Source organism: Aromatoleum evansii (assembly GCF_012910805.1).
Lineage (GTDB): Bacteria > Pseudomonadota > Gammaproteobacteria > Burkholderiales > Rhodocyclaceae > Aromatoleum > Aromatoleum evansii.
In genome coordinates, this window is sequence record NZ_WTVK01000003.1 from 113,209 (window position 1) to 166,738 (window position 53,530).

At 67.2% G+C, this 53,530-nt stretch carries 47 protein-coding genes and 1 pseudogene (1 of these 48 cut by a window edge); 16 read left to right on the top strand and 32 right to left on the bottom strand.

Features of this window, described 5'->3' with window-relative positions; translation table 11 throughout:
* Nucleotides 1-1,059, top strand: partial view of an ABC transporter substrate-binding protein gene (locus GO615_RS02415; RefSeq protein ID WP_211166918.1) — the 3' portion only. 90 nt of this gene lie to the left of the window's left edge; only the last 1,059 of its 1,149 coding nucleotides appear in the window; the start codon falls outside the window, past its left edge; it ends in the stop codon at nucleotides 1,057-1,059.
* Nucleotides 1,060-1,247: 188 nt separating this feature from the next.
* Here the strand turns inward: GO615_RS02415 and GO615_RS02420 are convergent, their stop codons facing one another.
* The 8 genes from GO615_RS02420 to GO615_RS02455 form a co-directional block, all read right to left on the bottom strand.
* Nucleotides 1,248-2,423, bottom strand: coding sequence for an ABC transporter substrate-binding protein (locus GO615_RS02420; RefSeq protein WP_169125449.1), 1,176 nt, complete (start codon nucleotides 2,421-2,423; stop codon nucleotides 1,248-1,250).
* 85 nt (nucleotides 2,424-2,508) lie between these two features.
* Nucleotides 2,509-4,137, bottom strand: coding sequence for an AMP-binding protein (locus GO615_RS02425; RefSeq protein ID WP_339380081.1), 1,629 nt, complete (start codon nucleotides 4,135-4,137; stop codon nucleotides 2,509-2,511).
* Nucleotides 4,138-4,321: 184 nt separating this feature from the next.
* On the bottom strand, nucleotides 4,322-4,807 hold the full coding sequence (locus GO615_RS02430) for a MarR family winged helix-turn-helix transcriptional regulator (RefSeq protein ID WP_169125450.1): 486 nt from the start codon (nucleotides 4,805-4,807) through the stop codon (nucleotides 4,322-4,324).
* Between the two features lie 101 nt (nucleotides 4,808-4,908).
* Nucleotides 4,909-5,307, bottom strand: coding sequence for a RidA family protein (locus GO615_RS02435; protein ID WP_169125451.1), 399 nt, complete (start codon nucleotides 5,305-5,307; stop codon nucleotides 4,909-4,911).
* Nucleotides 5,297-6,502: an acyl-CoA dehydrogenase family protein gene (locus GO615_RS02440; RefSeq protein ID WP_169125452.1), complete on the bottom strand. Its 1,206-nt coding sequence runs from the start codon at nucleotides 6,500-6,502 to the stop codon at nucleotides 5,297-5,299. The genes GO615_RS02435 and GO615_RS02440 overlap by 11 nt, the downstream gene beginning before the upstream one ends.
* Nucleotides 6,503-6,506: 4 nt before the next feature.
* On the bottom strand, nucleotides 6,507-7,352 hold the full coding sequence (locus GO615_RS02445; RefSeq protein WP_169125453.1) for an enoyl-CoA hydratase family protein: 846 nt from the start codon (nucleotides 7,350-7,352) through the stop codon (nucleotides 6,507-6,509).
* Between the two features lie 70 nt (nucleotides 7,353-7,422).
* Nucleotides 7,423-8,235 carry an SDR family NAD(P)-dependent oxidoreductase gene (locus GO615_RS02450; protein WP_169125454.1) on the bottom strand — a complete coding sequence of 271 codons (813 nt, stop codon included), beginning with the start codon at nucleotides 8,233-8,235 and terminating at the stop codon, nucleotides 7,423-7,425.
* Between the two features lie 16 nt (nucleotides 8,236-8,251).
* Nucleotides 8,252-10,573, bottom strand: a complete 2,322-nt coding sequence (locus GO615_RS02455; protein ID WP_169125455.1) for a bifunctional salicylyl-CoA 5-hydroxylase/oxidoreductase — start codon at nucleotides 10,571-10,573, stop codon at nucleotides 8,252-8,254.
* A 343-nt stretch (nucleotides 10,574-10,916) separates the two neighbouring features.
* Between GO615_RS02455 and GO615_RS02460 the strand changes: the two genes are divergently transcribed.
* The 3 genes from GO615_RS02460 to dctP are packed head-to-tail and all read left to right on the top strand — an operon-like array spanning nucleotide 10,917 to nucleotide 13,789.
* Nucleotides 10,917-11,447, top strand: coding sequence for a TRAP transporter small permease (locus GO615_RS02460; protein ID WP_169125456.1), 531 nt, complete (start codon nucleotides 10,917-10,919; stop codon nucleotides 11,445-11,447).
* Nucleotide 11,448: 1 nt separating this feature from the next.
* Entirely contained in the window at nucleotides 11,449-12,765 is a 1,317-nt protein-coding gene (locus tag GO615_RS02465) for a TRAP transporter large permease (RefSeq protein ID WP_169125457.1), read from the top strand.
* A 52-nt stretch (nucleotides 12,766-12,817) separates the two neighbouring features.
* The gene (gene dctP, locus GO615_RS02470; RefSeq protein WP_169125458.1) at nucleotides 12,818-13,789 is read left to right on the top strand and encodes a TRAP transporter substrate-binding protein DctP; all 972 of its coding nucleotides are present in this window, start codon (nucleotides 12,818-12,820) and stop codon (nucleotides 13,787-13,789) included.
* A 173-nt stretch (nucleotides 13,790-13,962) separates the two neighbouring features.
* On the opposite strand, the gene GO615_RS02475 is transcribed toward dctP, so the two are convergent.
* Nucleotides 13,963-14,460: a MarR family winged helix-turn-helix transcriptional regulator gene (locus GO615_RS02475; RefSeq protein ID WP_169125459.1), complete on the bottom strand. Its 498-nt coding sequence runs from the start codon at nucleotides 14,458-14,460 to the stop codon at nucleotides 13,963-13,965.
* Nucleotides 14,461-14,878: 418 nt separating this feature from the next.
* Between GO615_RS02475 and GO615_RS02480 the strand changes: the two genes are divergently transcribed.
* The 12 genes from GO615_RS02480 to GO615_RS02535 all read left to right on the top strand — a co-directional run bounded on the left by GO615_RS02480 (nucleotide 14,879) and on the right by GO615_RS02535 (nucleotide 30,189).
* Nucleotides 14,879-17,050: a ferredoxin family protein gene (locus tag GO615_RS02480; RefSeq protein WP_169125460.1), complete on the top strand. Its 2,172-nt coding sequence runs from the start codon at nucleotides 14,879-14,881 to the stop codon at nucleotides 17,048-17,050.
* 8 nt (nucleotides 17,051-17,058) lie between these two features.
* Nucleotides 17,059-18,657: an indolepyruvate oxidoreductase subunit beta family protein gene (locus tag GO615_RS02485; RefSeq protein WP_169125461.1), complete on the top strand. Its 1,599-nt coding sequence runs from the start codon at nucleotides 17,059-17,061 to the stop codon at nucleotides 18,655-18,657.
* Nucleotides 18,658-18,684: 27 nt separating this feature from the next.
* Complete coding sequence (locus GO615_RS02490; RefSeq protein WP_169125462.1) at nucleotides 18,685-19,674, top strand: PDR/VanB family oxidoreductase; 990 nt, start codon at nucleotides 18,685-18,687, stop codon at nucleotides 19,672-19,674.
* Nucleotides 19,675-19,709: 35 nt separating this feature from the next.
* Entirely contained in the window at nucleotides 19,710-21,023 is a 1,314-nt protein-coding gene (locus GO615_RS02495) for an aromatic ring-hydroxylating dioxygenase subunit alpha (RefSeq protein WP_169125463.1), read from the top strand.
* 199 nt (nucleotides 21,024-21,222) lie between these two features.
* Entirely contained in the window at nucleotides 21,223-21,708 is a 486-nt protein-coding gene (locus GO615_RS02500) for an aromatic-ring-hydroxylating dioxygenase subunit beta (protein ID WP_169125464.1), read from the top strand.
* Between the two features lie 19 nt (nucleotides 21,709-21,727).
* A complete protein-coding gene (locus tag GO615_RS02505) occupies nucleotides 21,728-23,362 on the top strand; it encodes an AMP-binding protein (RefSeq protein ID WP_169125465.1) in 1,635 nt (544 codons plus the stop codon).
* Complete coding sequence (locus GO615_RS02510; protein WP_169125466.1) at nucleotides 23,359-24,531, top strand: thiolase family protein; 1,173 nt, start codon at nucleotides 23,359-23,361, stop codon at nucleotides 24,529-24,531. The genes GO615_RS02505 and GO615_RS02510 overlap by 4 nt, the downstream gene beginning before the upstream one ends.
* A 199-nt stretch (nucleotides 24,532-24,730) precedes the next feature.
* The gene (locus GO615_RS02515; protein WP_169125467.1) at nucleotides 24,731-25,975 is read left to right on the top strand and encodes an SDR family NAD(P)-dependent oxidoreductase; all 1,245 of its coding nucleotides are present in this window, start codon (nucleotides 24,731-24,733) and stop codon (nucleotides 25,973-25,975) included.
* A 63-nt stretch (nucleotides 25,976-26,038) separates the two neighbouring features.
* Nucleotides 26,039-26,824: a cyclase family protein gene (locus GO615_RS02520; RefSeq protein ID WP_169125468.1), complete on the top strand. Its 786-nt coding sequence runs from the start codon at nucleotides 26,039-26,041 to the stop codon at nucleotides 26,822-26,824.
* 10 nt (nucleotides 26,825-26,834) lie between these two features.
* A complete protein-coding gene (locus tag GO615_RS02525; RefSeq protein WP_169125469.1) occupies nucleotides 26,835-27,563 on the top strand; it encodes an SDR family NAD(P)-dependent oxidoreductase in 729 nt (242 codons plus the stop codon).
* A 66-nt stretch (nucleotides 27,564-27,629) separates the two neighbouring features.
* Nucleotides 27,630-28,781 carry an ABC transporter substrate-binding protein gene (locus GO615_RS02530; RefSeq protein WP_169125470.1) on the top strand — a complete coding sequence of 384 codons (1,152 nt, stop codon included), beginning with the start codon at nucleotides 27,630-27,632 and terminating at the stop codon, nucleotides 28,779-28,781.
* Nucleotides 28,782-28,983: 202 nt separating this feature from the next.
* On the top strand, nucleotides 28,984-30,189 hold the full coding sequence (locus GO615_RS02535; protein ID WP_169125471.1) for an NnrS family protein: 1,206 nt from the start codon (nucleotides 28,984-28,986) through the stop codon (nucleotides 30,187-30,189).
* Nucleotides 30,190-30,370: 181 nt separating this feature from the next.
* On the opposite strand, the gene GO615_RS02540 is transcribed toward GO615_RS02535, so the two are convergent.
* The 23 genes and pseudogenes from GO615_RS02540 to GO615_RS28800 all read right to left on the bottom strand — a co-directional run.
* A complete protein-coding gene (locus GO615_RS02540; protein ID WP_211166920.1) occupies nucleotides 30,371-32,863 on the bottom strand; it encodes a type I restriction endonuclease in 2,493 nt (830 codons plus the stop codon).
* A gap of 94 nt (nucleotides 32,864-32,957) precedes the next feature.
* On the bottom strand, nucleotides 32,958-33,272 hold the full coding sequence (locus tag GO615_RS02545; protein ID WP_169125472.1) for a hypothetical protein: 315 nt from the start codon (nucleotides 33,270-33,272) through the stop codon (nucleotides 32,958-32,960).
* Between the two features lie 482 nt (nucleotides 33,273-33,754).
* Nucleotides 33,755-34,087: a type II toxin-antitoxin system RelE/ParE family toxin gene (locus GO615_RS02550; RefSeq protein WP_169125473.1), complete on the bottom strand. Its 333-nt coding sequence runs from the start codon at nucleotides 34,085-34,087 to the stop codon at nucleotides 33,755-33,757.
* Nucleotides 34,084-34,332: a ribbon-helix-helix domain-containing protein gene (locus tag GO615_RS02555; protein ID WP_169125474.1), complete on the bottom strand. Its 249-nt coding sequence runs from the start codon at nucleotides 34,330-34,332 to the stop codon at nucleotides 34,084-34,086. Before GO615_RS02555 ends, GO615_RS02550 begins: the two co-directional genes overlap by 4 nt.
* Before the next feature lie 121 nt (nucleotides 34,333-34,453).
* Nucleotides 34,454-34,876: an iron-sulfur cluster assembly scaffold protein gene (locus GO615_RS02560; protein WP_169125475.1), complete on the bottom strand. Its 423-nt coding sequence runs from the start codon at nucleotides 34,874-34,876 to the stop codon at nucleotides 34,454-34,456.
* On the bottom strand, nucleotides 34,873-35,949 hold the full coding sequence (locus GO615_RS02565) for a molybdopterin-binding protein (RefSeq protein ID WP_169125476.1): 1,077 nt from the start codon (nucleotides 35,947-35,949) through the stop codon (nucleotides 34,873-34,875). The genes GO615_RS02560 and GO615_RS02565 overlap by 4 nt, the downstream gene beginning before the upstream one ends.
* Complete coding sequence (gene meaB, locus GO615_RS28575) at nucleotides 35,946-37,763, bottom strand: methylmalonyl Co-A mutase-associated GTPase MeaB (RefSeq protein ID WP_211166921.1); 1,818 nt, start codon at nucleotides 37,761-37,763, stop codon at nucleotides 35,946-35,948. The genes GO615_RS02565 and meaB overlap by 4 nt, the downstream gene beginning before the upstream one ends.
* A 111-nt stretch (nucleotides 37,764-37,874) precedes the next feature.
* A complete protein-coding gene (locus GO615_RS02580) occupies nucleotides 37,875-38,267 on the bottom strand; it encodes a hypothetical protein (RefSeq protein WP_169125477.1) in 393 nt (130 codons plus the stop codon).
* Between the two features lie 9 nt (nucleotides 38,268-38,276).
* The gene (locus GO615_RS02585) at nucleotides 38,277-38,669 is read right to left on the bottom strand and encodes a RidA family protein (RefSeq protein WP_018992080.1); all 393 of its coding nucleotides are present in this window, start codon (nucleotides 38,667-38,669) and stop codon (nucleotides 38,277-38,279) included.
* A gap of 67 nt (nucleotides 38,670-38,736) precedes the next feature.
* On the bottom strand, nucleotides 38,737-40,707 hold the full coding sequence (locus tag GO615_RS02590) for an oxidoreductase (protein WP_169125478.1): 1,971 nt from the start codon (nucleotides 40,705-40,707) through the stop codon (nucleotides 38,737-38,739).
* Between the two features lie 71 nt (nucleotides 40,708-40,778).
* Nucleotides 40,779-41,018 carry a hypothetical protein gene (locus GO615_RS02595; protein WP_169125479.1) on the bottom strand — a complete coding sequence of 80 codons (240 nt, stop codon included), beginning with the start codon at nucleotides 41,016-41,018 and terminating at the stop codon, nucleotides 40,779-40,781.
* A 213-nt stretch (nucleotides 41,019-41,231) separates the two neighbouring features.
* On the bottom strand, nucleotides 41,232-42,242 hold the full coding sequence (locus tag GO615_RS02600) for an AraC family transcriptional regulator (RefSeq protein WP_169125480.1): 1,011 nt from the start codon (nucleotides 42,240-42,242) through the stop codon (nucleotides 41,232-41,234).
* Between the two features lie 243 nt (nucleotides 42,243-42,485).
* Entirely contained in the window at nucleotides 42,486-43,880 is a 1,395-nt protein-coding gene (gene padI / locus GO615_RS02605; RefSeq protein ID WP_246262114.1) for an NADH-dependent phenylglyoxylate dehydrogenase subunit beta, read from the bottom strand.
* 4 nt (nucleotides 43,881-43,884) lie between these two features.
* Entirely contained in the window at nucleotides 43,885-45,171 is a 1,287-nt protein-coding gene (padH, locus tag GO615_RS02610) for an NADH-dependent phenylglyoxylate dehydrogenase subunit epsilon (RefSeq protein ID WP_169125481.1), read from the bottom strand.
* Entirely contained in the window at nucleotides 45,172-46,467 is a 1,296-nt protein-coding gene (gene padG, locus GO615_RS02615; protein WP_169125482.1) for an NADH-dependent phenylglyoxylate dehydrogenase subunit alpha, read from the bottom strand.
* Between the two features lie 13 nt (nucleotides 46,468-46,480).
* Nucleotides 46,481-46,771 carry an NADH-dependent phenylglyoxylate dehydrogenase subunit delta gene (padF, locus tag GO615_RS02620; RefSeq protein ID WP_169125483.1) on the bottom strand — a complete coding sequence of 97 codons (291 nt, stop codon included), beginning with the start codon at nucleotides 46,769-46,771 and terminating at the stop codon, nucleotides 46,481-46,483.
* Nucleotides 46,768-47,340 (bottom strand): NADH-dependent phenylglyoxylate dehydrogenase subunit gamma, encoded by a 573-nt coding sequence (padE, locus tag GO615_RS02625; protein WP_169125484.1) that lies wholly within the window; start codon nucleotides 47,338-47,340, stop codon nucleotides 46,768-46,770. Before padE ends, padF begins: the two co-directional genes overlap by 4 nt.
* Nucleotides 47,341-47,350: 10 nt before the next feature.
* Nucleotides 47,351-48,139: a cyclase family protein gene (locus GO615_RS02630; protein ID WP_169125485.1), complete on the bottom strand. Its 789-nt coding sequence runs from the start codon at nucleotides 48,137-48,139 to the stop codon at nucleotides 47,351-47,353.
* Nucleotides 48,140-48,149: 10 nt separating this feature from the next.
* Nucleotides 48,150-49,106 (bottom strand): formate dehydrogenase accessory sulfurtransferase FdhD, encoded by a 957-nt coding sequence (gene fdhD / locus GO615_RS02635; RefSeq protein WP_169125486.1) that lies wholly within the window; start codon nucleotides 49,104-49,106, stop codon nucleotides 48,150-48,152.
* Between the two features lie 22 nt (nucleotides 49,107-49,128).
* On the bottom strand, nucleotides 49,129-50,028 hold the full coding sequence (locus GO615_RS02640) for a DmsC/YnfH family molybdoenzyme membrane anchor subunit (protein WP_169125487.1): 900 nt from the start codon (nucleotides 50,026-50,028) through the stop codon (nucleotides 49,129-49,131).
* A gap of 11 nt (nucleotides 50,029-50,039) precedes the next feature.
* The gene (locus GO615_RS02645; protein ID WP_169125488.1) at nucleotides 50,040-50,654 is read right to left on the bottom strand and encodes a 4Fe-4S dicluster domain-containing protein; all 615 of its coding nucleotides are present in this window, start codon (nucleotides 50,652-50,654) and stop codon (nucleotides 50,040-50,042) included.
* Entirely contained in the window at nucleotides 50,654-53,269 is a 2,616-nt protein-coding gene (locus GO615_RS02650; protein WP_169125489.1) for a molybdopterin-dependent oxidoreductase, read from the bottom strand. Before GO615_RS02650 ends, GO615_RS02645 begins: the two co-directional genes overlap by 1 nt.
* A gap of 153 nt (nucleotides 53,270-53,422) precedes the next feature.
* A pseudogene (locus GO615_RS28800) lies at nucleotides 53,423-53,530 on the bottom strand (IS110 family transposase); the annotation flags it as partial.

The following is a 53,530-nucleotide window of genomic DNA, read 5'->3' on the forward strand; positions in this document are numbered from 1 at the left end:
TCGTCGGCGACCGGCCCGACCGCGCTGGTCGGCATTCCGCAGAAGAACACGGTGGCGCTGCTGCCGGCGAAGATCGGCGATCTCAGCGTCGAGTACATCCCGCTCGATGACGCGAGCGATCCCACCGCCTCCGTCACCGCCGTGAAGAAGCTGATCTCTGAGCAGAACGTCGATGCGATCATCGGCCCCTCCGGCTCGCCCAACGCGATGGGCGTGATCCAGTTCGTCGCCGATGCGGGCGTGCCGCTGCTCGCGCCGGTGGGCACCGCCGCCGTCGTGACGCCCATGGACGACAAGAAGAAGTGGGTCTTCAAGACCACCCAGAACGACGACATCATCGCGACGGCGCTGGTCGAGCACATGGTGAAGTCCGGGGTGAAGACGCTCGGCTTCATCGGCGTCGGCGACCCCTACGGCGAGAACTGGTACAAGGTGTTCTCGGCGCTCGCCGAGAAGAATGGCATGAAGATCGTCGCCAATGAGCGCTTCCAGCGCCAGGACGCATCGGTCACCGGCCAGAGCCTGAAGATCATCGGCGCCAAGCCCGACGCGGTGCTCGTCGCCGCCGCCGGCGGCCCGGCGGTGCTGCCGCAGACCACGCTCGTCGAGCAGGGCTACAAGGGCCAGATCTACCAGACCCACGGCGCCGCCCTGCCCGACTTCCTCAAGCTCGGCGGCAAGAAGGTCGAGGGCACGATCCTCGCCGCGAGCCTGATGCTGGTGCTGCCCGAGATCGCCGACAGCCATCCGTCGAAGAAGATCGCCGCCGACTACATCGCCGCGTATGAGAAGGCCCATGGCACCAAGCCCGCGACCTTCGGCGCCAACGTCTTCGACGCCGGCCTGCTGCTGCAGCAGGCGATCCCCGCTGCGGCGAAGGTCGCCAAACCCGGCACCAGGGAGTTCCGCGCGGCGCTGCGCGACAGCCTCGAGCAGACCCGTGAGCTCGTCGGCACCCAGGGCGTCTACAACATGAGCACGACCGACCACAGCGGCTTCGACGAGCGCGGACGCGTGCTGATCGCCGTCAGGGACGGCAACTGGACGCTGGCGAAGTAAGCCGCGAATCGGTCGTCGCATAACCCGTAGGGCGGAAAAGCGCAGCGTCTTCCGCCGAATGCCGCCCGTCGTGCACCGCCATGCGGCGGATAACGCCTTCGGCTCATCCGCCCTACGGGTCGTTTGCACGCTTGGAAAACAAGAAGGGGGCTCGCGCCCCCCTTGCTCGTCCCGAAAGGTCGGGTGCCTTACATGCGGCAGCCGCGCGCCGGATCGGCGAGGGCTTTCTCTGCGACGCCGACGAGCTTGTTGTCACGGCCTTCGGCCTTGCGCAGGTAGATGTCCTGCACCGGGTTGTGCGCCTTCGACAGCGTGAACGCGCCGCGCGGGCTGTCGATCTTCGCCGCTTCCATCGCCTTGATCATCGCCGGCTGCTCTAGCTTGCCGCCCTTCACCGCATCCAGGCCCACGCGCAGCAGCTGGGCGGCGTCGTAGCCCTGCACCGCATACACGTCGGGCTGCATCTTGTAGCTCGTCGCGTACTTGGTGCGGAAGGCCGTGTCCTTCGCGTTGGTCAGGCCGTCGGCGTAATGCAGCGTCGTCAGCAGTCCTTCGCCCGCGCCGCCCATCGCATCGAGCGTGCCGTCGGTGAGGAAGCCCGATGCGTACAAGGGGATCGTTTTCTTCAGGCCCGCCGCATCGTAGTCCCTCACGAACTTGGCGGCTCCGCCGCCGGCGAAGAACACGAACACGGCGTCGGGCTTGAGGTTGGCGATCTCGGTGAGGTAGGCCTGGAATTCGACGTTCGGGAAAGGCAGGTAGAGTTCCTTTGCGATCTTGCCGCCCGCCTTCTCGAAGGCCTCCTTGAAGCCGCCGACGGCCTGTTCGCCGGCCGCGTACTTCCACGTCAGCGTGACGACGTTCTTGTGTCCGCGCTCGGCCGCGACCTTGCCCATGCCGTACGCGGGCTGCCAATTCGTGAACGAGGTGCGGAACACGTTCGGCGCACACAGCGGCCCGGTGAGCTCGTCGGCACCGGCGTTGGGGACGATCAGGAGCGTCTTGGTGTCGCGCGCGACCTTGGCCATCGCCAGCGCCACGCCCGAGTGCACGGTGCCGACCAGCACGTCGACGTTGTCGCGCTTGACGAGCTTGGAGGCGTTCTCGGTCGCCTTGGCCGGATCGGATTCGTCATCGACGACGAAATACTCGACCTCGCGCCCCCCGAGCGTTCCGCCCTGCTCCGCGACGTACTGCTTGAAGCCGTTGGTGATCGCGGTGCCGAGCGCGGCATAGGTTCCCGTGTAGGGCAGCATCAGCCCGACCTTGACCTTCTCGGCCGCCTGCGCCGCACCGAGCGTCAGCGTGCCGAGCGCTACGGCGGCAATGCTGCGGACCACTTTGGCTCCCTTCTTCCTGGTCATTCTCGTCTCCTCCAGTCTTTTAATGTGTTCGCGTCAAACTGCTATTGCGGACAGCTATGATTTTCTCATCCGGCGATTGCCGGTATCAGGGTTTCCCCTCGCGCAGCCGGAAACGCTGCAGTTTTCCGGTCTCGGTGCGCGGCAGCGAATCGCGGAATTCGATCGCACGCGGATATTTGTACGGCGCGATCGTGCGCTTGACGAAGTCCTGCAACTCGCGCACGAGCAACTCCCCCGCCCCGTGGCCGGGACGCGGCACGACGAAGGCCTTGACGATCTGCCCGCGCTCCTCGTCCGGCACGCCGATGACCGCGCACTCCGCGACCGCCGGATGCTGCATCAACGCATCCTCCACTTCCGGCGCGCCGATGTTGTAGCCGGCCGACACGATCATGTCGTCGAGCCGCGACTGGTAGTGGAAATAGCCGTCGGCATCCATGTAGTACGCGTCGCCGGTGTAGTTCCAGCCGTCGCCGACGTAGTTGCGCTGGCGCGAGTCGTCGAGGTAGCGGCAGCCGGTCGGCCCTTTCACGGCGAGCCGGCCGACAGTGCCGGCGGGCACTTCACGCCCTTCGTCGTCGACGATGCGGGCGCGGTAACCCGGCACGACGGTGCCGGTCGCGCCGGGGCGGGCGTGCTCCTCGTCGGCGGAGATGAAGATGTGGAACATCTCGGTCGCGCCGATGCCGTCGATGATCTCGATGCCCGTCGCATCCTTCCACAGCGCCCGTGTCGCCGCCGGCAGCACTTCGCCCGCCGACACGCACTTCACCAGCGGTCCGCCCAGGGGTGCACCGAGCCGGCGTTCGCGGGCGCCCTCGGCCATCGCGCGATACGAGGTCGGCGCGGTGAAGAGGATCGTCGCGCCGAACTCGCCGATCGCGTCGAGGAGTTTCGGGGGGGAAGCCTGTTCGAGCAGCACCGTCGATGCGCCCACGCTCATCGGGAACAGCAGCATGCCGCCCAGTCCGAACGTGAACGCGAGCGGCGGGCTGCCGATGAAGACGTCGTCCGGCTGCGGCCGCAAAACGTGCGGCGGCCAGCAGCGGCAAGCCGCGATGACGTCGCGGTGGAAATGCATCGTCGCCTTCGGCTGTCCCGTGGTGCCCGACGTGAACGCGAGGATGCAGGTGTCGTCGGAGGCGGTCGCGACGTTGTCGAACTCGCCGGACTGGCGCGCCATCGCCGCTTCGAGGCCCGCGCCGGCCGGGTCGCCGAAGGAGACCACGTGCGCGACGGACGGACGCGTCGCCACCGCCTCGTCGAGCTCGCCGCGCAGGGCGTGCGCGCACAGCGCATGCGTGATGCGGCCCTTGTCGAGGATCTGGCCGAGCTCCTTCGCGCGCAGCAGCGGCATCGTAGCGACCGCGATCGCGCCGGCCTTCATGATCGCGAACCAGCAGGCGGCCAACATGGGGCTGTTCGGCCCGCGCAACAGGACGCGATTGCCCGGTACGACGCCGAGCTCATGCACGAGCACGTTGGCGATGCGGTTCGCGTGCCCGAGCAGGTCGCGGTAAGTCCAGCGCAGGCCGCCGGGGGCACGCAGGCAGACGCGCTCGCCCTCGCCGCCGAGCACGCGGCGGTCGAGCAGCTCGACGGCACAGTTCATCAGGGGGGGAAACTGCAGCGACGGCAGCTCGAAGAGGAATTCCGGCTGCTGCTCGGGCGGCGGCAGGCGGTCGCGGGCGAAGGTATCGACGTGACTCGTCACGATGGCATCTCCCCTGATGAGGTGAATTCAGGATGGTGGCGGATTCCGGCCACGCTGCGCCCCCCCATGAGGGGGAGAAACGCGGGCGCCGGATCGGTGTCGGCGCAGCCGGGCCGTCGCAAGCGGTGCGCTGCGCCGCTTCGCTTGCGCTGTCGCGGCAGGGCAGTCGCGGCCGCGCGAGGCCTCAGTCGGAGATCGTCGAGAGATGCGCCTTCAGCCGATCGAGCAGCTTCAGCATCTGCCGCTTCTCGGCATGGTCGAGCCCCGCCAGCAGGCCGACGACCCATTGCTCGTGCTCGCGCGCCATCCGGTCGAACTGGCGCTGGCCCTCGGCTGTCAGCATCACCGTGAAGGAGCGCCGATCGCGCGGATCGTCGTGCCGCTCCACGAGGCCTTCCTCGGCCAGCTTGTCGGTCAGCCCGGTCACGTTGCCGCCGGTCACCATCAGCAGGCGCGACAGCTCGCTCATCTTCAGCCCTTCCGGATGACGGTCGAGCTGCGCCATCAGGTCGAAGCGCGGCAGCGTCGAGTCGAAGTTCGTCCGCAGCCGCGTGCGCAGCTGCGCCTCGACGAGGTTCGTGCAGGTCAGCAGCCGCAGCCAGACGCGCAGCGCCTCGTGCTCGGCGTCGCGTGCATCGGTCGAGGGGCGGGCGGTGGCGGACGTGGACATGCGGGCTCGGAGTCGGGGAAACAACGGGAAGGGGCCAGATCGGCAAAAATACTTTACTCATGAATTAATTCGGACTCAAGCAAAATCGCCCCGTGCAGGGGTCAGTCCGGGATCACCGCAGTGACCTCGATCTCGACCTTCGCGGCATCCTCGACGAGGTCGGCGACCTGCACCGCGGTCATCGCCGGGAAGTTGCGCCCCATCACCTCGCGGTAAACCTGGCCGATCTCCTTCAGCCGGGCGACATATTCCTTCTTGTCGACGAGGTACCACGTCATGCGCGTGACGTGCTCGGGTCCACCGCCTGCGCTGCGCACGACGTCGATGGCATTCTTCAGCGCGAGGAAGACCTGCTGCACGAGGTCGTCGCTCGGGAAGCGGCATTGCGCGTCCCAGCCGATCTGGCCGCCGACGAAGATCTGGCGTCCGCGCGCCTCGATGCCGTTCGAATAGCCCTTGGGCGCGGCCCAGCCCTCGGGCTGAATCACCTTATGAACCATGCTTGTCTCCTTCGGGGGATGCCTTTCTTGCCGCGGACGGCGCCGGCTGTTTCATGAGTTCGCGCGCGACGATGAGCTTCTGCACCTCGGTCGCGCCCTCGTAGATGCGCAGCGCGCGGATCTCGCGGTACAGCGACTCGACCTTGACGCCGACCCTCACGCCCTGCCCGCCGTGCATCTGCACCGCGGCGTCGATGACACGCTGGGCGTTCTCGGTCGCGGTCATCTTCGCCATCGCCGCCTCGCGCGTCGTCGGGCGCTTGGCGACGTCGCGCTGCCACGCCGCGCGCGCCGTCAGCAAGGCGGCGGCATCGATGTCGGTCGCCATCTCGCCGAGCTTCGCCTGCGTGAGCTGGAAATCCGCGAGCGTGTGGCCGAACATCGCGCGGCCCTGCGCGTGCGTCAGCGCCTCGTCGAGCGCCCGGCGCGCGAAGCCGAGGGCGGCCGCGGCGACCGACGCGCGAAAGATGTCGAGCGTGCGCATCGCGATCTTGAAGCCTTCGCCCGAGGCGCCGAGGCGGTTTTCGGCCGGCACGCGCAGGCCGTTGAAGCGCAGCCTCGCGAGCGGGTGCGGCGCGATGACGTCGAGCCGCTCGGCCACCTCGAAGCCCGGCATGTCCGACGTCACGACGAAGGCCGACAGCCCGCGCGTGCCCGGGGCATCGCCGGTGCGCGCGAACACGCAATAGACGTCGGCGATGCCGCCGTTCGAGATCCACGTCTTCTCGCCGTCGAGCACGTAGTGGTCGCCGTCGGCCCGCGCGGTCGTCGCGATCGCGGCGACGTCGGAGCCGGCCTCCGGCTCGGTCAGCGCGAAGGCTGCGATCCACTCGCCGGATGCGACCTTGGGCAGGACGCGACGCTGGAGTTCGGGCGAGCCCGCGAGCGTGATCGCGCCGGAGCCCAGCCCCTGCATCGCGAACGCGAAGTCGGCGAGCCCGTCGTGGTACGCGAGCGTCTCCCGCGCGACGCACAACGCCCGCGAATCGAGTTCCGGCAGCGCACCGCCGAACGCCGCCGGCACGCAGTAGCGCAGGAAACCAGCGCGGCCGAGCGCAGCCACGAGGCGTCGGCACGCGGCGTCAGTGTCGTGATGGTCGATGGGGGGCATCGCGGCCGCCCAATCGAACATCGCGTCCGACAGCGCGCGGTGCTCGGGGCCGAAGAACGGCAGGTCGAGGAAGCTGCGGTCCATGGTTTCAGCAGCCTTGGAACTTCGGCTTTTCCTTTGCCGCGAACGCCTGGAACGCGCGCCCGAAGTCGCCGGTCACCATGCAGATCGCCTGGGCCTGGGCCTCGGACTCGATCATCTCCTCGATGCCCATCGCCCATTCCTGGTTCAGCATGGTCTTGGTCATCGTGTGCGCGAACCACGGGCCGTCGGCGAGGGTTTTCGCGAGGGTCTGGGCCTTGCCGAGCAATTCGGCGGGCGCATGCACGGCGCTGAAGAAGCCGCAGGCAAGCGCCTCGTCGGCGCCCATCGCGCGCCCGGTCATCAGCAGATCGGTCGCCTTGCCTTGCCCCACGACGCGCGGAAGCAGCCCGCAGGCGCCCATGTCGGCGCCGGCGAGCCCGACGCGCGTGAAGAGATACGCGGTCTTCGCTTCCGCCGTGCCGAGGCGGAAATCGGCCGCGAGGGCGACCATTGCCCCGGCACCGGCGCAGATGCCGTCGATCGCCGCGATGATCGGCTGCGGCGCGCGACGCATCGCCTTGACGAGATCACCGGTCATGCGCGTGAAGGCGAGCAGTTCGGGCATCGACATCTTGGTCAGCGGCTCGATGATCTCGAACACGTCGCCGCCGGAGCAGAAGTTGCCGCCGGCGCCCTGGATCACGACCGTGCGCACGTCGCTCGCATACGCGAGGCCGCGGAACAGGTCGCGCAGTTCGGCATACGAGTCGAAGGTGAGGGGATTCTTCTTTTCGGGGCGGTTCAGCGTGATCGTCGCGACGCGCCCGTCGTCGGAACATTCCCAGCGGAAATGACGCGCCACATAGTCCTTGAAGGGGTGCTTGTGGTCCTGCATCGACAATTCGGCCATCTCACTCTCCTTTGGTGAACCCGCGCGGGGTCTGGGCGCGCGGAAAATTCGTGTACGGGTGGGCGGCTTGTCAGCCGCACATCACTTCGCCGCCGGCGACCGCGATCGATTGCCCGTGGATCGCGTCGCTCGACGGCAAGCACAGCCAGCCGACGGTCGCCGCGACGTCCTCGGGCTGCACCAGCCGGCCCTGCGGGTTGCGTGCCGCGAGCGCTGCCTTCGCGTCGTCGGTGCTGCGGCCGGTCTTCGCGACGATGTTGTCGACGGCGCCTTCGATCAGCGGGGTGTCGGTATAGCCGGGGCATACCGCGTTGACGGTGATCCCCTGCTTCGCGACTTCCAGCGCGAGCGCGCGCGTGAGGCCGACGACGCCGTGCTTGGCGGCGCAATACGCCGCGACGTAGGCGTAGCCGACGAGGCCGGCGGTGCTCGCGACATTCACGATGCGCCCCCAACCCGCGGCCTGCATGCCGGCCAGCACCGCGTGCGTGCAGTGGTAGGTGCCGGTGAGATTCACGGCGAGCATCTCGCTCCACAGCTCGGGATCGGTGCGGCCGAACGGCGCGCTTTTCGCCGCGCCGGCATTATTCACGAGGATCGCGATCGGCCCGCGCGCGGCCACGGCGGCGTCGAAGGCGGCACGCACGGCGGCGAAGTCGGTGATGTCGGCGACCGCAAGGCCATGGCCGTCGCCTTCGAGTTCCGCGCAGGTCGCCTCGAGCGCTGCACCGCGCCGGCCGACGAGCGTCAGCGTCGCACCGAGCCGCGCGAGCTCGAGCGCGCAGGCGCGGCCGATGCCACTGCCGGCACCGGTGACGAGCGCATGCCGGCCCGCGAGCGGCGCGGCGGTCCTTTCTCTCTTCGGATCGAGGGTGGTTGTCATCGTGGTAGTTCCCGGATCACTTGCCCGCTACCGCCGCGGCGGCGCGCTGCAGGTTGGTCTCGTACTGGCCGCGGGCGGAGCGGTACTGCTTCGGCCACGCAACCTCGCCGAACCCGATCTTCGCCGCTTCGTGCAGCGTCCACGCCGGGTCCGCCAAGTGCGGCCGCGCGATGGCGCACAGGTCCGCGCGGCCCGCGGCGATGATGCTGTTGGCGTGGTCGGCCTCGGAGATCGCACCCACCGCGAGCGTCGGGATGCCGACCTCGTTGCGGATGCGGTCGGCGAACGGCGTCTGGTACATGCGGCCGTACACCGGCTGGTCGCCCTTCCACACCTGGCCCGACGAGCAGTCGATGATGTCGGCGCCGGCCTCCTTGAAGAGGCGCGCGATCGCGACGGCGTCGTCGGCAGTATTACCCCCCGGGAACCAGTCGTGGCACGACAGGCGCACCGACATCGGGCGGTTCGTCGGCCACATCGCACGCATCGCCTTGAACACTTCAAGCGGGAAGCGCGCGCGGTTCTCCAGATCGCCGCCGAACTCGTCGGTGCGGCGGTTGGTCAGCGGCGACAGGAAGCTCGACAGCAGGTAGCCGTGCGCGCAGTGCAGCTCCAGGATGTCGAAGCCGGCCTCGGCCGCCATCCGCGTGGCGCGCACGAAGTCGTTGCGCACGCGCTCCATGTCGTCGCGCGTCATCGCACGCGGCACCTGCGAGTGTGGCAGGTAGGGCAGCGGCGAGGCAGAGATCAGCTCCCACGCGCCCGCTTCGAGCGGCTCGTCGATGCCTTCCCACGCGAGCTTCGTCGCGCCCTTGCGGCCCGCATGGCCGAGCTGCATGCCGATCTTCGCATCCGAATTGCCATGCACGAAATCGACGATGCGCTTCCACGCATTCACGTGCTCAGGCTTGTACATGCCGGCACATCCCGGCGTGATGCGCGCATCGGGCGACACGCAGGTCATCTCGGTATACAGGAGCCCCGCGCCGCCCAACGCGCGCGAGCCGAAATGCACGAGGTGGAAGTCGGTCGGCGCGCCGTCCTCGGCCGAGTACATCGCCATCGGCGACATCACGATGCGGTTCGCGAGCGTCAGGCCCCGCAACTTGAACGGCGTGAACATCGGCGGAGGGGGCGTTTCGTCGTCGCGCACCGTCATGCCGGCCTTGCGCGCGAGCCAGCGCTCGTAGCCTTCGAGCCAACCCGCGTCGCGCAGCCGCAGGTTCTCGTGCGAGATGCGCTGCGAGCGCGTCAGCATCGAGTACATGAACTGCTCCGGTTCGAGCGTGTCGCAGTAGCGCGCGCCGCACACCTCGAACCATTCCATCGCGTTCCACGCGGCGTTCTGCAGCCGCAGCACGTCTATGTTGCGGGCCGCCTGATAGCGCTCCAGCACCGCGGGGATGTGCTCGCGCGTGTCGCCCTCGTCGCGGAAAAGCCGCGTCAGCTCGATCGCGTCCTCGAGCGCGAGCTTGGTGCCCGAGCCGATCGCGAAATGCGCGGTATGCACGGCGTCGCCCATCAGCACGACGTGGCTCTTGCCGTTGTAGTGGTGCCACTGCTCGCACTTCACGCGCTGGAAGTTGAGCCATGCCGAGCCGCGCAGATGGCGCGAGTTGGTCATCAGGCGGTGGCCGTCGAGGTGCTTGCCGAAGAGCTGTTCGCAGAACGCGATCGACTGCTCCTGGTCGGCGGTGTCGAGGCCGTGCGCCTTCCACACGTGCTCGGGGCATTCGACGATGAAGGTCGTCGTCTTGTCGTCGAACTTGTAGATGTGGGCCTGGAACCAGCCATGCTCGGTCTTCTCGAAGAAGAACGTGAAGGCGTCGAAGAGTTTGGTCGTGCCGAGCCAGATGTAGCGGTTGGGCCGCGTGACGATGTCGGGCTTGAACACCTCCGCGTACTTGTTGCGGATGCGCGAGTTGATGCCGTCGGAGGCGATGACCAGATCGGCGTCAGGAAACTCCGCGTCCGACTCGACCTCACGATCGAACACCAGCTCGACGCCCAGTTCCTCGCAGCGCGCCTGCAGGATGTTGAGCATCATCTTGCGGCCAATGCCGACGAAGCCGTGGCCGCCGCTGCGGATCGTGCGCCCCTTGAAATGGAGCTCGATGTCGTCCCAGTGGTTGAACGCCACCTGGATCGCATCGGCCGTCTCGGAGTCCCACTCGCGCATGTTGTCCATCGTCGCGTCCGAGAACACCACGCCCCAGCCGAAGGTGTCGTAGGGGCGGTTCCTCTCGATCACGCGGATCTCGTGCGCCGGGTTCAGCTTCTTCATCAGGATCGCGAAATACAGCCCCGCGGGCCCGCCACCGATACAGACGATACGCATCTCAGGTCTCCTCCATCTGGACGCCCGGCTTCACCCCCGGGCGTCGTGTCGCTCTATTTTAGTCGCGAACATTTCATACTTAAAGTACTTAGTCAAACGCCGGCGCAGTGCGCACCCGAAGGCTTCGGATCGTCGGGGCTGCGAACTGCTCCGCGTTGGGTGTATTACCCCACATCTGCCGACGCTTTGACCCCCCCATGTGGGGGAGGTGCGGTGCGTCGCGAACACGCACTATTCCCCGACGCCCTGCGGTGACGGCTGCTGCACCGCAGAAATAAAACTTCGTGACTGAATATTTTAAGCCTGATATATCTTCGCTCCACTCTACTCGCGGGAGTTCGGCATGGCCATACAGCAAGCGGCAATCGGAACCGGGGTCACGATCCGATCCCGTCCCGGACGGTTCTACCACCAGTTGATGAACGCCTGCGGCGCGCTCGCGGCGCTGCTCTTCGGCGGCATGGCGCTGCTCGTGTGCGCCGACGTCGTGATGCGCAACGTCGGCCTCGGGTCGATCGCATGGGCCGTCGAGGCGACCGAATACATCCTGATGGTCGCGACCTTTGTCGCGGCGCCATGGCTGCTGTACCTGAACGACCACATCCGCGTCGACGTCGTGCTGCGCGCGCTGTCGGCACCGATGCGACGCCGTCTCGAGCTCGCGACCGACCTCGCCTGCTGCGTGATCTGCGCGGTCCTCGCGTGGCAGACCATTGCGGTGGCACATGACACGGCCGCCCAGGGCAGTCTCGTGTTCAAGGTGCTGGTGTTCCCGGAATGGTGGCTGAACCTGCCGATGGTGTTCTCGTGCGCGCTGCTCGCAGTCGAGTTCGCGCGACGCTTCGTCAATCTGCTGGCGCGGGAGGCGCACTGAGATGGAATGGTACTGGGCGCTTGCACTGATGCTCGGCCTGATGTTCGGGCTGATGGGGGTCGGATTGCCGGTCGCGTTCACCTTCCTTGGCGTGAACCTCGTCGGGGCCTGGGTGTTCCTCGGCGGCGAAGCCGGACTCGCGCAACTCGTGAGGAATTCGGTCGGCGCGGTGACGAGCTTTTCGCTCACGCCGATCCCGCTGTTCGTGCTGATGGGCGAGGTGCTGTTCCACACCGGGCTCGCATTCCGCGCGATCGAGGCGATCGAGCGGCTGATCGCGCGGCTGCCGGGGAGGCTGTCGGTGGTGTCGGTGCTCGGCGGCACAACCTTTGCCGCGCTGTCGGGCTCGACGATCGCGAACACCGCGATGATGGGCGGCGTGATGCTGCCCGAGATGTTGAAGCGCGGCTACCACCCGACGCTCGCGATGGGGCCGATCATGGCGGTCGGCGGCATTGCGATGCTGATCCCGCCGTCGGCGCTCGCGGTCATGCTCGGCAGTCTCGCGGGCATCTCGATTGCGCAGTTGCTGGTCGGCGGCATCCTGCCCGGCCTCGTGATGGCATGCTGCTTCCTCGCCTACGTGATGATCCGCTGCCGCATCGACCCGGGCCTCGCGCCGCTCGACGAGGCGCCACGCGCGCCCGACGCCTGGACGCGCTGGAAGCCGTTCGTACGCGACGTCGTGCCGCTGTTCTCAATCTTCGCCGCGGTGGTCGGCAGCATGCTTGCCGGCTGGGCGTCACCGACCGAGTCGGCCGCGATCGGCGCCGTCGCCTCGGTACTCGCGACCGTCTGCTACCGCGCACTCACCTTCGCCGCCCTCAGGAAGTCGCTCATCGAGACCGCGCGTGTGTCGGTCGTGATCCTGTTCGTGCTCGTCGCCTCGACGACCTTCGCGCAGATCCTGAGCTTCTCGGGTGCGACGAGCGGCGCGCTGGGCCTCATCCGCTCTCTCGAACTCTCGCCCTTGATGCTCGTCCTCGGCATGCTGGCGATCCTGCTGGTGCTCGGCTGCGTCATCGACCAGATCAGCATGATGATGATCACGCTGCCGTTCTTCATGCCGCTCGCCAACGCCGCCGGCATCGACCCGGTATGGCTGGGCGTGCTGATGCTGGTCGCGATGGAGCTCGGCCTGCTGACGCCCCCCTTCGGCCTGCTGCTGATGGTGATGCAGTCGGTCGCGCCGCCGCCGATCCAGTTGCGCCAGATCTACGCCGCCGCGGCGCCTTTCGTGCTGATCGAGATCGGTGTGCTCGCCCTCATCGTCGCGCTGCCCTGGCTGGCCGTCGGGCTGCCACGGCTGATGCAGTAGTCCGCCTTCCCTCATGCACTACCCGCATTACCCACACAAGGAGAACGAGGAGATGAAGACCCCTGTCCGCAAGCTCGCCTTTGCCGCATTGATCGCGTGTCTCTCCAGCGGCGCGAGCGCTGCCGAAATCACGCTCAAGGCCGTCAGCGCGTTCGGCCACGACACCTTCTTCAACCAGCGCTTCCGGGCTTTCGTCGACAAGGTCAATGCCGAAGGCAAGGGGATCATGAAGATCCAGGTCGTAGGCGGACCCGAGGCGATCCCGCCGCTCGAAGTCGGCAACGCGGTACGCACCGGTGTCGTCGATCTGGCGAACACCACCGGCGTCTTCCATGCCAACCTCGTTCCCGAGGCGCTCGCCGGCTCGCTCGCCGAGAAGTCGATGGCGGAACTGCGCGCGAACGGCGGCTACGCCCTGCTTGACCGCATCCACCGCGACAAGGCCAACATGGTGTGGCTCGCGCGCGTCTCCGACGGACTGCAGTACCACATCTACACGACGAAGAAGGTGGATGCCGGCAATTTCTCCGGCATGAAACTCAGGAGCGTGCCGGTCTATCGCGCGTTCTTTCAGGCGCTCGGCGCGACCCCCTTGCAGGTGCCGCCGGGCGAGGTGTTCACCGCACTCGAGCGCGGCGTCGTCGAGGGCTACGGCTGGCCGTCGGTCGGCATTTTCGACCTCGGCTGGCAGGAGAAGACGAAGTACCGCGTCGAGCCCGGCTTCTACAACGTCGAGGTGGGCCTCTACATGAACCAGAACACGTGGAAGAAGCTCGACGAGGCGCAGCGCGCCTTCCTCGAGAAGCAGATCGCGTGGGTCGAGACCGAGAACGTCAAGGACCTGCAGGCGGCCGAGGCCGAGAAGGCACGCCAGGCCGGCGCGAAGATCGAGACCATCGCGATCCCCGAGGCCGAGGTCCGGCAGTTCCGCGCTCGCGCCTACGACGCGGGCTGGAAGGGCATCGAGCAGGCGAGCCCGCAGAACGTCGCGAAGCTGCGCGAACTGTTCGGCAACGTGCACTAATGAATCGGCGAGCTGATACAGCCGTTCGCCCTGAGCCCTTCGGCTTCGCTCAGGACAGGCCTGTCGAAGGGCGCTGGCAGGGCTTCGACAGGCTCAGCCCGAACGGTATTTGGTGGTCAAGCCTATGACAAAAGGCGGCGGGCTCAACCCGCCGCCGTTACCTGCCGCCCGTGCTACACGCCGTCGTCGGCCGGCGCTGCGGGCGGGTGCAGCGCGATCAGGTCTTTCAGCATGCCGATCAGCAGCGCCGCGTTGTCGTGACCGAACGGTTCGAGCACCGCCTGCTGGTGGCGCAAGGCGCGCGCGCATAGCGAATCGGCGAGTTCCCGCCCCTTGCGCGTAAGGCGCACGAGCGTCTGACGGCGATCGCGGCGCGCGCCGTTGCGCTCCACGAGTCCCTCGGCCTCCATCCGCTGCACCACCTTGCTCAGCGTCGGCTGTTTGGTCAGCGCGAGCTGCGCGAGCGTGCCGATGCTCTCACCGTCGCTGCCCGCCAGGCTCGCGATCACGCGCCACTCCGTCACCGAGAGGCCCGACGCCTCGACCTCGCGATGGAACTCGCGCGAGATGCGGCTGCTGGCCTGCGCGAGCAGGTAGGCGAGATAGCCGTCGACGAAGGGTGACGAGGCGTGCGTCGAAATTTGGTTTTCCGTTGTTGTCCCGTCAGTCATCGCTGCTCCCTTCACCGCCGGATCCTTCCCGGCTCGGCCCGGCGCGGCAGACACGAATGCGCCGCCGATGTTCGGGTCGATTATGCGTCAGCTCGCCGTGGATCCTGCACATGTGCGGTGCATTCCTGCACCCTTTCCGCGCCAACGCCGCGTTTTCTGCATCGCGCAAATCCCCGCCCTGTCACGGAATTTTCCGTTTTCCATGAATTTTCATATTTTCATTGACAACGGAAAGCTTCATACCTAAAGTAAATTCCACAACAAAGCTTCGGACGGCATCAAGGCAACGCGACGCCGGACCGGGTGAAAACCGGAGGAGACAAGATGGCCCCGACCCCAACAGTCAGGCCGTCGCTCGTGCGCCGTTCAGTACGGCCGTGCGGCGACGCCCGCATCCCCAGCGCTGGACAGCCGTGTCATGGCTGAGCGCTCGTTCGCGAAGGAAGTCGAGCAGCTTCGGCTGCCGGCCGGCAGCGAGTTCCGCGGCGAAGGCATCCTGGCCGTCACCAAGGCGCTACTGCAGTCCGGCGTCGGCTACGTCGCCGGCTACCAGGGCTCGCCGATCTCGCACCTGATGGACGTGCTCGCCGACGCGAAGGAGATCCTCGACGAGCTCGGCGTGCATTTCGAGGCGAGCGCGTCCGAGGCCACCGCCGCAGCGACGCTTGCCGCGTCGGTGATGTACCCGATCCGCGGCGCGGTCACGTGGAAGTCCACGGTCGGCACCAACGTCGCGTCCGATGCGCTCGCCAACCTCGCGTCGGGCGGCGTCACCGGCGGCGCGCTGGTGATCATCGGCGAGGACTACGGCGAAGGCTCGTCGATCATGCAGGAGCGGTCGCACGCGTTCGCGATGAAGTCGCAGATGTGGTTGCTCGACCCGCGCCCCAATCTCGAATCCATCGTCAAGGCGGTCGAGGACGGCTTCGAACTGTCGGAGGCGAGCAACACGCCCGTGATGCTGGAGATGCGCATCCGCTCGTGCCATGTGCATGGCCGCTTCATCACGCGCGAGAACTGCCGGCCCGCGTTCAGCCTCGCCGAAGCGCTCGAAAACCCGCGCCGCGACACCAACCGCATCGTGCTGCCGCCCGCCTCGTTCGCGCACGAGCACGAGAAGGTCCGCGACCGCTGGCCCGCCGCCGTGCAGTTCATCCGCGAGCGGAAGCTCAACGAATTCTTCGACGGCGACGACACCCACGCCGACCTCGGCCTGATCCTGCAGGGCGGCCTCTACAACGGCGTGGTCCGCGCGCTGCAGCTGCTCGGCCTCGCCGATGCGTTCGGCAACAGCCGCATCCCGCTGTACGTGATGAACGTGACCTACCCCGTCATCGACGACGAGGTGCTCGCCTTCTGCAAGGACAAGCGCGCGGTGCTGCTGCTCGAGGAAGGCCAGCCCGACTACATCGAACAGAACCTCAACACCATCCTTCGCCGGGCGGGCGTGACGACGGCGCTGTGCGGCAAGGACGTGCTGCCGATGGCCGGCGAATACACGACGCAGGTCATGCGCGACGGCATCGAAGCCTTCCTGACGACCCACGCGCCGCGCGCACTCGAATCGTCCGCCGCGGTGCCGGCGCAGGCCCCCGCAGCGGTGCCGATCACCTTCCATCCGAAAGTCCGCGATCTTGCCGCGGTCGTGCCGCCGCGGCCCGCGGGCTTCTGCACCGGCTGCCCCGAGCGGCCGATCTTCGCGGCGATGAAGCTCGCACAGGCCGATCTCGGCGAGCATCACATCTCGTGCGACATCGGCTGCCACCTGTTTTCCATCCTGCCGCCGTTCAACCTCGGCGCGACGACGATGGGCTACGGGCTCGGCGCGGCGTCGAGCTCGGCGTTCAACGTGAAGTCGGGCAAGCGTTCGATCTCGGTGATGGGCGACGGCGGCTTCTGGCACAACGGCCTCACGAGTGGCATCGCCAACGCGGTGTTCAACAAAAACGACGGCGTCATCGTCATCGTCGACAACTTCTACTCGTCGGCGACCGGCGGGCAGGACATCCCGTCCTCGCGCGCCGACAACCCGAACCGCGCGACCAAGCATCCGATCGAGGCGGCAATCCGCGGCGCCGGCGTCAAGTGGGTGCGCACCATCGACCGCACCTACGATGTCGCCCGCCTGCGCGACACGCTCGAGGAGGCGCTGACGACGAGCACCGACGGCCCAAAGGTCATCATCGCTCAGTCCGAATGCATGCTGAACAAGCAGCGGCGCGTGAGGCCGCTATTCAACAAGGCGGTGAAGGCCGGCGAGCGGGTCGTCAAGGAGCGCTTCGGCGTCGATCCGGACGTGTGCAGCGGCGATCATGCCTGCATTCGCTTGTCGGGTTGCCCGTCACTGTCGGTAAAGGACAGCGGCGACCCCTTGAAGGAGGACCCGGTGGCGAACGTCGACAACAGTTGCGTCGGCTGCGGCAACTGCGGCGAAGTCGCCGAGGCCGCGGTGCTGTGCCCGTCCTTCTATCGCGCCGACATCATCCACAACCCGACCGCGGCCGACCGCATCAAGGCGCGCGTGCGCGGCGCGGTCATCGGCTGGCTGCAGCGGCGCCGCGCGGCGCGGCTCGCACGCCACGCGCTGTGAGGACTCCGATGAGCCAAGTGACCCTTCATTCCGGCACGCCGATCAAGATCGCGATTCTCGCGATGGGCGGCCAGGGCGGCGGCGTGCTCGCCGACTGGATCGTCGAGATGGCCGAAGCGGGCGGCTGGTGGGCGCAGACGACCTCGGTGCCGGGCGTGGCGCAGCGCACCGGGGCGACGATCTACTACGTCGAGCTGCTGCCCGAGGCGGCCGCGCACGCCGCCGGGCGTCCGCCGGTGCTCGCGATGATGCCCACGCCGGGCGACGTCGACCTCGTCGTCGCCGCAGAGCTGATGGAAGCCGGCCGCGCGATGCAGCGCGGCTTGGTGACTCCGGAGCGCACGACCCTGATCGCCTCCACCCACCGCAGCTACGCGGTCGCGGAGAAGGCGGCGCCGGGCAACGGCATCGCCGATCCCAACAAGGTCCTCGATGCAGGGCGCGAAGCGGCCCGGCGCTTGCTGTGCTTCGACCTGCAGCAGATGGCCGAGCGCGCCGGCAGCGTGATCTCGGCGAGCCTGTTCGGTGCGATCGCCGGGGCCGGCGTGCTGCCGTTCGCCCGCGACGCGTTCGAAGCGACGATCCGCCACGGCGGCGTCGGCGTCGAGGCGAGCCTGAAGGCGTTCGCGCTCGGTTTCGACGCCGCGGCCCAGGCCCCTGCCGCGCCCGCGCGCATCGACACCTCGCGCCCGCTGCCCGACGTGCCTGCGAGCGCGGCGCATCCGCGCGTGCAGGTGCTGCTCGACACGGTGAAGCAGTTCCCGCAGGCCACACAGCCGCTGCTCGTCGCGGGCGTGCGCCGGCTGATCGACTACCAGGACGTCGCGTACGCCGAGGACTACCTGCGCACGCTGCAGGGCTTCCGTACGCTCGACGCGCAGGCCGGCGGCGACGCGCGCGACTGGGCGCTGACGCAGGCGGCGGCCCGTTACGTCGCGGTCGCGATGAGCTACGACGACATGATCCGCGTCGCCGACCTGAAAACGCGTGGCAGCCGCTTCGAGCGCGTGCGCAGCGAAGTCGGCGCGAAAAGCGACCAGCTCGTCTACACGACCGAGTTCATGCACCCGCGGCTGGAAGAGATCTGCGGCACGCTGCCGCTGCGGCTCGGTCGCTGGCTGGAGAACTCCAAGACGTTCGGCGGCTTCATCCGCCGCCGGGTCGAGCATGGCCGGCGGGTGAAAACCGGCACACTGACGTGGTTCGTCGGGCTGTACTGCATTGCCGGCCTGCGCCGCATCCGCCGCGGCACGCTGCGCCACGCGATCGAGACGGCGCACATCGACGACTGGCTCGCCCGCACGACCCGCATCGTCGCGACCGACTATGCCCTCGCCGTCGAGGTGCTCGCCTGCCGGCGTCTCATCAAGGGCTACAGCGGCACGCACGACCGCGGCGATCGCCGCTTCGCGCGGCTGATGCAGGCCGCCGACGAACTGCTCGGCCAACCCGAGGCCGCGGCAACGCTGAAATCCTTGCGCGACGCCGCGCTCGCCGACGAGGAAGGCAAGGCGCTCGACGCACAGCTCGCTCAGCTGCTGCGCGCTCCCGCCACGCCTCCCGCAGGCGGCCGCGCACGAATCGACACCCCCCGCGTCGCGGCCTGAGCCGTGATCCTATCGAGGAGCGTTCCCATGCGCACATTCGAACTTGAAGTCCGCGCCGTCACCACGGAAACCCCGCTGATCCGCGCGTTCGAACTCGCCGCGCCCGATGGCGCCGCCCTGCCCGGCTTCAGCGCCGGCGCACACCTGCAGATCGCGGTGCCGGGGCTCGCCGAGCCGCGCTGCTATTCGCTGATCGAGCTGGCGCCCGACGCGGCGGCCTTCGACCGCCCGACGCGCTATCGCCTCGGCGTGCGCATCGAGGACGCCAGCCGGGGCGGTTCGCACTTCATGCACGCGCTGAAGGCGGGCGACCGCATCACGGTGACCGGTCCGAAGAACGACTTCGCGCTGCACGCTCCGGCCCCCGGCGAGGCCCCGATCGTGCTCCTCGCGGGCGGCATCGGCATCACGCCCGTCGCCTCGATGGCGGCGGCGCTGAAGGCGGCCGGGCGCCCCTTCGTGCTGCACTACAGCGGCCGCAGCCGCGACCAGCTCGCCTTCGTCGACGAACTCGCGACGCTGGCCGGCGACGCGCTCGTGCTGCACGCCGACGACGACCCCGCGACCCGGCTCGACGTCGGCGCGCTGCTCGAATCGGTGAAGCCTGCGCGCGGCGAATCCCCGCACCTCTACGTGTGCGGCCCCAAAGGCATGATCGACGCGACCATCGACGGCGCCAAGGCGCGCGGCTGGACCGCCGACCACGTGCATTTCGAACTCTTCGCCACCGCGGCGCCGGTCGCGGGCGACCAGCCCTTCGAACTGGAACTGCGCCAATCAGGCCGCATCCTGACGGTCCCCGCCGACAAGACCATCGTAGAAGTCATGGAAGAAGTCGGCTGCGACCCGATGTTCGACTGCAAGCGCGGCGAATGCGGCGTGTGCACGGCGACCGTCCTCGAAGGCGTGCCGGACCACCGCGACTACTTCCTGACGGACTCGGAGAAGGCCGCAGGAAAGCTGATCCAGATCTGCATCTCGCGTGCGAAGAGCGCGCGGCTGGTGCTCGATCTCTGAACGACCACAGACGAGAAAACTCGCAGGAGGAGACGATGGAACGCTACACGGGCAACCCCGACGCCGTGCGCGCGCTGGTGCGCGACCTCGAAGTGCACAAGGACACCTACATCGACGAGGAAGTCTTCGCGCTCGAAATGGAGCACCTCTTCGCCAACACCTGGGTGTATGTCGGCCACGCCAGCCAGGTGCCGAACAAGGGCGACTTCTACACGACGACCGTCGGCACCGAACCGGTGGTGATGGTGCGCCACACCGACGACTCGATCCGCGTGCTGTACAACCGCTGCCCGCACAAAGGCGTCAAGGTCGCCGGCGAGACCTGCGGCAACACCGGAAAATTCTTCCGCTGCCCCTACCACGCCTGGACCTTCAAGACCGACGGCAGCCTCCTCGCGATGCCGCTGAAGAAAGGCTACGAGAACACCGGCTTCGAGTCCTGCGAGGCCAAGCACGGCATGGCCGCGGTCGAGAACGTGAAGGTCTACCGCGACTTCGTGTTCTGCCGGCTCAACCCGCAAGGCATCGCGTTCGAGGACTACTTCGGCGAGTCCTTGTCGACCATCGACAACATGGTCGACCGCTCGCCCGAAGGCCGCCTCGAAGTCGCCGGCGGCGTTCTGCGCTACATGCACAACTGCAACTGGAAGATGCTCGTCGACAACCAGACAGACACCTGCCACCCGATGGTCGCGCACGAATCCTCCGCCGGCACCGCGGTGAAGGTGTGGCAGGAAGCGCCCGAAGGCACGCCCAAGCCGATGGCGGTCGAACTGTTCGCGCCCTTCGTCTCGTCCTACGAGTTCTTCGAGAACATGGGCATCCGCGTGTGGGAAAACGGCCACGGCCACACCGGCGTCGCCGACTCGATCCACGCCGCCTATTCGCCCGCCCCCGGCTACTGGGAACAGATGGTCGCCGCCTACGGCGAGGAGCGCGCGAAGGCGATCCTCGGCGACACGCGGCACAACACCGTCTATTTCCCGAACATCATGGTCAAGGGCCCGATCCAGACGCTGCGCCTGTTCAAGCCGATCGCCGCGAACAAAACCCTCGTCGAATCCTGGACCTTCCGCCTCGTCGGCGCGCCCGACCTGCTGCTCGAACGCACGCTCATGTACAACCGCCTGATCAACGCCCCGACCTCCGTCGTCGGCCACGACGACCTGGAAATGTACGAACGCGCCCAGGAAGCCCTGCAATCGCGCGGCCGCAACTGGATCAACGTCGCAAGGCTGTTCGACCCCGCCGAGAAAGAACAGAAGAACGTCGCGACGAACGGCACGAACGAGTGGCAGATGCGCAACCAGTTCCGCGCATGGGCGAAGTTCATGACCGAAAGCATGTAGAGCCAACCGCAACTAACCCCGACAGCAAGGGACGGTCGGGGTGTTTGCGGAGCGGGCGAGGACTGTCTGAGCGAGGGCCGCGGGAGCGGCCCGAAGCGAGTTCCGCAGCCCGCGGAGCAAATACCCCGACCGGCCCGATTAGCGGCACCCACGCCCTCGCCCCGAAGAAGACAGCGCAAACAGAACGAGGAACAAGCCAATGACCACCCTCGACATCACCCACAAGACCCTCACCGACTTCATCTACGCCGAAGCCCGTCTCCTCGACGAGCAACGCTTCGAGGACTGGCTCGACCTGTTCACCGACGACGGCCACTACTGGATGCCGCTGGCCCACGGCCAGACCGACCCCCGCCTCCACACCTCGCTGATGTACGAAGACAAACTCCTGCTGCGCGTGCGCGTCGAACGCCTCGCCGGCCAGCGCACCTTCTCGCAACAACCGAAAAGCCGCTGCCACCACCTCCTGCAAGCGCCGACCGTCGAATCGTCCGACCCCGGCGGCGAACACATCGTGCGCACCGCTTTCCACTACGTCGAAACCCGCCAGGACCAGCAGACCCTCTTCGCCGGCTGGACCACGCACCACCTCGTCGAAGACGCAGGCGCGCTGAAGATCCGCCTCAAGCGCGTCGACCTCGTCAATTGCGACGCCGCGTTCGGCAACATCCAGCTCTTCATGTGAGCCCCTCGTGAGCCCCTTCATGACCGCCACCGTCTTCGACGCATTCACCGCGGCCGCCGGGCAACGGGGCGAACGCCCCTTCCTGTGCATCCTGCCCGACACCGCCGCGGCTTACGGCATCGCCCCCGGCGAACTCGCCTACCGCGACGCCGCACAGCGCATCGCCGCGCTCCGCGACGCCTACGCTGCCGCCGGCTACGGCCCCGGCCACCGCGTCGGCCTGCTGCTCGAAAACCGCCCGGCCTTCTTCCTGCACTGGTTCGCCCTCAACGCCCTCGGCGTCTCCGTCGTCCCCATCAACGCCGACCTGCGCGCCGCCGAACTCGAATACCTCATCGGCCACTCCGAAATCGCCCTCGCCGTCGCGCTGCCGCAACGCCACGCCGATCTCGCCGCCGCAGCCGAACGCGCCGGCCGGCCGCTGCGCATCATGAGCGACGGCGACACGCCGCCGCCCACCGCCTTCCCCGCGCCACTCGCGGGCACGGCGCCGGACGAACTCACCGAATGCGCCCTGCTCTACACCTCCGGCACCACCGGCCGGCCCAAGGGCTGCATGCTGCCGAACCGCTACTTCCTGCACGCCGGCCGCTGGTACGCCAACATCGGCGGCCTCGCGCGCCTCATGCCCGGCGAAGAGCGCATGATCACGCCGCTGCCGCTGGTGCATATGAACGCGATGGCGTATTCCGCGATGGCCATGATCATGACCGGCGGCTGCCTCGTCCCCCTCGACCGCTTCCACCCCAAGCGCTGGTGGGCCAACATCAGGGAGGCCCGCGCGAGCGTCGTGCACTACCTCGGCGTCATGCCGGCGATGCTCATGAAGGCCGACGCCTCGCCCGAAGACCGCGCCCATTCCGTGCGCTTCGGCTTCGGCGCGGGCGTCGATCGCACGCTGCATGCGGCGTTCGAGCAGCGCTTCGGCTTCCCGCTGCTCGAAGCCTGGGCGATGACCGAAACCGGCGCCGGCGCGGTGATCATCGCGAACCATGAGCCGCGCAAGGTCGGCACGAGCTGCTTCGGCAAGGAGGCGTCCGACGTCGAAGTCCGCATCGCGACCGAACACGGAAGCGACGCCGGCATCGACGAACCCGGCGAACTCCTCGTGCGCCACGCCGGCGACGATCCGCGCTACGGCTTCCTCGCCGGCTACCTGAAGGACGAGGCCGCGACCGCGGAAGCCTGGGCCGGCGGCTGGTTCCACACCGGCGACGTCGTCCGCCGCGACGCCGACGGCCACCTGCATTTCGTCGACCGCAAAAAGAACGTCATCCGCCGCAGCGGCGAGAACATCGCCGCGGTCGAAGTCGAGAGCGTGCTGCAGCAGCATCCGCTCGTGAAGGCCGTCGCCGTTGCCGCGGTTCCCGACCCGGTGCGCGGCGACGAAGTCATGGCCTGCATCGTGCCGCAGCAGCCGCTCGCCGACCGCCGCGCGATGGAGGCCGCCGCCGAGGAACTCGTGCGCTGGACGCTCGGCGAACTGGCGTACTACAAGGCGCCGGGCCATGTCGCCTTCGTCGACAGCCTGCCGCTGACGGCAACGAACAAGATCCAGCGCGGCGAACTGAAGGCGCTGGCGCCAACGCTCGTCGGCGCGCCCGAGTGCGTCGACACCTGCGCGCTGAAGAAGCGCCAGGAGACCGCGACATGAGCCGACGCCTCGCCTACGACGGCGTCGTCGCCGCGATGCCCGTCACCGTGCCCTATGCGCGCTACTCGACCCACGCCGCACACTGGTGGCTCGGCCGCGCCCTCGCTGCGCTGATCCGCGAGTCGGGCATCGCCAAGGCCGACATCGACGGCGTGTGCGTCTCCAGCTTCACGCTCGGCCCCGACACCGCGGTCGGTCTGATGCAGCACCTCGGCATGAGCCCGCGCTGGCTCGACCACATCCCGATGGGAGGCGCGTCCGGCGTCGTGGCGCTGCGGCGCGCGGCGCGCGCGGTGCAGGCCGGGGACGCCGAAGTCATCGCGTGCATCGCCGGCGACACCAACCATGTCGACTCCTTCCGCCACACCGTCAGCCAGTTCTCGCGCTTCGCGCAGGACGCCGTCTATCCCTACGGCGCCGGCGGGCCGAACGCGAGCTTCGCGCTGCTCACCGACCACTACATGCGGCAGTACGGCGCCACGCGCGAGGACTTCGGCAAGCTCTGCGTCGCGCAGCGCGACAACGCGCTGCGGAACCCGCATGCGCTGATGAGGAAACCCCTGACGCTCGCGCAATACCTCGACGCGCGGCCGATCACCGATCCGATCCATCTCTTCGACTGCGTGATGCCCTGCGCCGGCGCCGAAGGCTTTCTCGTCATGACCGAGGAACGGGCACGCGCCCTGAAACTGCCGGGCGTGCGCATCCGCTCGACCATCGAGCGCCACAACGCCTACCCCGACGACCCGATCCAGTTCCGCGGCGGCTGGGCGATGGACCGCGATGCGCTGTACGAGCACGCGGGGGTCTCGCCCGCGGACGTCGACTTCATCGAAACCTACGACGACTACCCCGTGATCAATATGCTGCAGTTCGAGGACCTCGGCTTCTGCGCGAAGGGCGAAGCACCCGCCTTCGTGCGCGAGCACGGCTTCACCATCGACGGCTCCTTCCCGTTCAACACCTCCGGCGGGCAGCTCTCGGTCGGCCAGGCGGGCGCTGCGGGGGGCTACCTCGGGCTCGTGCAGGCGCTGCGCCAGCTCACGAACGCCGCCGGCGCCATGCAGGTCGCGGACGCGCGCATCGGCCTCGTGTCCGGTTTCGGCATGATCAACTACGACCGCGGCCTGTGCTCCGGCGCGGCGCTGCTGGAACGGGGGACGGCATGAGAATCGATGACGATCGCGCCCCGTTCGAGCGGCTGGTCTGCCACCCGAGCCATGGTTTCCGTAGGGCGGGAGGAGCGCCAGCGTATCCCGCCAGAACGGCGTTTGACGATCCCCGACGTTCGTCCGGCGGGATGCGCTTCGCTCCTCCCGCCCTACGTTCTGCGTGCCCGACAAGCTTCAAGGAATGGAGCCTAGTCCAGTGACCGACGCCGCACCGAAACCGAAACGGAAGAACCCCGTCGCGCGCACGCGCCTGCCCACGCTGCCGCCCGCATCGCGCAGCCGGGCCGCGCTCGGCCTCGCCCGCGCCGCCGCCGAAGGGCGCTTCGAGATGCAGGCCTGCGCCGACTGCGGCGCGGTGCAATACCCGCCGCGCGAAGTCTGCGGCAGCTGCCTGTCCGAACGGCTCGACTGGCGCGAAGTCGCCAACGGCGGCGCGCTGATCGCGACGACGACCTTGCGCCACAGCAACGATGCCTATTTCCGCGAACGCCTGCCGTGGCGCGTCGGCACCGTGAAGATGGATGCCGGCCCCTCGGCGGTCGCGCACGTGCATGAAGACTGCCAGGAAGCCAGCCGCGTGCGCCTCGCCCTGAAACTCGACCGTAGCGGCCAGGCCGTGCTGCACGCCCTGCCCGCGGAGGACACCCCGAACATGAACGATTCTCCCCAACTGCGCGAGACGCATTGCGACCCGAAGCACCGCCGCGTGCTCGTCACCGACGGACGCTCCACGCTCGGCCGCGCGATGGTCAAGGCCTCGCTCGACGCAGGCGCCGCAACCGTGTTCGTCGGCGATCCGGCGACCTGGAAGGCCGATGCCGGGTTCGACGCCTTTGTAGCCTCCGATCCGCGCATCGAGCCGGTCGCGCTCGACGTCACCGACACCGACTCGGTCGACCGGCTCGCCGCGTCGATCGGCGCCAAGGTCGAGATCCTCATCAACACCGCCGACCACCTGCGCGACGGCGGGGTCATGCACGCGCGCGACGTCGGGCTCGCGCGCGACGCCTTCGACGTCAACGTGCTCGGCCTGATGCGGCTCGCGCAGGCTTTCGGCCCGACGATGTGCTTCCGCGCGGCCGACGGCACGCACGGCGCGGTCGCGTGGGTGAACCTGCTGTCGATCCACGCGCTCGCGGCCCTGCCCGCGCGCGGCGCATGGTCGGCCTCGAAGGCCGCCGCCCTGTCCGCCGCCCTGACCCTGCGTGCCGAGTTCGGCGGCGCCGGCATACGGGTCATGAACGTCTTCCCCGGCCCCATCGACGACGAATGGGAGCAGCTGACGCCGCCCCCGAAGCTCGCGCCGTCCGCGGTCGCCGCCGCCGTCGTCCGCGGGCTGCGCGACGGCGTCGAGGACCTCTACGTCGGCGACGTCGCCGAGGAGCTGCGGGCGCGCCTGCGCGACAACCACAAGGCCGTCGAACGCGAACTAGGCGGCTGATTGCGCCGCAACACACAACGACAGACCCGTAAGGGCACCCCACCCACCGAAGGAGACCTCCACGTGAGCACCGCCATCCTTGCGCAGTTCATGGCCGAGCTGCTGTCCGGCCGCATCCGACTCGTCGACCTCACGCAAACCCTGACCCCGGAATTCCCGACCATCGTCCTGCCGCCGGAACTCGGCCAGGCCTGGCCCTTCCGCATCGAGGAGATCTCGCGCTACGACGAGCGCGGTCCGGCCTGGTACTGGAACAACTTCTCGTGTTCCGAACATACCGGCACGCACTTCGATGCCCCGGTGCATTGGGTCACCGGCAAGGACCAGCCGAACAACGCCGTCGACTCGATCCCGGTCGAGAACTTCATCGCCGCCGCCTGCGTCATCGACGTCTCCGCCGAGGCCGCGAAGGATCCCGATTTCCTCCTCACGATCGACTTCGTGCTGGCATGGGAGGCGCAGCACGGCCGCATCCCCGAGCGCTCGTGGGTACTGCTGCGCACCGATTGGTCCAAGCGCAGCGGCGCGAAGGAATACCTGAACATGGCCGAGGACGGCGCGCATTCGCCGGGCCCCGACGCCGAGGTCGTGCCCTGGCTGATCCGCGAACGCAACGTGCACGGCTTCGGCACCGAATCGATCGGCACCGACGCCGGCCAGGCGCATCACCTCAACCCGCCCTACCCGTGCCACTACTTCATGCACGGCAACAACCGCTACGGCCTGCAGTGCCTCACGAATCTCGACCAGCTGCCGCCCCAGGGCGCGCTGATCCTCGCCGCGCCGCTGAAGATCCGCAACGGCTCCGGCAGCCCGCTGCGCGTGCTCGCGCTGACCCCGCGCACCTGAGGACATGACGATGAGCGAAAGACGTGTCGCGATCGTCACCGGCGGCAGCGCCGGCATCGGCGCCGATATCTGCCGACGCATGCTGGACGAGGGCTACGAGGTGGTTTCCGTCGCGCGCCGCGCCGCCGACTGGACGCACCCGCGGCTGACGAACTTCCAGGTCGACCTCCTCGATGCCGCCGCGACCGAAGCCGCCGCGCAGGAGATCGCGCGCGACTTCCCGGTGAGCCACCTCATCCACAACGCCGGCGTGATCTGGCCCAAACTGCTGCCCGAGGTCACGCAGGACGATCTGCACGGCCTCACGCAGATCCACCTCGGCGCGGCGATCAGCCTGATGCAGGCGACGCTGCCCGGCATGCGGGCGCGCGGCTTCGGCCGCGTCGTGCTGATGTCCTCGCGCGGCGCGCTGGGCCTTGCCACGCGCACCGCGTATTCGGCGACCAAGGCCGGCATGATCGGCATGGCGCGGACCTGGGCACTCGAACTCGCGCCGCACGGCATCACCGTGAACGTCGTCGCCCCCGGCCCCATCGCGACCGACATGTTCCACGACGTCGTCCCCGCCGGCAGCGAGCGCGAGCAGAAGCTCGCCGCGAACATCCCGGTCGGGCGCATCGGCCGCCCCGACGACGTCACCCGCGCGGTGATGTTCTTCGCCGACCCCGCGAACAGCTTCGTGACCGGCCAGACCCTGTACGTCTGCGGCGGCGCGAGCGTCGGCACGCTGACGATCTGATCCCACCCCACAACCAGACGCCTTAAGGCGCCCCTACCCCAAGCACCGCACCCACGGAGACGAAAGATGAAGCTGAACAAAGCTGCCACCACCCTCGCGATCGCACTGGCCGCCTTCGCGTCGCAGTCCGCCCTCGCCCAGGTGAAGATCGGCGTCGTGTCGTCGGCGACCGGCCCGACCGCGCTGGTCGGAATTCCGCAGAAGAACACCGTGCCGCTGCTGCCGGCGAAGATCGGCGATCTCAGCGTCGAGTACATCCCGCTCGACGACGCGAGCGACCCGACCGCGTCGGTCACCGCGGTGAAGAAGCTGATCTCCGAGCAGAACGTCGACGCGATCATCGGCCCCTCCGGCTCGCCCAATGCGATGGGCGTCATCCAGTTCGTCGCCGATGCCGGCGTGCCGCTCCTCGCGCCGGTCGGCACCGCGGCGGTCGTGACGCCGATGGACGACAAGAAGAAGTGGGTGTTCAAGACCACGCAAAACGACGACATCATCGCCACGGCGCTGGTCGGCCACATGGTGAAGTCCGGGGTGAAGACGGTCGGCTTCATCGGCGTCGGCGACCCCTACGGCGAGAACTGGTACAAGGTGTTCTCCGCGCTCGCCGACAAGAATGGCATGAAGATCGTCGCCAACGAACGCTTCCAGCGCCAGGACGCGTCGGTCACCGGCCAGAGCCTGAAGATCCTCAGCGCCAAACCCGACGCGGTGCTCGTCGCCGCCGCGGGCGGCCCGGCGGTGCTGCCGCAGACCACCCTCGTCGAGCAGGGCTACAAGGGCCAGATCTACCAGACCCACGGCGCCGCCCTGCCCGACTTCCTCAAGCTCGGCGGCAAGAAGGTCGAAGGCACGATCCTCGCCGCGAGCCTGATGCTGGTGCTGCCCGAGATCGCCGACAGCCATCCGTCGAAGAAGATCGCCAGCGACTACATCGCCGCCTACGAGAAGGCCCATGGCACCAAGCCCGCGACCTTCGGCGCCAACGTCTTCGATGCCGGCCTGTTGCTGCAGCAGGCGATCCCGGCCGCCGCGAAAGTCGCCAAACCCGGCACGAAGGAGTTCCGCGCCGCGCTGCGCGACAGCCTCGAGCAGACCCGCGAGCTCGTCGGCACCCAGGGCATCTACAACATGAGCGCAACCGACCACAGCGGCTTCGACGAGCGCGGCCGCGTCCTCATCGCCGTCAGGGACGGCGCCTGGACGCTGGCGAAGTAGACCGCCGATCGGGCAATCGCTGGCCTCGTAGGGCGGGAGCAGCGCAGCGCATCCCGCCATCCTGCCTCCGGCTCCCCGCGCCGCCGAGCCATCCACCGCCCACGAAAGCACCCTCATCACCACCACCTTTGACGCCGGACAGAAACTCCAACCCGTATCGCCCCTAGACTGAAGCGGTCCAAACAATTTCACGGCCAACGAAATGTCCGCGACCGCATCCCGCGTGTTTCCCGCAGCGCTATGGGTGAGCGCGTTCCGCCCCTTCTTCCTGCTCGGCACGCTGTACGCCCCGCTGCTGATGGGCGCCTGGCTCGGCGCCTGGTCCGGCTGGTGGAGCGGACCGGTCGGCAGCATGCCGGCGGCGCTGTGGCACGGTCACGAGATGGTCTTCGGCTTCTCGACCGCGATCATCCTCGGCATCGTGCTCACCGCGCTGCCCAGCTGGGCCGGCACCGAGGAGATCCACGGCACGCGCCTCGCCCTCACCGTCGCCGCATGGCTCGCCGGCCGTCTCGCCTTCTGGGGGATGCCGCTGCTGCCCACCGGCATCGCCGCGGTGGCCGACTGCCTGCTGTTTCCCCTGGTGTTCGCGACCGTCGCGCCGCAACTGCTGCGGGCGACAAACCGCCTCTACCTCCTGCTGCTGCCGGTTCTCGCCGCCTTCTTCACCGCGAACCTCGCCTTTCATCTCAGCATTGGCGCAGGCAATCCGGCCGTCGCCACGGTCGCCCTGCACGGAGGCGTCTATACGATTCTCACGCTCTACGTGCTCAAGGGCGGCGTGCTGACGCCGGTCTTCACCGGCAACGCGCTGCGCGAAAAAGGGCGCGGGGAGCAGGCGCCGTTCCGGATGTGGCTCGACATCACCGCCGTCGGCCTCGTCGTCGCGCTCGCCGCGCTCGATCTCGCCGGCGCGCCGGCCCGCTGGGTCGGCCTCGCCGCCCTCGCCTGCACGCTCGTCCACGCCTGGCGCGTCGGCCGCTGGCAAGGCTGGCGCGTGGCCGACGTCCCCCTCCTCCTCGTCATGCATCTCGGCTTCGCCTGGCTGATCCTCGCCTTCGCCCTCAAGGCGCTCGCGGCGCTCACCGGCCTCGTTTCGGACACCGCGTGGCTGCACGCCTTCACAGTCGGCAGCCTCGGCATGATGATGCTCGGCCTGATGACCCGCGTGAGCCTTCGCCACACCGGTCGCCCCCTCGCGCTGCCGCCCGCGATGCGCCTCGCCTGCGCGCTCGTCTTCAGCGCGGCGATCGCGCGGCTCGCGCTGTCGATGCCCGAAGCGCGCCCGGCCGCGATCACCGCGGCCGCGCTGCTGTGGGCGGCGGCTTTCGCGATCTACTTGTCTAGGTTCGGGGCGCTGCTGGCCAGACCGAGCCTTCCGCGCAAGGTCGGTGGTCTCAACACCTGAACTCTGGAACTCGCACTGAGATCCAATCGCGCGAAGCGGCAATTCTCCCCTTCAGAGCGACAGGCAAGTCGTCGGCCACAGCGGACATTAATCCAACTGCCCTATGCGGCTCACGCATCCGCTTTTGATACGGCGCATCGAAACCCAAAGGCACAACCAGGGCGATTCTCAACTTGTGGATTCATTGCCGTGAATGCGGCTGTTTAGCCGCACTCCTCCTGACCGTCTCCTTCTCGGTAGAGAAAGTCACCTTGGCTTTGTGGCTAAACATCTCGTCCTCGGGCATACCCAAACCATACAACTCCCTCTCAGCATATTCCTCTTGATTTAGATAAGCGATAAATTTATCTACACGCTCAAGCCTGACCCTGATCCGCTCCATTCTCTCTCCACGGGTAAAAAACCTGTACTCTTGCTTGGCTGCCTCTGCAAGGTAATTGCACGTCTGTTGATCGAAAATCCCGCAGTCGGTGCAAACCAAATCGAGGTATGTAAAATAATAGGAGAGCTCGTTTAGCATGTAGAACCCATAATTGGTAATCTTTATGGAATCTACGGCAGCTGAGTATGCGTCTAATCGATTGTTCGCTTCTACGAAGCCATGCTTTAACAGAACATCGAGGTTCCGCTCGAAGTCTTCAACCATATTGAAGGTCTCGGCGAAGTAGTTTCGCAGCTCTGGCACGGAGAAGTAGGACGGGGAGGATACATCAACCCCCTTGGCGAGTTTCCGCAGCACCCGTAACCCCGTAAAGTGAGAACCATGTCGCGCCGACCTTAATTGGTAAATATTTGGAATGTCACTCAGTTTTTCGTCGTAGAAGTATCGGGTCGGAACCATTACGGGCTTTATTACCTGGTGAATTTTGAATGTCCAGGCCCCGGATCCGATCATCTCGTCGACATTTGTGTACCCCGATAGTAGAAAGCTGCTAAATAGATCCAGGGAAAGGCGTATGTCCCCATGTGCGCATGCGGTGAGGAAGCTATTTAGGGGGGACCCGTCCTTTGAGAAATCTCGGATTAGTATATTTAGATACTTGATGCAGTCGACAGCGATACCGTCTTCAATATCAGGAAGCAAGCGGTCTCTTGTTCGAAAGTTTTCGAGCAAACGCACAGTATAATCGAGCCGCTTCTTGAACACCTCCGAGGGCTTGGGGGAACTGATGTGGAACCCCGATTTTTGAAATGCATCTAGGACACCGTGTATTTTTGAGACATAAAACCTCTCTTCTCGCATCGACACCAGGACAACGCAGTCAAGCTGTTTGGAAATCTCTTGCGCTGAGGTAAAACAGAAATCTTGTATCTCGGCGCAGTACTGATCGGTGTTGTCTACGACAACAATTGCTCCTTTTCCCCGGTCCGCCCAATAGCTAACAAGACGCTTGGCGCAATAAACCTTGTCGTCCTTCCAATCCCTAACAAGCTGATTGAGCTTAATATTGTAGGCTTCTGACGCAGCACTAAGGCCCGCCAAGTCTTGTTTCCGTGCAGTTGCAAATCGGTCTTGAAATAGAGTCGATGTCAATTGATCCCTATCCGACTCGAGAATTAATTCCGGGTCCAATTTCGCAACAAGTGAGTCCCAGATCTCCCGCCTGATTACGTCCTGTGATTCAGGAGTCTTTAGGAGGTCTACAACCGCAGAAATGGAATGATCTTTAAGCCACCTCGGCGCGTTATGGTGAAGTATTCGCTTGATAAAGGTCGACTTACCCGAGCCCTTTCCACCAAATAGAACTAGAACTTCACCGGGCCTCTTGTTTTTGATATTCTTCGTGATACGACCTCCAAGTCGCCCGCCCTTTCCAGTATCTTCGAGTTGCTGAACCCCATACTCTTCAAAGTAGGGACTTAGCGAATCGTGTATAAGTGTTCGCATCCCGTCAAAGGTAGTGTGATACTCCCTTTGGGAGACATAGCACTTACTCATGAAATCCTTGTCATCATCTCCGATGACTCCGAAATACCGCTTCACCATAGGTCTTAGCGTGTTCGCCAAGCGGTTTGCGCTGATAGCATGGGAATAGGCTACAATTTTTTCTTTGGGTGAAAAGATACTACGGTCTTTTGGTGGAGCACTCGTAAGCAGCTCAACAAGTGAGGAATTTTCCGTAACGGCGATGAATGAAAAGTAGTTCTCTGCCTTGGTGGCTTCATCAGCAAAAAAGTCCAGCCGTCGAATCACGAATGCCTGCAGGGTCTCCCACTTCTTTCCTTTTTCAAACGTCTTAAAGAAAATCCACTCGTGTCCATTGGTGATGCAAGCATATTCGCAGCCCAGCTCGAAGCAGTAGTTTCGCACTTGTGTGACGGCGGCAGCTATATTTTTGTCGCTCGTAAGCTTCTTGAGGCCGACAAAGCATGAGGTTTCGGCCGCGCGGTATGCAATCGGAAGCTCGAAGAAGACCCCTTCCTTCTTGGCCTCTATGACAAGGAGAGCATCTCCATTGGATTTCTTAAGGATAAAGTCCGCATATCCGTCGTGGACGTTTTCTTCGTGGAATACTCGGTTTCTTGGCCAATGCAAGTAATCGTGGAGAATGTAGTCAATTATCTTATGCCGCGTATCTGCCTCATTTCTAGAGCGCTCGCTTGCCTCACTAATGAGCTGGTGCAACGTTGTTGAACTAGCAACATTCATCTTGTTCTCGGAAGTCGTTGACATATCTGTCTGCACACCTATTCTTGGTCTTAATGATACCGCTAGACGGAAGTCGGGATATTATGACGCATACGCCTTTGGTATGCAGCACAACAATTCATTTATGCGAGTCGATGGAATCGGCCAATCGGAAAACAGGGGACAGACCACGATTTTCAACAGCTGTATGTACATAGAGCGGCCAGTCGTCCCGGAAAACCTGAATGTCCGCACCAGCAGAGGAGATCGGTAGTGATTGAGCTGCCCCACGAAGGTCGCCTTCGCGCGTGAAAACAGGGGACAGACCACGATTTTCAACAGCTGTATGTACATAGAGCGGCCAGTCGTCCCGGAAAACCTGAATGTCCGCACCAGCAGAGGAGATCGGTAGTGATTGAGCTGCCCCACGAAGGTCGCCTTCGAACGTAGTCATCGTAGAGAGATGGGCGGGGTTCGCCGAGCGTTCCACTCAAGGAGACCCTCGGGCGTATCGGCACTCGTCGTGGTCTGCGGCGCTGGCGCCGGACAGTTTCCTGTTTGCGTGCGATCCAGTGCTCAAGCGTCCGACGATCACCCGCCTGCTTGGCGTGCCGGCAACATCAGCCGTATACGAAAACAGGGGACAGACCACGATTTTCAACAGCTGTATGTACATAGAGCGGCCAGTCGTCCCGGAAAACCTGAATGTCCGCACCAGCAGAGGAGATCGCATCGGCTGACCGGCTGGTGTCGGAGCGATGCCGTCGACTAACTGGTAACTACCTCAGCGGCGCAACTGGCAGCAGTTAGGCGATACTGCGCTCTCGGCGTCTCGCTCAGAAGCAGCTGCCCGTCGTTCCGAAGGCTTTCGTCGCATGGCTGCCGGTACGGTCAGATCTCTTTCTGCTCTGGATCGACGAATACCAGTCGGTCGCGTCAGGCTAAAGCGTCGGGGTCCTGCATCCAGGCGGGAATATCGCGCTGGCTATGCAACACGCGCCAGACATCAATATGGTCCGGCCGTTCGACATAGAAGACGAGGTAGGGATAGCGCGACAGCGACCAGAAGCGAAGACCGGGAAGGTCCAGTTCATGGCCATAGCGAGGTGAGCCCGTACCCGGTTGGCGGCCGATGTGGGTATAGGCCTGTTCCAATGCGTCGATGAAACCGAGAGCGACCGGTGCGGCGCCCTCATCGAGGTAGTAGGCGACTGCGTCGTCGACGTCCCGGTTGGCCTGCTCGCGCGGAACTACGGGCTTGACCTTCACTCGCGAGAGGACGTTGCGGCCTTGCGCACGCGGTCACGCAGACCTTGGAAATAGGCAGGACTGGCTGGCGCTCCAGGTGCAGAGGCGGCGCCCGCGAGCAACAAACCACGCAAACACTGACGATCCTGATCCTTGCGGATCAGTTCGCGCACGTACTCGCTGCTGGTGCCGAAGCCGCGCTCGCTGACCTGCTCATCCACGAAGGATTTCAGGCTCTCGGGCAGGGAAATGTTCATCGTGCTCATGGCCATAGATTAGTCAGCTTGGCAAAATTTGGCAAGGCTGCAGACGGGCTCGTCATTCTCGCGTACCCGCGGCAGACAGCGTCGGCCGACCAGCTGAAGATTCCCGCGCCGGACTAGTGCGTCAGCCCGCGTCGAGGGCGATCATCAGGGCATCGAACGGAATCATCACGCAGCCGTGGCGGCTACGGTAGCCCTGCACCGGCGCGAACAGCGCGATCTCGTCGCCCCCCTCGGGCATTCCGGACGCCTCGCCCCCGGCGAGCATCGCCGCCATGCGCGCGCGCAGCCCTTCGACCTCGGCCGGCGTACGCCCTACCGCATGCAGGCCGAGCAGCGATGCCGATGCGCGGCACAGCAGGCATCCCTTGACCTCGTGCGCGAGCGCCGCGATGCGGCCGTCGACGAGCTCGACGTCCATCCGCACGCGGTCGCCGCACATCGGGCTATCGCGCAGCGCCGAACCGGTCGGTGCAGCGAGCCGGCCGGCGCCGTGGGCGGCGTCGGCGAGCTCTCGGATGCCTTTGTTGTAGAGGGCTTCGATCATCGGACTGTAGTCGTCCCGCTTCGGTTCACACCGTGGGCGGCAGCTCGTGCGGGGCCGCCGGCCCGTTCATTGTCGGAGTGCGCCTCGTCGCTCTCCTCGGGCGCGCTGCGGATCAGGCCGCCGACGCCCATTCGCATGATGTCCTCGCGTGTCGGCGGGATGCCGGCCATCAGGCGCGGCAGGACGAGGTCGAGGCCGTTGCTCTTTCGCGAGCGGCCGCAGCCGGGGAGGATCACGACGGGCACGGCGCCGATGCGACCGAGCACGAGCATGTTGCCGGGCTCCACGGGCATGCCGAAATGCTCGATCGTGCCACCGACCGCCGTGACCGCGGCGGGGGCGATGTCGTTGCGGTCCTTGGCGACAGTGGCGCCGCACACCATCACGAGCTCGCAGCCGGCCGCGAGCGCCTGGTGGAGCATGGATTCGAGGGCGTCGCGGCGGTGGGGGCCGCGCAGCGCGAGCGTGAGCCGCCCGCCGAGCGCCTCGACCCGCTCGCGCGTGACTTTCACCGTGGCGGCGAAGATCGAGTCCTTCATGCCGGGCAGTTCGGTCTGGATGAGCGCGGAGCGGCAGGGCTTGAGTTCGGCCACGGCGATCGGCGGCGTGCCGGCGGCGATCTCGCGGCAGGCGTCGAGCAGGCGCCGCGGTACGGCGAAGGGGATGATCTTCACGGTGGCGACGACCTGACCGGGGCGCACGACTGCATGTCGCGGCAGCGTTCCGATCGCGATGGCCTCGTCGAGCAGGTTCATGCGGTCGATGCGTTCGGCGTCGATGCGCAGCACGCCGGATGCCGACGCGTGCAGGTTGCAGCGGCCGGCACGCGGCGCGCGCGTTTCCGTGTTGGGGCCGACGAGCAAGGCAGCGAGTTCCTCCGCTGCGGCGTCCTCGGCGACGTCGCCCGGGTCGAGCCGCGCGCCGGTAACGGTCGAGAAACCCTCGTCGTCGAGCAGATCGAGATCGAGCGCGGACAGCACGCGGCCCTTCTTCAGCGTCCGCCCGCCGAGCTTCAGTGTGTGGGCGAGCATCACGCCTTGGGCGGCGGCGAGGGGAAATTCGTCGAAGATCATTGCTGGTGCCTCGTCTGGATGACCTCTGCAAGGATCGCGACCGCGATCTCGGCCGGCGCGCGGCCGCCGAGGTCGAGGCCGACCGGCGCGTGGATGCGCGGAATCGCATCACCGAGTCCCGCCTCCGTGAGCCGCGCGACGCGCTTCGCGTGCGTGCGCGTGCTGCCGAGCGAGCCGATGTAGAACGCGGGGCTCGCGAGCGCGATCGTCAGCGCCGGGTCGTCGAGCTTGGGGTCGTGCGTCAGCGTGATGACGGCGGTCTGGGCGTCGGGCTGCAGGCGTTCGAGCGCCTCGTCGGGCCATTCCGTCGACACCTCGACGTTCGGCAGCCGTTCGGGCGTCGCGAACGCGCGGCGCGGGTCGACGACCACGACGTCGAAGCCGGCGATAGCGGCCATCGGCGCGAGCGCCTGGGTGATGTGCACCGCGCCGACGATGATCATGCGCGGGGCGCCGACGTGGCAGCGGGCGAAGAGCGGCTCCTCAGTCGCGTCCTCATTTGCGTCCTTGGCTGCGGCGAGCGCGCCGCTGCGATTGGCCGCGAGGCGGGCACGCGTCTCCGCGAGTTGGGCGTCATCGAGCGCGAGCTCGCCTGCGACGGCGTCGTCGAAGACCAGCGCGTGTGCGCCGTCGGCGAGCCGGGTGACGAGCGCGACCGGCCGCTTCGCGCGCCGTGCCGCCAGCAGCGGCCCGAACAGCTCGTCATCGACGCGCTCGACGAGCACCTGCACGCGCCCGCCGCACGCCAGCCCCACTTCCCACGCCTGCTCGTCGCTGACACCGAATTCCAGCAGCCGGGCCTTGCCGTCGGCGATCGAATCCTGCGCCTCGCCGATAACCGCACCCTCGATACAGCCGCCGGAGACCGAGCCGACGAAGGCACCGCCCTGCTCCACCGCGAGATGGCTGCCCTCGGGCCGCGGCGATGAACCCCAGGTGCGCACGACGGTCGCGAGCGCGACGCCGCGGCCCTCCGCCCGCCAGCGCTCGACCTGGGCGAAGAGCTGGTCGTCCGTCGCCGGTGCGGACGGCGCTGCAAGCGCGGCCGCTTTCCGCCGTCGACCGACGCCCGCCACCCGCGCATGTTCGTCGATGCGATCGGCCAGCGCGGCCACGCCCTCGCCGCTCGTCGCCACCGTCGTCAGCACCGGCACCTCCCAGCCTGCGCCGTGTGCAGCGCCGCGCGCTTCGAGGTCGCGGACGGTGGCCGCGGCGACCGGCGAATCGGCCTTGTTCACCACGAGGATGTCGGCGATCTCGAGCACGCCGGCCTTGATCGCCTGCACCTCGTCGCCGAGCCCCGGCGCGCACACGACGACGCGCGTGTCGGCGAGCCGGGCGATCTCGACTTCCGACTGGCCGACGCCGACGGTCTCGACGACGACGACGTCGAAGCCGGCCGCGTCGAAGAGGTCCACCGCGTGCGCCGTCTTCCGGGACAGGCCGCCGAGCTGGCCGCGCGACGACAGCGAGCGGATGAAGACGCGCTCGTCGCTGCCGTGAGCACCCATGCGCACGCGGTCGCCCAGCAGGGCGCCGCCGCTCACCGGGCTGGAGGGGTCGACGGCGACGACCGCGACGCGCCTGTCCCGCGCGAGCAATTCACCGAGCAAGGCGTTGATCAGGGTCGACTTGCCGGCGCCGGGCGCCCCGGTGATGCCGATGACGTGCGCGCGCCCGACCCTGCCGGCGAGCGACGCGAGCAAGGCGTCGGCACCGGGGAGATCGTTCTCGATCGCAGTCAATGCACGCGCGAGCGCCGGGCGGGAACCGGCGGCAATCGCATCGAAGTCCGGGCTGGGCGGCGGGGGCATGGGCAGGTCTCGATCAGTGGGAGGTCGGCATTCGCTTGCACTGGCTCATGGGCGGGGGAAGTCTCCTTGCGGCGGATCGATGGTTTGCTCCGGACACGACCGCATCCCCGCTCAATGACGTGGAAAGACGAGTCCGAAGTCCTCGACGAAGTCCGCGAGGCCGGCGGCCTCCAGCCCGTCGAGGGACCTCAGCATGTAGGGATGGAGCCGGCCGCGACGCACGAGCTGGGGCACCTCCGCGAGGCCCTGCTCCAGCACCGCCGCGAGCGCATCGCCATCGGCCACGAGCAGCATCGCGACGTCGGCATCGAAGTCTCCACGGAAGTCGCGCAGCGCGACGCTGGCGCCGGACGCGGTGCCCCGCCAGACGAGGACCCGGCCGCTGCGCGCGGAGAAATCGTCCTTCGTCAGCACGCCGACGGACGCGTCGGCCGCGGCGAGCCCCTCGCGATCCAGCATCGCCTTCCACGCCGTGCAGTCGAGCACCTCAACGGCCGTTTCCATCGCGTGCTCCTAGGCGGGCAACATCGCCGTCACTTCGATCTCGATCTTCGCGCCGTGCTCGACGAAGCCGGCGACCTGCAAGGCCGTCATCGCCGGGAAATGCTTGCCGATCAGCTCACGATAGACCGCGCCGATCTCGGCGAGGCGCGCGTTGTATTCCGCCGCATCGCCGAGATACCAGTTCATGCGCACGATGTTCGACGGCTGCGCGTCGGCCTGCGCGAGGATCGCGACGATGTTGGTCAGCGCCTGGCGGACCTGGCCGACGAGGTCGTCGGTCTGGAACTTCTCGTTCTCGTCCCAGCCGACCTGGCCGGCGACGAACACCATGCGGCCGCTCGTGACGACGCCGTTCGAATAGCCTTTCGGGCGAACCCAGCCGGGCGGTTGCAGGAATTGCATGTCTCGTTCTCCTCGGTGTTGGGGGGTGATGCGGCCGCCATCCGGCGGCCGCTTGTTCATCGAGTGCTCAGATCCGCACGCCGAGCCGATACCCCTCGTGGATCGATGCGTCGAGTCCGCGCGGTATCACCGCGTCGCCGGCGCCGTGCAGCTCGTCCACCATCCACTGAAATTCGTGGAAGAGGTCGTGGTTCGCCTTGCGCGGCCCGGACACGAGCACCGTGTCGGCCTCGACGAAGGTCTCCTCGCCTTTCGCGTTGCGGATCATCGCGCCCTCGCCGGTGACGCCGACGAGCATCGACGACGTCAGCGTGCGGATCTCGAGTTCCTCGATCCACGCCGAGTGGCGCCACTTGAAGGACGGCATGACGTCGCCGGCGATGCGCTTGTCTTCCTCGACGATGACGACCTCGTGGCCCTGCTTGCACAGCGATTCGGCCAGCGTCAGCCCGATCTTGCCCGCGCCGACCATGACGATGCGCTTGCCCGGCTTCGCCTTGCCGGTCGCGACGTCGAGCGCATCGACGAGCTTGTCGTGGCCCGGGATGTGGCGGTAGGCGTTCATGTCGGTGCGCGAACCGGCGGCGACGATGCAGACATCGAACTGGTGCAGGATGCTGCGCATGAACTTGGCATTGGCCTCGGTGTTGAAGCGCACGTCGATCTCCATCTTGCGCGCCATCGTCTCGTAGTACTTGATCACCGAGATCAGGTCGTCGGGCCGCGCGAGGTCGTTCGACGCGTAGCCGACGAGGCTGCCGCCGATGCGGTCGCCCTTCTCGAACACGGTGACGTCGTGGCCGCGGCGTTTCGCGGTGATCGCGGCCTCCATGCCGGCGGGACCGGCGCCGATGATCATGATCTTCTTCTTCACCGCCGCGGGCGTGACGTGGTATTCCGGCTCGACCTCGTGGCCCAGCGTGGGGTTCATCGCGCAGGTGTAGGGCAGATCGCGGAAAAGCCGCGACAGGCAGTTGAGTGAGCCGATGCAGCGCCGCACCTCGTCGAGCCGGTCCTCGGCCGCCTTGTGCAGCAGCTCGGGGTCGGCGAGCATCGGACGGCACACTTCCCAGTAGTCGAAGACGCCGTCGGCGATGCACTGGTTGGCCATCACCGGGTCGGGCAGGCGGTTGCCGAAGGTGATCAGCGTGTTCGGGAACAGCTTCTTCGCCTTCGCCGAGAGGTAGTTCCAGTGACCGGGCGCGACGTCGCGGCCGATCGACGATTCGGGCGCCTCCTGCCAGCCGACCGTCACCGAGATCATGTCGACGCCGCAGTCGACCGCCTGCTGCATCAGCTCGAAGCACTCGTCCTCGCTGTTGCCGCCCCAGCGGTCCATCAGTTCCGCGCCGTTCAGGCGCACGACGAGCGGATGCTCGGGGGTGGCCTGCTTGATCGAGTCGATGAGCTCGCGCATGAAGCGGCCGCGGTTCTCGATCGAGCCGCCGTATTCGTCGGTGCGCTGGTTGGTGAAGCGCGAGTTGAAGTTCGCGAGCAGGTAGCCCATGAAGCTCGTGACTTCTGTGCCGTCGAAACCGGCGCGGATCGCGCGCTTCGCGGCGTCGGCGTGCTGCATGACGATCGCGCGGATCTGCTCCTTCGTCAGCTCGCGCGGCGGACGGAAGTGCGGCAGCGTCTGCGGCACCACCGACGGCTGGATGCAGTAGCCGAGGTCGATGCCGCCGTAGCGGCCGGCGTGCAGGATCTGCTGGATCGCCACGGCCCCGTTGTCGTGGATGTACTGCGCGATGGTCTCAAACTGCGGCAGGAACTTGTCGTCGAAGATCGCGACCTGGCGGAAGTAGGCCTTGCCCTCGCCCAGCGGATCGGGATACGCACCCTGGTTGGTGATGATGCCGGCGCCGGTGCCGGCGATGACGCGCGTCCGGGCGAGCTCGCGCGGGGTGATGTAGCCGTCGCGCGTGTTGTAGTTGGACACGCAGCAGGCGCCGTACTTGACCATGTTCTTGGTCTCGTACTTGCCGATCTTGCCGGGCTTGAACAGGTGGGGGAGCTTGAGCTCGCCGGGTCGCTTCATCGTGGTCTCCTCGTCAATTCGGTGTGGCTGGAAGGTCGTTCTGATCGTCGTTCAATCGTCGGTCGGCCGTTTCAGGCGGGGACCGCGCTGCGCGGCGCCTGCACCGGCGGCAGCGTCGCGATGAAGTCGCGCAGGCTCTCGCCCCGCATCTCGCGGATGCACCCGAGCACGTCGCCGAGCGACGACGCGCACACGCAGGAACAGGCGGCGGGAAAAACGAAGCCGCTGCGCTCCGAGGTTTCTCCCGTCATGGAGGCCTCCTCTTCCTGGAGCTCCTGAACCAATGCCATCACATTTCCCAGTGCTGTCATGTTGTTCTCCTCGAACGAATCGGCCCGGATCGCTGCAGCCGTTGTACGTGGAGTCAATGTATCGGGCCGTTCCCGGCGAATCCCCCCCCACCCGGTATGGGTCGGACGAGGGGGATTCGGTGGATGCGAAAAGCATCGGATTCACGCGCACGAGCGCACTCCTCCCGCATGCGCGGGCAAGTCTTGTTGCATGTTCAGCCGGTCAGGGTCGGCTCAGGCCAGCGCCCTCTCCCGCGTGCGCGACGGCGACTCGCCGAACCTCGCCTTGTAGGCGTTTGCGAAATGACCGAGGTGGTGGAAACCCCAGCGCGTCGCGATACAGGTCACGGTCTTCTCGGCGGACGCCGGATCGCGCAGCTCGTCATGCACGCGCTGCATGCGCACCGATTTCAGGTAGGCCATCGGCGTGGTGTTGCGGAACTCGCGAAAACCCGCGAACAGCGCGCTCGTGCTGACATTGGCGTACGCGGCGAGATCGCCGACGGTCAGGTCCTGGTCGGCGTGCGCGTCGATGTATTCCTCGACGCGGCGCACGTGGCGCGGCGCGATCGACTGCGGCGGGCTCAGGAGTTCGTCGCGATAGTTGTGCGGCTGGATCATCAGCAACGTGGTGACGAGCAGGTGCTCGATCTGCGCCGCGGCGAGCGAGGAGGCGAGCATCGGCGACTGATGCTCCAGTTCCGACACAAGGTAGGACACCAGGGCCTGCCAACTCACGCCGCCCTGGCTCGACATCGTCAGACCGAGCCCGAATTCGAGCGGCTTGCGCAACGGGTGGCCGAGATGCTGCGCGCAGACGTTTTCCAGCAGCTGACGGTCGATCTTGACCATGAGTTGGTCGCACTCGTCGTAGATCGTCTCGGTCAGCGGCAGCGTCGGCGTGACGACCGAGGCGAGGTCCGGCGTGGAGTGGATCTTCTGCCCGCCGCAGCAGACGTCTGCGTGACCCGACATCGGCATCATCACGAGCAGGAAATCGTTCAGGCATCCCGCATCGATCGCGACGGTCGCCCCGTAACCCAGGCGGTTGACCGAAACGCCGCGGATGGGCGCGTGCTGCATGCGGGTGTTCACGCGGCTGTCGCAGCCGGCGAATTTCAGGTCGTGCGGGCAGAACACGCCCGCCACGCGGTTTCGGGCCTCGTCGAGATCCTGCGTGTGGAAAAGCGTGAAACGGGAGAGCACATCGCGCCCTCCCAGCGACGTCATCAACGCCTGGGTCATCTTGCTCCTCCTCCTCCGGTGTGTATTCCGTGCCTTGTTATCGGTGCCAGGCATCGGAATCGTGCGAACGCGTGCGATCTGCGCCGTCGTACACGTCTTGTTCAGCGTCTATCGTCGAACCTCCTGTTGCTTCAGGTGAGGTGGCCGCACCGACTTGGACCTCGGCGCGCGCGAGGGGAGTCGGTCAATGTATACAGTATCCCTGTATAACCTTGTGCATAGTAGGGCCGGGCGCGGGGACCGTTACTGATCCAGGTCAACTGCCATCAAATCAGATTGACGTCCAACTACCTGTCGGCCCTCGCACGGTTGCATTGCGGCCAGTTCGCGCAGCACCTGCGCCTGCTCGGCGACGTGCCGCTCGATGTGCGCGATCTGCGCGGCGTCGAGGTGGCGGAACTTGCCGAGCAGCTTGAGGTAATCCGTGACCGGCAGCGGATCGTCGATGTCGCGCGAGAGCGTAAGCCCCTGCTCGCGGCGGTACTCCCACAGCACGGCGAAGTTCGTCTCCACGGCCGTGCGCGCGACCTCGATGTTGCTCGCCGACGGGAAGCGCCAGCCCGACGTACAGGGCGAATACAGGTGCAGGTAGGCGAAGCCGCGTTCGGAGGCTTCGAGCGCCGCCTCCAGCTTCGCGTAGAAGTCTTCCATGAACGCAGTCGAGGCCGTCGCGACGTATTCGCAGCCATGCCACATCATCAGCAGCGGCAGGTTCTTGGCGTCCTGCGCCTTGCCGCGAGCGCTGTCGCCGATGGGCGTCGTCGCCGTCCACGCGCCGTAGGTAGTGCTGCCCGAACGCTGCGCGCCGGTGTTCATGTAGCCTTCGTTGTCGACGCAGACGAAGAGGATCTGTTCGCCGCGCTCGGCCGCGCCCGACAGCGACTGGAAGCCGACGTCACCCGCGCCGCCGTCGCCGGCCAGCGCAAGCGCCGTCACGTTGCGGCCCTTGCGCTTGTGCTGCCGGCGGATGCCGGTGAGCATCGACGCGGTGTTCGTGAGCAGCGGATGGAAGACGGGGACCTTGCAGCCGAGCATGCCGTTGTAGCCGACCGAGCCCATGCCCGGGATGCAGCCCGGCGGCGTCGCGAGCACGGTATTCGGCCCGACGCGACGCAGCGTGTGGCGCATGATGAGCTCCGTGTTGCAGCCCTGGCAGCCGCCGAGTCCCGGCACGAACAGGTCCTCGAGTTCGCCCCAGCGGTTGTAAACATTCGCCGCCGTCACGTAGCGAAGGGCTCCGCGTGCGCAGGCGGAAACGCATTGCGGGGCCCCTGCGTGCTGGTCACTGCACTGGTCGCATTTGACGACGTGGCCTTCGGCGGGGCTGAACGCGATGCCGCCGAAGGTGCAGCCTGCGGTGCAGATCAGGCAATTCACGCAGCGTTCGGCATCCCACGCGACGATGCCGTCGTCGCCCTTCGCGAGCGCCGCCGCCGGACACACCGACGCGCAACGTGGGTCGCCGCACTGGCGGCACTGGGCGATGCCCCAGCTTCCGCTCTCCTCGTCGCGGACGATGCGAATCCGGGATTGGGCGGATGATCCATCCGTCGATTTCGCGCTCGCGCAGGCGCTCATGCACTCGCCGCAGCCGTCGCAGCGCGTGGCGTCGAAGGCGATGGTAGGGGTCGCGCTCATTGATTCATCTCCACAGTCCGGACATCAACGCACGCGCGGTGTCTTGCGGGTTTTCGAGCAGCGCTTGGCGCCGTGCGTCGATCTCGACGCGGCGCAGGATCAGCTCCCACATGATTCCCGGGTCGAACAGCACGTCGACGCCGAAAATGCCCTGCAGCCGCCCCTCGCGCAGCACGAGCTTCAGGTAGCCCTCGGCGCCCTCCCCGTCGCGCACGAGCACGTCCCACTCGGGCCCGGCCTGCGCGGGGGCGTCGCGTCCGACGGAGAGCGCGCGGCGGCCGAAGAAGCCGTAGGTGTTGAGCGACACGCCGCCGGGATAGGGACGCAGGGCCGGATCACCGGCCATGCTCATGCCGGCGGTGCGGCCTTGTTCGACGGCGTCCGGCAGGATGCCGCCCGCGGGCGTGCCGTCGCCGAAGAAGCTGGGGGTCTGCACGACGTCGCCCGCCGCCCAGACGTTTGCCGCGGCGGTGCGCATGAATTCGTCGACGACGATGCCGCGCTCGACCGCAACGCCCGAGCCCGAGAGGTACGAGACTTCCGGCCGCACTCCTGCGGCGACGAGCAGCAGCTCGGCTTCGCGCGCGTCGCCGCCGTCGAGCAACACCGTGCAGTCCTCGCCGCGCCGCGCGACCTGTTTGACCCGGCGGCCGGTCAGCACCTCGACGCCCTTGTCGCGGAACACCGCCTCAATACGCGCCGCGGCCGTCGCGTCGAAGTAGCCGGGCAAGACCTGCCCGCGCATCTCGACGATGGTCACGCGGGCGCCCGCACGCACCAGATTCTCGGCCGCGTGCATGCCGACCAGCCCCGCGCCGAGGACGACCGCCCGGCCCGCCGAACGTCCCGCCTCGCTTGCAACCTCATTTGCAGCATCTCGTAGCGCGAGCGCGTCGGCTAGCGTGCGCAGCACGTGAAAGCGTACGTCCGACAGACCTTCGATCGGCGGGAGCGCCGGCGCGGCACCGGTCGCGAGCAGCAGCTTGCCGTAGCCGATCTCCCGACCGTCGGCGAGACGCAGCCGCGAGCGGGCGGCGTCGAGCGCGGCGGCCGCGGCCTGCTGCCGGTAGTCGACGCGCTGCGCGTCGAACCAGCTGCGCTCGCGCAGCGCGATGCGATCCTCGGCGCACTTTCCGGACACCACATAGGGCAGCACCGTCGGCGACACCGGCAGGCGCGCCTCGCGGTCGAGCACCGCGATGCTTCCGTCCGCATCGTGCGCGCGGATCGCCCGCAGCGCCTCGAGGCCGGCGTGGCTCGCACCGAGCACGACGTAGTCGAACTGTTCCATTCATCGATCCTCGGCGTTGAGCCACACGGGCGTGCGCGGACAGGGGCCATCGAAAAGCTTCGCGGTTTCGGCGATCGCGCGCTCGAAATGCGCCTGCGTCAGATCCGCCCCGGCGAGACCGCCGATCAGCGACAGGCAGGGGATGCGGTGGCGGCAGTACTGCAGCGCGGCCAGCGTTTCCTGGTGCACGGGGCCGCTGTTCCAGCCGTAGGACACGGCGCGGTCCACGACGCCCACCGCTTGCACCTTGTCGAGCGCCGCGACCATCGCGTCCACCGGGAACGGCCGCAGCGTTTTTATCCGGATCAACCCGACGCGCTCCCCGCGCTCGCGCGCGGCATCGACCGCATCCTTGGCCGCGCCCGCCATGCTGCCGATCGTGACGAGCGCATGATCTGCGCCGTCGAGCCGGTATTCCTCGACCAGCGGGGCGTAGCGGCGGCCGAAACGGCGCGCCCATTCCTCGTGCACCTCGACGATCACGCGCAAGGCGTTCTGCATGCCCTCGCAATGTCCGCGGCGGTAGCCGACGAAGAGCGCGGGCCCCGGCCCCGTCGCGCCGCCGGTGAGCGGATCGACGCCCATCGGCCGGTCGGGGTCGAGCGCCGCGTGCCAGTTCACGTCCGGCGTGCCGAGGAAGTCGTCGACCTCGGCCTGGTCGGGCAATTCGATGCGCACGATGCCGTTCGACAGGTAGTTGCCGTCGTGATTGACGTTGACCGGCAGCATCACCGAGCGGTCCTCGGCGATGCGGTAGGCCATGACGATGGTGTCGAGCACCTCCTGCACCGTCTCGCAGAAGAGCTGCACCCAGCCGACCTCGCGCACCGTCATCGCGTCCTGCTGGCCGCCCCACACGCATTGCGGCGTGATGCCGTCGCGGTTGACGATGGACATGACGATCGGCAGGCGCAGGTTCGGCGTGCGGAAATAGGGCTCGAACATGAACGCGAGTCCCTGACCGCAGCTCGCGGTGTAGGTGCGCGCGCCGGCCAGCGCCGCGCCGTGCAGCACCGACAGCACGCTATGCTCGCCTTCCGCCTCGACGAGCTCGGCATCGAGCACGCCGTCGGCGACGAATTGCGCGACGTACTCGGCGAGCGAGGACTGCGGCGTGATCGGATACACCGCGACCATGTCCGGCCGCGACAGCACGACACCCCACGCCGCTGCCTCGTTGCCGTCGCAGACGAGGACCTTCGGCTCCTTTCTCGTGACCGCAGCGTCGCAGGCGGGTGCGTTGCGGCCACTCGCAGGCTCGGCGACGGGCGCAGTCATCTCGGCGACCTCGTTCATGTCATTTCCTCGCTCATTCCTCTTCCGGCACCATCGAGATCGCACGCTGCGGGCATTCGCGCGCACAGATGCCGCATCCCTTGCAGGTGGCGAGGTTCATGTCGAACCAGCCGGCGCGCTCGACGACGCACTGCACCGGGCAGTACAGCCAGCACACCGCGCACTTGACGCATTTCCTGCGGTCGACGACGGGCCGCAGCGAACGCCAGTCGCCCGGCAGCATGCGGCTGTACTCGGTCGCGATCGGGCACAGGGTCTTCGGGATCGCGCCCGCATCGAAAAGCGGCACCGCCTGCTTCTTCATGCCGCCTCCCGCCGCTCGACGCGGTGCACGACCGTGCGCGCGTGGCCCAGCGCCAGGGCCCGCCGGTTCTGCGCCAGACCACCGTCGCGGAAGCTCGTCTCCTCCAGCGCGCGTTCGAGCGCCTCGAGCGACACGAGCCCGGTCGCGCGGGCGAACGCGCCGAGCATCACGGTATTGGTGATCGGCCGTCCGAAGACCTCGCGCGCGATGCCCACCGCGTCGCACACGGCAACCGTCGCGACCGACGCCGGCACCGCGATGTCCTGCGGCGCGAGGCGGCTCGCCTGCACCAGCGTGCCGCCGTCGCGCAGCCCGGAGAAAATGTCGACGACGCGCGGCAGGGACGAGTCGATGCACACGACGCAGTCCGGCGCGTAGATGTTCGTCATCGCCCGCATCGGCAATTCCGACGCGCGCAGGTAGGCCGCGACCGGCGCGCCCCGGCGCTCGAAGCCGAACTGCGGCACCGCGACGACATGCTTGCCCTCGGCGACCAGCGCCTTCGCGAGTATTCCGGCGGCGAGCACCGTGCCCTGGCCGCCGCGTCCGTGCAATCGCACCTCGAACATGCGGCCTCCGTCAGGCCGGCACGAGCGCGAGCACGCGCAGCGGGCTGCCCGAGCCGCCGACGAGCTTCAGCGGCGAGGCGACGACGACGGCGCCGGTCGGCGGCAGGCGGTCGAGGTTCGTGAGGCTCGCGAGCCCGAACTTGCCGTTGCCCTGCATGATGTGATGCGTCCAGAACGGCGGATCGAAGCTGTGCGCCTGGCCCGCGTCGGTGCCCACCGTCTCGACGCCCACGCCCAGCACGTCGCGTTCGAGCGCGAGGAGTTCGGTCGCATCGCGGTCGAAACCGGGCGAATGCGGGCCGTCCTCGCGGCAGTTGAGGAACTCGGCCACGCCGACGCGCTTCGACCAGTCGCTGCGCAGCAGCACCCAGGACTTCGGCGGGATGCGACCGTGCTTCGCCTCCCACGCGAGCACCGCGTCGCGCGTAAGCAGGTGGTCCGGATTCGCGGCCGCCTCGCGGCTGATGTCGATGACGCACGCGGGGCCGACGAAGCGCTCGGCGGGGATCGTGTCGAGCGTGTTGTCGGCGCGGTCCTTGCCGCTGACCCAATGCACCGGCGCGTCGAAATGCGTGCCGGTGTGCTCGCCCATGCGGATCGTGCGCCAGTACCACGCGGGCCCCTTGTCGTCGTAGTGCGAGATCGTCTCGAAGCTCACGCCGGGCGAGTTCGCGAACGGCGGGGGCAGCCCCAGCACCGGCGTATCGGGGCCGAGCGGCTGCGTCAGGTCGACGACCCGGATCGCGCCGCGGGCGAGCTCCGCGGCGAGCTGCGTCAGTACATTGCCATTGGCGGTCATGCTTCTCTCCTCAGTCGTCAAGCGTGAAGGGCACCACGGCGGCGCCGGTTGCTCGGGCGGACTCGTGCCCGCCGGCGCCGTCGCGGATACGTTGCGGATGGGTGTAGACGGTCGCCGAAGCGCCGCGGACGAAGCCGCACAGCGTGATGCCGGCGCGTTCGGCGAGTTCGATCGCGAGCGAGGTCGGCGCGGACACGGCGGCCACGAGCTCGAAGCCTGCGCGCGCGGCCTTCGCGACCATCTCGTAGCTCAGGCGCGAGGACAGCACCACGCCGCAGCCGGCGAGCGGCACCTCGCGCAGCAGGCATTCCCCTACCACCTTGTCGAGGGCGTTGTGGCGGCCGAGGTCCTCGGCAACGGCAAGGATGCCGCCATGCGGGGAGAACACCGCGGCGGCGTGCGCACCGCCGGTCGTGCGGAAGAGGCGCTGCCGACGCTGCATCGCCGCCATCAGCGTGGTGAGCTCCGATGCCGCGAGGCGCAGCCGCGCCGCGACCGGCGCGAAGTCGTCGAAGCCATCCTCGATCGCCTCGCGGCCGCCGCACACGCCGCAGGAACTCGCGACGACCACGTCGCGCCGCTTCACCGCGACGTGCTCGGGCGCGTGGAGCCGCATGCGCACGACGTTACGGCGATCGGGACAGACCGCCATCGTCGCGATATCGGGGAGACCGCCGATGATCCCTTCCGAATATGCGAAGCCCGCCGCCAGCGCGAGCCGCTCGGGCACGGGTTCGTCGCCCAGCACGCCCTCCCCGGCGACGAAGCCCACGGCGCCGTCGTCGTCGCCGTCGGCCGGCGTCCACATCAGCGTGTAGCGTCCGACGCCTTCGACGTCGATCGTCAGCGCGTCCTCGTCGATGACGCGGCAGGTCGCCTCACCGCGCGCGTCCCCGGCGGTCAGGCGCAGCGCCGACACCGCGCGGCTGCCGCTCGCCCGCCACATCCGGGCAATGCTCGTATGCATCGGCCGTCTCCGTCGCCGCGGCTCAGTGCCGGAACCGGTATGCCAGGCTCAGCGCCGGATCGTAGCCCCCGGCCTTGAACACCAGCACGCGGAAAGCGTAATACCCGGTGAGTTCGAGGCCGGCGACCGCGAGCATCCACGCGAAGTCCGGCGGAGCGGCCAGCATCATCAGCGCCGAGACGACGAAGCCCGCGCCGATCACGAGCGGCACGAACCAGCGTGCGAAGCCGCCCTGCAGCAGCAAGGCCACCGACTGCCGCCCCGCTTCGGAGGCGTGGCGCGCGCCGTGCAGCAGGCTCAGCACCGTGACCAGCCCGTAGAGCATCAGCGCGACCGCGAGCACCTGCAGCAGCCGCACGGTGTCGGGCCGATCCGCGAGGAAGGGCTCGCCGAAACCGAACACGAGCGTCAGCAGCACGCCGTTCAACAGCGCATAGGTCAGGCTCGCAACGGGCATCAAGCCGCTGCTCCACAGCGTGATCGCCGACGAATGCGACATCGCGAAGCCCTGGTAGATCATGATGACGAAGCACGCCGCGAGCGCGAGCGCGGCGACGAGCTGCGACACCCCGGCGGGAAGCAGCCCGGCACGCACGTCGATGATGTGCAGCGCGCCGGCGACGATGAACAGCACGATGGCGGCCAGCCCGCGGCTCACCCACGAGGTGCGCACCTTCGTCAGCGCCCGCCAGCCGCGCAAGGGCTGCCCGAGGTGCAGGACGTGCCCGCCGGCCTTGCCGAACAGCACCATGAGGAGCCCGACCGTCATGCCGAGCACGAAATCGAAGAACTGCGCGACGAAGTACAGGCCCGCGCCGGCTTCGCCGAAGAAGAAGGCCGTGGCCATCTGCACGCCCCACGCCTTCTGCAGGCCGACGCCGACGCGGAAACTGCCGTCCGCGATGCGGTTGCTCGCAATCATGTGCATCCCCTTCAGTCGATGTAGAAGACGCGCGGGTTGGTGTTCTTCTCGGGCAGCGGCTGGCGCCCGCGGCGCTCCAGGATCAGCTGGCGCGGCCGGCTCGTCGGGTCGTCGAGGTCGCCGAAGATGCGCGCCTCGGTCGGACAGGTCGCGACGCACGCGGGCAACTGGCCGGCATCGACGCGTTCATGGCAGAACGTGCATTTGACGACGGTGCCCACGGTGAAGCGCCCGATGCCCTGCTCCTCGAAAGGCGTCAGCCGCCCGTCGCCGAAAAGCCCCTTGTCGAGCATCTCCGGCTCGAGGCGCGTGCGCTGGTCGTACGGGCACGCGACGATGCAGGTGCCGCAGCCGATACACTTGTCGCGATCGACCATGACGATGCCGTCGGGACGCGTGTAGGTCGCGCCCGTCGGGCACGCGCGCTCGCACGGTGCGTCCTCGCAGTGGTTGCAGATCGTCGGCACGTAGCTGCGGGTGACATCGGGATATTCGCCGACTTCCTCCGACAGCGTCTTGGTGAAGAACACGCCGTCGGGCAGGCTGTTCTCCTGCTTGCACGCGACCGCGCACGCATTGCAGCCGATGCAGCGACGCAGATCGAAAACCATCCCCCACCTGGCCATCAGTGCGCCCTCCCCTTGCCGCTCGTCCGTCCGAACACCGAATTGCCCGCCGCGACATCCGCCGGCACGGAAGCGAGCTTCGTCAGCTTCACTTTCGCGACCGTCTCCGGCTGCCCGCTGCACGCGTCGGTGTGCCGCAGGTTCGCCGGCAACAGCTGGTTGAAGTTGCCGCCGCCGTGGCGCACGCCGGTGTTCTGCGTCGCCACGCGCGACAGCGCGTTCGACACGCACACCGCATCGGGATGGACGCCCTCGGACAGCGCGAGCCTCGCGACGATCGCACCGTACGGCGACTCGATGCGCACGATGTCGCCCTCGTCGAGCTTTCGTTCACGCGCCGTCTTCGGGTTCAGCAGCACCGCCGTATGCACCGGGTCCTTGAACACGATGTCGTTGATCCACGGGTTGCCGATGCTCTCGCCGAAGTTGATCTGGATGTCCTTGAACGTGATCGCGTACAGGTCGAAGTCGGCCGGCTCCAGATGCACCGGATCGGGCACCGCCGTCGGCAGCGGCTGGTAGTCGCCCCACTCCCACTCGCGGCGGAACGGCACGTCGGCCACCTCCATCTTCTGGCGCAGCGTGTCGCGCGCACGCACGATGTCCTCGATGTAGAAATGCAGCCGCAGCCCGTCCCACGGCCGGTACCACTTGTCGGGGCGGCGCGGCGTCACCGCGTGGCCGTGCTCGACGTACCAGTCGAGGTCCTTGCCGTTCCACAGCTTGCCCTTGCGCTCGGCGATCTCGCGGTCGCTGTACTTGCGGTTCGGCTCGAGCAGCAGATCGGGCTGCTGGTGGAAGCCGTTGACGAAGTTGAGGATGCCGTTCCAGGTCTCGAGCACGCCGAGCCGCTCGGAGATCTCGTAGAAGATCTCCTCCTCGCTCTTCGTGTCGTACAGGGGCGGCGTCGCGGGCTGGCGCAGGCACATGCCCTCGTGATGGGGCGGCTCGATCATCGTCATGTTCCACGACTCGAGCAGGTCGTGCGACGGCAGGATCACGTCGGCCCACTCGTTCGATTCGTTGGGCAGGATGTCGATCGCGACGATGAAGCGCATCTCGCGCAGCAGCGCGTACCACTGCTCGCGGTCGCCGGGCAGGTTCCACAGCGGGTTGGAGTGGCACATCAGCAGCGTGTCGGGCCGGTAGTCGAGGCCGAACTTCTCGGCGTTCGCGAGCGTGTGCTGCGTCAGGTGCCCCGGATCGACGCCGATCGGGAAGAAGCCCATCAGGTGCGTCTCGTTGGGCGGCCACGAGAACGGCACCTCGGGATGGAGCTGGTGCGGCATCGTCTGCATCATGCCGTTCTCGCCGGCCTGGATCTGCCCGCAGCCGCCGCGGATGTCCTGCATCTGGTCGTCCAGCGTGACCCCGACGTGTCCTCCCGGCGTGTCGATCGCGCCGACGAGGAAGTTCACCAGCTTGAACGCCTGATTCGCCATCGCGCTGTACTTGTGGCCCTGCGCGCCGCGGTAGTAGTTGTACGCCGCGGGGCGCAGCGGCAGCATGCGACCGTCGATCTCGATGTAGGAGCCGATCTGCGCCGCCTTCGCGAACTCGCGCGCGATGCGCCGCGTCGTCGCCGCCGGCACGGTCGTCAGCGCCTCCATCTGCTCGGGCGAGCAGTCGGCGAGGATGTCCTTGAACTTCTGGAACGCCGGCCGGCAGGGCTTGCCTTCGACCGTGTAAGTGCCTTCGAGCGCGAAGTCCTTGATCTCGGGGTCGTCCCACAGCCGCGCGCAGTTGTCGATCGCATCCCACACGTAGATCTTGCCTTCGCCGTTACGCACGAAGTACCCGTCCGGCCCGACGAGGTAGGGAGCGTTGGTGTCCTTCTTCAGGAACTTCACGTCGTAGAGCTTCTCGGCCACCAGCACGTGGGCGAGGCCCAGCGCGAACTGGCGATCGGTCGCCGGGCGGATCGGCACCCACTCGTTCGCCTTCGCGGCGCCGATCGACAGGCGCGGCTCGACGACGACGACGCGCATGTTGCGTTCGACGCGCGCCTTGGCGACGTGATTCGCCTGGGCGGCGGTATGCAGGTGGGACGAGAAGCCGTCGCCTCCGCCGTTGTTGATCCAGTAGTTGCAGTAATTGACGTCGTTCGCCGCGGCGAAGGCGGAATGGATGAACCCGTTCATCGGGTGGTAGCCGCCGCCGCAGAAGTTGCCGACCGACGACAGGTAGTTCGCGTTGCCGAGCGCCGCGGGCCAGGCCCACAGGAAGAGCTTCTGGAAGTCGTTGATCGCCGGCAGCAGCTTGCGCGGGTCCTCGTCCAGCGTCTTCTTCAGCTCGCGGCCGACGAGATCCAGCGCCTCGTCCCAGCCGATCGGCACCCACTTCGGATCGACGCCCGGCCCCTTCTCCGGGTTGGTGCGCCGCAGCGGCGTCCTGAAACGCGCCGGATCGTAGTGCCGCAGGATCGCCGCGTTGCCCTTCGGGCACAGCCGCCCGTTGTTGCTCGGGCTCGTCGGGTTGCCCTCGATCTTGTTCACGACGCCGTCCTCGGTGACGTGGACCCGCGTGATGCAGGAGTGAATGCACATCTTGCAGCTCGAATTGAGCCACTTGCCCGGTTTCATCGAGTTCTGCACGGGCTGCGTGAGAGTCTCCATTACCGCTCCTCGGTGGAATTGCGCGCCTGCTTCGAGCATTGAAGTTACGGCACGCCCGCCCGCCGAACTATCCCGCGATTACGACGCCTATCCCCGGACTGTCGAGATGTTTGCGCAGGCTGGTCTAGTGGCTCGTAGATACTGTTATCCGGGTCAAGCGCCATGTATAGCGGGATCGAAAGCCTTTCCCGATTTGAGCACGCCGAAGGCGACATGAACGAGCTTTCGCATCATGGCACCGATGATGAGCATGGGCGGTTT

Bases quoted from the DNA above. Each gene is read 5' to 3' on its own strand.
- GO615_RS02545 (WP_169125472.1), bottom strand. From the start codon at position 33,272: ATGACTACGTTCGAAGGCGACCTTCGTGGGGCAGCTCAATCACTACCG.
- GO615_RS02650 (WP_169125489.1), bottom strand. From the start codon at position 53,269: ATGGAGACTCTCACGCAGCCCGTGCAGAACTCGATGAAACCGGGCAAG.
- GO615_RS02440 (WP_169125452.1), bottom strand. From the start codon at position 6,502: ATGGACCGCAGCTTCCTCGACCTGCCGTTCTTCGGCCCCGAGCACCGC.
- GO615_RS02420 (WP_169125449.1), bottom strand. From the start codon at position 2,423: ATGACCAGGAAGAAGGGAGCCAAAGTGGTCCGCAGCATTGCCGCCGTA.
- GO615_RS02445 (WP_169125453.1), bottom strand. From the start codon at position 7,352: ATGGCCGAATTGTCGATGCAGGACCACAAGCACCCCTTCAAGGACTAT.
- GO615_RS02565 (WP_169125476.1), bottom strand. From the start codon at position 35,949: ATGATCTTCGACGAATTTCCCCTCGCCGCCGCCCAAGGCGTGATGCTC.
- GO615_RS02500 (WP_169125464.1), top strand. From the start codon at position 21,223: ATGACCACCCTCGACATCACCCACAAGACCCTCACCGACTTCATCTAC.
- GO615_RS02450 (WP_169125454.1), bottom strand. From the start codon at position 8,235: ATGACAACCACCCTCGATCCGAAGAGAGAAAGGACCGCCGCGCCGCTC.
- GO615_RS02530 (WP_169125470.1), top strand. From the start codon at position 27,630: ATGAAGCTGAACAAAGCTGCCACCACCCTCGCGATCGCACTGGCCGCC.
- GO615_RS02640 (WP_169125487.1), bottom strand. From the start codon at position 50,028: ATGATTGCGAGCAACCGCATCGCGGACGGCAGTTTCCGCGTCGGCGTC.
- GO615_RS02630 (WP_169125485.1), bottom strand. From the start codon at position 48,139: ATGACCGCCAATGGCAATGTACTGACGCAGCTCGCCGCGGAGCTCGCC.
- padI (WP_246262114.1), bottom strand. From the start codon at position 43,880: ATGAGCGCGACCCCTACCATCGCCTTCGACGCCACGCGCTGCGACGGC.
- padE (WP_169125484.1), bottom strand. From the start codon at position 47,340: ATGTTCGAGGTGCGATTGCACGGACGCGGCGGCCAGGGCACGGTGCTC.
- GO615_RS02535 (WP_169125471.1), top strand. From the start codon at position 28,984: ATGTCCGCGACCGCATCCCGCGTGTTTCCCGCAGCGCTATGGGTGAGC.
- dctP (WP_169125458.1), top strand. From the start codon at position 12,818: ATGAAGACCCCTGTCCGCAAGCTCGCCTTTGCCGCATTGATCGCGTGT.
- GO615_RS02590 (WP_169125478.1), bottom strand. From the start codon at position 40,707: ATGAAGCGACCCGGCGAGCTCAAGCTCCCCCACCTGTTCAAGCCCGGC.
- GO615_RS02460 (WP_169125456.1), top strand. From the start codon at position 10,917: ATGGCCATACAGCAAGCGGCAATCGGAACCGGGGTCACGATCCGATCC.
- meaB (WP_211166921.1), bottom strand. From the start codon at position 37,763: ATGCCCCCGCCGCCCAGCCCGGACTTCGATGCGATTGCCGCCGGTTCC.
- GO615_RS02430 (WP_169125450.1), bottom strand. From the start codon at position 4,807: ATGTCCACGTCCGCCACCGCCCGCCCCTCGACCGATGCACGCGACGCC.
- GO615_RS02455 (WP_169125455.1), bottom strand. From the start codon at position 10,573: ATGCGTATCGTCTGTATCGGTGGCGGGCCCGCGGGGCTGTATTTCGCG.
- GO615_RS02595 (WP_169125479.1), bottom strand. From the start codon at position 41,018: ATGACAGCACTGGGAAATGTGATGGCATTGGTTCAGGAGCTCCAGGAA.
- GO615_RS02510 (WP_169125466.1), top strand. From the start codon at position 23,359: ATGAGCCGACGCCTCGCCTACGACGGCGTCGTCGCCGCGATGCCCGTC.
- padH (WP_169125481.1), bottom strand. From the start codon at position 45,171: ATGGAACAGTTCGACTACGTCGTGCTCGGTGCGAGCCACGCCGGCCTC.
- GO615_RS02495 (WP_169125463.1), top strand. From the start codon at position 19,710: ATGGAACGCTACACGGGCAACCCCGACGCCGTGCGCGCGCTGGTGCGC.
- GO615_RS02475 (WP_169125459.1), bottom strand. From the start codon at position 14,460: ATGACTGACGGGACAACAACGGAAAACCAAATTTCGACGCACGCCTCG.
- GO615_RS02435 (WP_169125451.1), bottom strand. From the start codon at position 5,307: ATGGTTCATAAGGTGATTCAGCCCGAGGGCTGGGCCGCGCCCAAGGGC.
- padG (WP_169125482.1), bottom strand. From the start codon at position 46,467: ATGAACGAGGTCGCCGAGATGACTGCGCCCGTCGCCGAGCCTGCGAGT.
- GO615_RS02600 (WP_169125480.1), bottom strand. From the start codon at position 42,242: ATGACCCAGGCGTTGATGACGTCGCTGGGAGGGCGCGATGTGCTCTCC.
- GO615_RS02525 (WP_169125469.1), top strand. From the start codon at position 26,835: ATGAGCGAAAGACGTGTCGCGATCGTCACCGGCGGCAGCGCCGGCATC.
- GO615_RS02555 (WP_169125474.1), bottom strand. From the start codon at position 34,332: ATGAGCACGATGAACATTTCCCTGCCCGAGAGCCTGAAATCCTTCGTG.
- GO615_RS02505 (WP_169125465.1), top strand. From the start codon at position 21,728: ATGACCGCCACCGTCTTCGACGCATTCACCGCGGCCGCCGGGCAACGG.
- GO615_RS02560 (WP_169125475.1), bottom strand. From the start codon at position 34,876: ATGATCGAAGCCCTCTACAACAAAGGCATCCGAGAGCTCGCCGACGCC.
- padF (WP_169125483.1), bottom strand. From the start codon at position 46,771: ATGAAGAAGCAGGCGGTGCCGCTTTTCGATGCGGGCGCGATCCCGAAG.
- GO615_RS02485 (WP_169125461.1), top strand. From the start codon at position 17,059: ATGAGCCAAGTGACCCTTCATTCCGGCACGCCGATCAAGATCGCGATT.
- GO615_RS02480 (WP_169125460.1), top strand. From the start codon at position 14,879: ATGGCTGAGCGCTCGTTCGCGAAGGAAGTCGAGCAGCTTCGGCTGCCG.
- GO615_RS02580 (WP_169125477.1), bottom strand. From the start codon at position 38,267: ATGGAAACGGCCGTTGAGGTGCTCGACTGCACGGCGTGGAAGGCGATG.
- GO615_RS02540 (WP_211166920.1), bottom strand. From the start codon at position 32,863: ATGTCAACGACTTCCGAGAACAAGATGAATGTTGCTAGTTCAACAACG.
- GO615_RS02645 (WP_169125488.1), bottom strand. From the start codon at position 50,654: ATGGCCAGGTGGGGGATGGTTTTCGATCTGCGTCGCTGCATCGGCTGC.
- GO615_RS02465 (WP_169125457.1), top strand. From the start codon at position 11,449: ATGGAATGGTACTGGGCGCTTGCACTGATGCTCGGCCTGATGTTCGGG.
- GO615_RS02585 (WP_018992080.1), bottom strand. From the start codon at position 38,669: ATGCAATTCCTGCAACCGCCCGGCTGGGTTCGCCCGAAAGGCTATTCG.
- fdhD (WP_169125486.1), bottom strand. From the start codon at position 49,106: ATGCATACGAGCATTGCCCGGATGTGGCGGGCGAGCGGCAGCCGCGCG.
- GO615_RS02490 (WP_169125462.1), top strand. From the start codon at position 18,685: ATGCGCACATTCGAACTTGAAGTCCGCGCCGTCACCACGGAAACCCCG.